Source organism: Halobacterium sp. NMX12-1 (genome assembly GCF_040435975.1).
In the GTDB taxonomy this organism is placed as follows: Archaea; Halobacteriota; Halobacteria; order Halobacteriales; family Halobacteriaceae; genus Halobacterium; species Halobacterium hubeiense.
Genome location: NZ_CP159203.1, coordinates 113,016 through 166,747 on the forward strand (window position 1 = coordinate 113,016; position 53,732 = coordinate 166,747).

61 protein-coding genes and 2 pseudogenes (2 of these 63 cut by a window edge) are annotated in these 53,732 nt (G+C 65.6%); 39 read left to right on the forward strand and 24 right to left on the reverse strand.

From position 1 onward, the window contains the following. The 4 genes from ABSL23_RS00590 to ABSL23_RS00605 all read left to right on the forward strand — a co-directional run. A protein-coding gene (locus tag ABSL23_RS00590) for a hypothetical protein (protein ID WP_353633374.1) crosses the window boundary here: on the forward strand, nt 1-450 show its 3' portion. It extends 129 nt beyond the left edge of the window; the window shows 450 of its 579 coding nt (coding positions 130-579); its start codon lies off the left edge, out of view; its stop codon occupies nt 448-450. Between the two features lie 106 nt (nt 451-556). Further along, nucleotides 557-1,252: a nucleotidyltransferase domain-containing protein gene (locus ABSL23_RS00595; protein WP_353633256.1), complete on the forward strand. Its 696-nt coding sequence runs from the start codon at nt 557-559 to the stop codon at nt 1,250-1,252. After that, a complete protein-coding gene (locus ABSL23_RS00600) occupies nt 1,245-1,754 on the forward strand; it encodes a DNA-binding protein (RefSeq protein ID WP_353633257.1) in 510 nt (169 codons plus the stop codon). The genes ABSL23_RS00595 and ABSL23_RS00600 overlap by 8 nt, the downstream gene beginning before the upstream one ends. A gap of 30 nt (nt 1,755-1,784) precedes the next feature. After that, nucleotides 1,785-3,026: a phage integrase SAM-like domain-containing protein gene (locus tag ABSL23_RS00605; protein WP_353633258.1), complete on the forward strand. Its 1,242-nt coding sequence runs from the start codon at nt 1,785-1,787 to the stop codon at nt 3,024-3,026. Nucleotides 3,027-3,056: 30 nt separating this feature from the next. Here the strand turns inward: ABSL23_RS00605 and ABSL23_RS00610 are convergent, their stop codons facing one another. Then, entirely contained in the window at nt 3,057-3,185 is a 129-nt protein-coding gene (locus ABSL23_RS00610) for a hypothetical protein (RefSeq protein ID WP_353633259.1), read from the reverse strand. Nucleotides 3,186-3,193: 8 nt separating this feature from the next. Between ABSL23_RS00610 and ABSL23_RS00615 the strand changes: the two genes are divergently transcribed. After that, the gene (locus tag ABSL23_RS00615) at nt 3,194-4,489 is read left to right on the forward strand and encodes an NAD-dependent succinate-semialdehyde dehydrogenase (RefSeq protein WP_353633260.1); all 1,296 of its coding nucleotides are present in this window, start codon (nt 3,194-3,196) and stop codon (nt 4,487-4,489) included. A gap of 141 nt (nt 4,490-4,630) precedes the next feature. Continuing rightward, nucleotides 4,631-4,852 carry a hypothetical protein gene (locus ABSL23_RS00620; protein ID WP_059058389.1) on the forward strand — a complete coding sequence of 74 codons (222 nt, stop codon included), beginning with the start codon at nt 4,631-4,633 and terminating at the stop codon, nt 4,850-4,852. A gap of 154 nt (nt 4,853-5,006) precedes the next feature. On the opposite strand, the gene ABSL23_RS00625 is transcribed toward ABSL23_RS00620, so the two are convergent. Then, nucleotides 5,007-5,216: a hypothetical protein gene (locus tag ABSL23_RS00625; protein WP_353633261.1), complete on the reverse strand. Its 210-nt coding sequence runs from the start codon at nt 5,214-5,216 to the stop codon at nt 5,007-5,009. Between the two features lie 109 nt (nt 5,217-5,325). Between ABSL23_RS00625 and ABSL23_RS00630 the strand changes: the two genes are divergently transcribed. Further along, a complete protein-coding gene (locus ABSL23_RS00630; protein ID WP_353633262.1) occupies nt 5,326-5,595 on the forward strand; it encodes a hypothetical protein in 270 nt (89 codons plus the stop codon). A gap of 24 nt (nt 5,596-5,619) precedes the next feature. On the opposite strand, the gene ABSL23_RS00635 is transcribed toward ABSL23_RS00630, so the two are convergent. Together ABSL23_RS00635 and ABSL23_RS00640 are read right to left on the reverse strand one after the other, a co-directional pair. Next, nucleotides 5,620-7,221 carry a hydantoinase B/oxoprolinase family protein gene (locus tag ABSL23_RS00635; protein WP_353633263.1) on the reverse strand — a complete coding sequence of 534 codons (1,602 nt, stop codon included), beginning with the start codon at nt 7,219-7,221 and terminating at the stop codon, nt 5,620-5,622. Further along, the gene (locus ABSL23_RS00640; RefSeq protein ID WP_353633264.1) at nt 7,218-9,233 is read right to left on the reverse strand and encodes a hydantoinase/oxoprolinase family protein; all 2,016 of its coding nucleotides are present in this window, start codon (nt 9,231-9,233) and stop codon (nt 7,218-7,220) included. Before ABSL23_RS00640 ends, ABSL23_RS00635 begins: the two co-directional genes overlap by 4 nt. 585 nt (nt 9,234-9,818) lie before the next feature. Here ABSL23_RS00640 and ABSL23_RS00645 point away from each other — a divergent pair. Next, complete coding sequence (locus ABSL23_RS00645; protein ID WP_353633265.1) at nt 9,819-10,562, forward strand: hypothetical protein; 744 nt, start codon at nt 9,819-9,821, stop codon at nt 10,560-10,562. A gap of 49 nt (nt 10,563-10,611) precedes the next feature. Here the strand turns inward: ABSL23_RS00645 and lrp are convergent, their stop codons facing one another. Further along, nucleotides 10,612-11,067, reverse strand: coding sequence for an HTH-type transcriptional regulator Lrp (gene lrp, locus ABSL23_RS00650; RefSeq protein ID WP_353633266.1), 456 nt, complete (start codon nt 11,065-11,067; stop codon nt 10,612-10,614). A 226-nt stretch (nt 11,068-11,293) separates the two neighbouring features. On the opposite strand from lrp, the gene ABSL23_RS00655 reads away from it, so the two are divergent. From ABSL23_RS00655 to ABSL23_RS00665, 3 genes are all read left to right on the forward strand, one after another. Then, complete coding sequence (locus ABSL23_RS00655; RefSeq protein WP_353633267.1) at nt 11,294-11,662, forward strand: hypothetical protein; 369 nt, start codon at nt 11,294-11,296, stop codon at nt 11,660-11,662. A gap of 40 nt (nt 11,663-11,702) precedes the next feature. After that, nucleotides 11,703-11,834, forward strand: coding sequence for a hypothetical protein (locus ABSL23_RS00660; RefSeq protein ID WP_353633268.1), 132 nt, complete (start codon nt 11,703-11,705; stop codon nt 11,832-11,834). 103 nt (nt 11,835-11,937) lie between these two features. Further along, a complete protein-coding gene (locus ABSL23_RS00665; protein WP_353633269.1) occupies nt 11,938-12,465 on the forward strand; it encodes a winged helix-turn-helix domain-containing protein in 528 nt (175 codons plus the stop codon). 15 nt (nt 12,466-12,480) lie between these two features. Here the strand turns inward: ABSL23_RS00665 and ABSL23_RS00670 are convergent, their stop codons facing one another. From ABSL23_RS00670 to ABSL23_RS00690, 5 genes are all read right to left on the reverse strand, one after another. Next, nucleotides 12,481-14,115: a long-chain fatty acid--CoA ligase gene (locus ABSL23_RS00670; RefSeq protein WP_353633375.1), complete on the reverse strand. Its 1,635-nt coding sequence runs from the start codon at nt 14,113-14,115 to the stop codon at nt 12,481-12,483. 2 nt (nt 14,116-14,117) lie between these two features. Continuing rightward, entirely contained in the window at nt 14,118-14,630 is a 513-nt protein-coding gene (locus ABSL23_RS00675; protein WP_353633270.1) for a zinc ribbon domain-containing protein, read from the reverse strand. After that, complete coding sequence (locus ABSL23_RS00680) at nt 14,627-15,820, reverse strand: 3-ketoacyl-CoA thiolase (protein ID WP_353633271.1); 1,194 nt, start codon at nt 15,818-15,820, stop codon at nt 14,627-14,629. The genes ABSL23_RS00675 and ABSL23_RS00680 overlap by 4 nt, the downstream gene beginning before the upstream one ends. Beyond that, the gene (locus tag ABSL23_RS00685; protein WP_353633272.1) at nt 15,817-17,760 is read right to left on the reverse strand and encodes a 3-hydroxyacyl-CoA dehydrogenase NAD-binding domain-containing protein; all 1,944 of its coding nucleotides are present in this window, start codon (nt 17,758-17,760) and stop codon (nt 15,817-15,819) included. Before ABSL23_RS00685 ends, ABSL23_RS00680 begins: the two co-directional genes overlap by 4 nt. 164 nt (nt 17,761-17,924) lie before the next feature. Next, a complete protein-coding gene (locus ABSL23_RS00690) occupies nt 17,925-19,148 on the reverse strand; it encodes an amino acid ABC transporter substrate-binding protein (protein WP_353633273.1) in 1,224 nt (407 codons plus the stop codon). A 219-nt stretch (nt 19,149-19,367) separates the two neighbouring features. On the opposite strand from ABSL23_RS00690, the gene ABSL23_RS00695 reads away from it, so the two are divergent. The 3 genes from ABSL23_RS00695 (at nt 19,368) to ABSL23_RS00705 (ending at nt 21,536) form a co-directional block, all read left to right on the forward strand. After that, nucleotides 19,368-19,817 (forward strand): universal stress protein, encoded by a 450-nt coding sequence (locus ABSL23_RS00695; protein ID WP_353633274.1) that lies wholly within the window; start codon nt 19,368-19,370, stop codon nt 19,815-19,817. 138 nt (nt 19,818-19,955) lie between these two features. Next, nucleotides 19,956-20,948 (forward strand): hypothetical protein, encoded by a 993-nt coding sequence (locus ABSL23_RS00700; RefSeq protein WP_353633275.1) that lies wholly within the window; start codon nt 19,956-19,958, stop codon nt 20,946-20,948. 135 nt (nt 20,949-21,083) lie between these two features. Further along, a complete protein-coding gene (locus ABSL23_RS00705) occupies nt 21,084-21,536 on the forward strand; it encodes a universal stress protein (protein WP_353633276.1) in 453 nt (150 codons plus the stop codon). Nucleotides 21,537-21,542: 6 nt separating this feature from the next. On the opposite strand, the gene ABSL23_RS00710 is transcribed toward ABSL23_RS00705, so the two are convergent. Next, nucleotides 21,543-21,887 carry a hypothetical protein gene (locus ABSL23_RS00710; protein ID WP_353633277.1) on the reverse strand — a complete coding sequence of 115 codons (345 nt, stop codon included), beginning with the start codon at nt 21,885-21,887 and terminating at the stop codon, nt 21,543-21,545. Nucleotides 21,888-22,024: 137 nt separating this feature from the next. On the opposite strand from ABSL23_RS00710, the gene ABSL23_RS00715 reads away from it, so the two are divergent. From ABSL23_RS00715 to ABSL23_RS00750, 8 genes are all read left to right on the forward strand, one after another. Next, entirely contained in the window at nt 22,025-22,426 is a 402-nt protein-coding gene (locus ABSL23_RS00715) for a hypothetical protein (RefSeq protein ID WP_353633278.1), read from the forward strand. A gap of 331 nt (nt 22,427-22,757) precedes the next feature. Continuing rightward, a complete protein-coding gene (locus ABSL23_RS00720; RefSeq protein WP_353633279.1) occupies nt 22,758-23,450 on the forward strand; it encodes a DUF4145 domain-containing protein in 693 nt (230 codons plus the stop codon). A 702-nt stretch (nt 23,451-24,152) separates the two neighbouring features. Then, nucleotides 24,153-25,385: a PQQ-binding-like beta-propeller repeat protein gene (locus tag ABSL23_RS00725; RefSeq protein ID WP_353633280.1), complete on the forward strand. Its 1,233-nt coding sequence runs from the start codon at nt 24,153-24,155 to the stop codon at nt 25,383-25,385. After that, nucleotides 25,382-26,149, forward strand: a complete 768-nt coding sequence (locus ABSL23_RS00730; protein WP_353633281.1) for a hypothetical protein — start codon at nt 25,382-25,384, stop codon at nt 26,147-26,149. Before ABSL23_RS00725 ends, ABSL23_RS00730 begins: the two co-directional genes overlap by 4 nt. A gap of 381 nt (nt 26,150-26,530) precedes the next feature. After that, a complete protein-coding gene (locus ABSL23_RS00735; protein WP_353633282.1) occupies nt 26,531-27,508 on the forward strand; it encodes a substrate-binding domain-containing protein in 978 nt (325 codons plus the stop codon). 8 nt (nt 27,509-27,516) lie between these two features. After that, complete coding sequence (gene pstC, locus ABSL23_RS00740; protein ID WP_353633283.1) at nt 27,517-28,431, forward strand: phosphate ABC transporter permease subunit PstC; 915 nt, start codon at nt 27,517-27,519, stop codon at nt 28,429-28,431. Continuing rightward, complete coding sequence (locus ABSL23_RS00745) at nt 28,431-29,291, forward strand: ABC transporter permease subunit (protein WP_353633284.1); 861 nt, start codon at nt 28,431-28,433, stop codon at nt 29,289-29,291. Before pstC ends, ABSL23_RS00745 begins: the two co-directional genes overlap by 1 nt. Continuing rightward, entirely contained in the window at nt 29,288-30,073 is a 786-nt protein-coding gene (locus ABSL23_RS00750; RefSeq protein WP_353633285.1) for a phosphate ABC transporter ATP-binding protein, read from the forward strand. Before ABSL23_RS00745 ends, ABSL23_RS00750 begins: the two co-directional genes overlap by 4 nt. Before the next feature lie 54 nt (nt 30,074-30,127). Here the strand turns inward: ABSL23_RS00750 and ABSL23_RS00755 are convergent, their stop codons facing one another. Continuing rightward, nucleotides 30,128-30,316 (reverse strand): multidrug transporter, encoded by a 189-nt coding sequence (locus tag ABSL23_RS00755; RefSeq protein WP_353633286.1) that lies wholly within the window; start codon nt 30,314-30,316, stop codon nt 30,128-30,130. A gap of 98 nt (nt 30,317-30,414) precedes the next feature. Here ABSL23_RS00755 and ABSL23_RS00760 point away from each other — a divergent pair, with 98 nt between their 5' ends. The 6 genes from ABSL23_RS00760 to ABSL23_RS00785 all read left to right on the forward strand — a co-directional run bounded on the left by ABSL23_RS00760 (nt 30,415) and on the right by ABSL23_RS00785 (nt 33,373). After that, nucleotides 30,415-30,768, forward strand: coding sequence for a winged helix-turn-helix domain-containing protein (locus ABSL23_RS00760; protein WP_353633287.1), 354 nt, complete (start codon nt 30,415-30,417; stop codon nt 30,766-30,768). After that, entirely contained in the window at nt 30,765-31,085 is a 321-nt protein-coding gene (locus tag ABSL23_RS00765) for a hypothetical protein (RefSeq protein ID WP_353633288.1), read from the forward strand. The genes ABSL23_RS00760 and ABSL23_RS00765 overlap by 4 nt, the downstream gene beginning before the upstream one ends. 198 nt (nt 31,086-31,283) lie before the next feature. Further along, complete coding sequence (locus ABSL23_RS00770; RefSeq protein ID WP_353633289.1) at nt 31,284-31,538, forward strand: hypothetical protein; 255 nt, start codon at nt 31,284-31,286, stop codon at nt 31,536-31,538. Then, nucleotides 31,535-31,915, forward strand: coding sequence for a cupin domain-containing protein (locus ABSL23_RS00775; RefSeq protein WP_353633290.1), 381 nt, complete (start codon nt 31,535-31,537; stop codon nt 31,913-31,915). The genes ABSL23_RS00770 and ABSL23_RS00775 overlap by 4 nt, the downstream gene beginning before the upstream one ends. Further along, nucleotides 31,912-32,226 (forward strand): cupin domain-containing protein, encoded by a 315-nt coding sequence (locus ABSL23_RS00780; protein WP_353633291.1) that lies wholly within the window; start codon nt 31,912-31,914, stop codon nt 32,224-32,226. The genes ABSL23_RS00775 and ABSL23_RS00780 overlap by 4 nt, the downstream gene beginning before the upstream one ends. Before the next feature lie 205 nt (nt 32,227-32,431). Then, complete coding sequence (locus ABSL23_RS00785; protein WP_353633292.1) at nt 32,432-33,373, forward strand: PfkB family carbohydrate kinase; 942 nt, start codon at nt 32,432-32,434, stop codon at nt 33,371-33,373. Nucleotides 33,374-33,408: 35 nt separating this feature from the next. Here ABSL23_RS00785 and ABSL23_RS00790 read toward each other — a convergent pair whose 3' ends face one another. After that, entirely contained in the window at nt 33,409-34,755 is a 1,347-nt protein-coding gene (locus tag ABSL23_RS00790) for an RNase J family beta-CASP ribonuclease (protein ID WP_353633293.1), read from the reverse strand. Between the two features lie 305 nt (nt 34,756-35,060). Here ABSL23_RS00790 and ABSL23_RS00795 point away from each other — a divergent pair, with 305 nt between their 5' ends. The 3 genes from ABSL23_RS00795 (at nt 35,061) to ABSL23_RS00805 (ending at nt 38,359) form a co-directional block, all read left to right on the forward strand. Beyond that, nucleotides 35,061-35,252: a hypothetical protein gene (locus tag ABSL23_RS00795; RefSeq protein ID WP_353633294.1), complete on the forward strand. Its 192-nt coding sequence runs from the start codon at nt 35,061-35,063 to the stop codon at nt 35,250-35,252. 219 nt (nt 35,253-35,471) lie between these two features. Beyond that, a complete protein-coding gene (locus tag ABSL23_RS00800) occupies nt 35,472-36,581 on the forward strand; it encodes an NAD(P)-dependent alcohol dehydrogenase (RefSeq protein WP_353633376.1) in 1,110 nt (369 codons plus the stop codon). Nucleotides 36,582-36,961: 380 nt separating this feature from the next. Then, on the forward strand, nt 36,962-38,359 hold the full coding sequence (locus ABSL23_RS00805) for a PQQ-binding-like beta-propeller repeat protein (RefSeq protein ID WP_353633295.1): 1,398 nt from the start codon (nt 36,962-36,964) through the stop codon (nt 38,357-38,359). 16 nt (nt 38,360-38,375) lie between these two features. On the opposite strand, the gene ABSL23_RS00810 is transcribed toward ABSL23_RS00805, so the two are convergent. Beyond that, nucleotides 38,376-38,870 carry a hypothetical protein gene (locus tag ABSL23_RS00810; RefSeq protein WP_353633296.1) on the reverse strand — a complete coding sequence of 165 codons (495 nt, stop codon included), beginning with the start codon at nt 38,868-38,870 and terminating at the stop codon, nt 38,376-38,378. A gap of 127 nt (nt 38,871-38,997) precedes the next feature. Between ABSL23_RS00810 and ABSL23_RS00815 the strand changes: the two genes are divergently transcribed. Then, on the forward strand, nt 38,998-39,648 hold the full coding sequence (locus tag ABSL23_RS00815) for a hypothetical protein (RefSeq protein WP_353633297.1): 651 nt from the start codon (nt 38,998-39,000) through the stop codon (nt 39,646-39,648). 44 nt (nt 39,649-39,692) lie between these two features. Here ABSL23_RS00815 and ABSL23_RS00820 read toward each other — a convergent pair whose 3' ends face one another. The 4 genes and pseudogenes from ABSL23_RS00820 to ABSL23_RS00835 all read right to left on the reverse strand — a co-directional run. Then, nucleotides 39,693-40,727, reverse strand: coding sequence for a flippase-like domain-containing protein (locus tag ABSL23_RS00820; RefSeq protein ID WP_353633298.1), 1,035 nt, complete (start codon nt 40,725-40,727; stop codon nt 39,693-39,695). A gap of 67 nt (nt 40,728-40,794) precedes the next feature. Continuing rightward, nucleotides 40,795-41,943: pseudogene (locus ABSL23_RS00825) on the reverse strand (SLC13 family permease); the annotation flags it as partial. 44 nt (nt 41,944-41,987) lie between these two features. Next, nucleotides 41,988-43,217: a transposase gene (locus ABSL23_RS00830; protein ID WP_353633299.1), complete on the reverse strand. Its 1,230-nt coding sequence runs from the start codon at nt 43,215-43,217 to the stop codon at nt 41,988-41,990. Nucleotides 43,218-43,352: 135 nt separating this feature from the next. Then, nucleotides 43,353-43,730 (reverse strand): annotated as a pseudogene (locus ABSL23_RS00835) (SLC13 family permease); the annotation flags it as partial. Between the two features lie 330 nt (nt 43,731-44,060). Here ABSL23_RS00835 and ABSL23_RS00840 point away from each other — a divergent pair. Continuing rightward, nucleotides 44,061-44,231: a hypothetical protein gene (locus tag ABSL23_RS00840; RefSeq protein ID WP_353633300.1), complete on the forward strand. Its 171-nt coding sequence runs from the start codon at nt 44,061-44,063 to the stop codon at nt 44,229-44,231. Nucleotides 44,232-44,330: 99 nt separating this feature from the next. Here the strand turns inward: ABSL23_RS00840 and ABSL23_RS00845 are convergent, their stop codons facing one another. Further along, nucleotides 44,331-44,492, reverse strand: a complete 162-nt coding sequence (locus ABSL23_RS00845; protein WP_353633301.1) for a hypothetical protein — start codon at nt 44,490-44,492, stop codon at nt 44,331-44,333. 149 nt (nt 44,493-44,641) lie between these two features. Here ABSL23_RS00845 and gfo6 point away from each other — a divergent pair, with 149 nt between their 5' ends. Beyond that, on the forward strand, nt 44,642-45,712 hold the full coding sequence (gene gfo6 / locus ABSL23_RS00850) for a D-xylose 1-dehydrogenase Gfo6 (RefSeq protein ID WP_353633302.1): 1,071 nt from the start codon (nt 44,642-44,644) through the stop codon (nt 45,710-45,712). Between the two features lie 90 nt (nt 45,713-45,802). Here gfo6 and ABSL23_RS00855 read toward each other — a convergent pair whose 3' ends face one another. Both ABSL23_RS00855 and ABSL23_RS00860 read right to left on the reverse strand, forming a co-directional pair. After that, on the reverse strand, nt 45,803-46,015 hold the full coding sequence (locus ABSL23_RS00855) for a hypothetical protein (RefSeq protein WP_353633303.1): 213 nt from the start codon (nt 46,013-46,015) through the stop codon (nt 45,803-45,805). 80 nt (nt 46,016-46,095) lie between these two features. Beyond that, nucleotides 46,096-46,656 carry a hypothetical protein gene (locus tag ABSL23_RS00860; RefSeq protein ID WP_353633304.1) on the reverse strand — a complete coding sequence of 187 codons (561 nt, stop codon included), beginning with the start codon at nt 46,654-46,656 and terminating at the stop codon, nt 46,096-46,098. A gap of 171 nt (nt 46,657-46,827) precedes the next feature. Between ABSL23_RS00860 and ABSL23_RS00865 the strand changes: the two genes are divergently transcribed. Then, complete coding sequence (locus ABSL23_RS00865; protein ID WP_353633305.1) at nt 46,828-47,034, forward strand: hypothetical protein; 207 nt, start codon at nt 46,828-46,830, stop codon at nt 47,032-47,034. Between the two features lie 810 nt (nt 47,035-47,844). On the opposite strand, the gene ABSL23_RS00870 is transcribed toward ABSL23_RS00865, so the two are convergent. The 3 genes from ABSL23_RS00870 to ABSL23_RS00880 all read right to left on the reverse strand — a co-directional run bounded on the left by ABSL23_RS00870 (nt 47,845) and on the right by ABSL23_RS00880 (nt 49,726). Next, nucleotides 47,845-49,164, reverse strand: a complete 1,320-nt coding sequence (locus ABSL23_RS00870; RefSeq protein WP_353633306.1) for a transposase — start codon at nt 49,162-49,164, stop codon at nt 47,845-47,847. After that, nucleotides 49,161-49,298: a hypothetical protein gene (locus tag ABSL23_RS00875; RefSeq protein WP_353633307.1), complete on the reverse strand. Its 138-nt coding sequence runs from the start codon at nt 49,296-49,298 to the stop codon at nt 49,161-49,163. The genes ABSL23_RS00870 and ABSL23_RS00875 overlap by 4 nt, the downstream gene beginning before the upstream one ends. A 134-nt stretch (nt 49,299-49,432) precedes the next feature. After that, a complete protein-coding gene (locus ABSL23_RS00880; RefSeq protein ID WP_353633308.1) occupies nt 49,433-49,726 on the reverse strand; it encodes a hypothetical protein in 294 nt (97 codons plus the stop codon). A gap of 204 nt (nt 49,727-49,930) precedes the next feature. On the opposite strand from ABSL23_RS00880, the gene ABSL23_RS00885 reads away from it, so the two are divergent. The 4 genes from ABSL23_RS00885 to ABSL23_RS00900 form a co-directional block, all read left to right on the forward strand. After that, on the forward strand, nt 49,931-51,430 hold the full coding sequence (locus tag ABSL23_RS00885; RefSeq protein ID WP_353633309.1) for a TrkH family potassium uptake protein: 1,500 nt from the start codon (nt 49,931-49,933) through the stop codon (nt 51,428-51,430). Nucleotides 51,431-51,514: 84 nt separating this feature from the next. Beyond that, entirely contained in the window at nt 51,515-52,069 is a 555-nt protein-coding gene (locus ABSL23_RS00890) for a diadenylate cyclase (protein ID WP_353633310.1), read from the forward strand. Nucleotides 52,070-52,215: 146 nt separating this feature from the next. Further along, on the forward strand, nt 52,216-53,340 hold the full coding sequence (locus tag ABSL23_RS00895; RefSeq protein ID WP_353633311.1) for a mechanosensitive ion channel family protein: 1,125 nt from the start codon (nt 52,216-52,218) through the stop codon (nt 53,338-53,340). A 329-nt stretch (nt 53,341-53,669) separates the two neighbouring features. Next, nucleotides 53,670-53,732 carry the beginning of a helix-turn-helix domain-containing protein gene (locus ABSL23_RS00900; RefSeq protein WP_353633312.1) on the forward strand. It continues 264 nt past the right edge of the window, so only the first 63 of its 327 coding nucleotides appear in the window; the start codon lies at nt 53,670-53,672; its stop codon lies beyond the right edge, outside the window.

A 53,732-nucleotide genomic window follows, 5' to 3' on the forward strand; every position in this document is an offset into this window, starting at 1 on the left:
TCGGAGCCTCAGACGGCCAACTGGATCGCCTCAGAAGCGGGCTGGTCACACGAGCCGACAAAACGCGTCCTCGAACGGCTCGTCGACGATGGCATCCTCCACCGTGACGACAGCGGGACTCACACCACGTACTACCCCGATTACCGTCGTCAGGCGATGCAGGAGGCGATGCGCCTCCGGGACAGCGAACACACTGTCGAGGAACTCACGGATCGTCTCGCCGATATGAAGACCCAAATCCGCGACTGGGAAGACGAATTCGGCGTCGAGTCACCGAACCAGCTTCGCGGGACGCTCGCTGACGACGCCTTGGACGCTGATGAGGAAGATCGGCGCCGTGAGACCGCCCGCGAGTGGGAGCATCTTCAGCGGCGTATCCAGATCGTCGGATTCACCATCCGCGAATGGGACTTCCTCGCCCCAACAGAGCCCGCTGAGGCCAGCAGCTAATGGATGTGTTCTCCCCCAACACGTTGCTGTTGAAGTCATAGTAAGTATTTACGGTACCCGCAGCCCACATATAAGTTTTATATAGTGGTGGTCCGTGTTACGGTATATGAACCGTGAGACGGAACGCTCCGGATCCTCTGGTGCATCTATTTCGCTTTCGATACCCCCATCAGACCCGGATTTATTCAAACACAAAGCAACGAGTGACGTGCTTCTATTTTTAACCAACCATCGGTTTAGTGACTTCTCACTGCGAGAACTCGCAACGCAGATTGGTCATTCACACCAGACCGTCCGACGGGCAGTAAATGTCCTCAGTGCGAATGACCTGATTACCGAATCACTTCAAAGTAACCAGCGACTCGTACAGATTAACAGACAACGCCTCTCTATCCCGGACGACCCGATCCTCCGCATCCCCCAATCGGAGTATCACCAGCCGGTCAAAAATGCGGTCACGAGGCTCCAGGAAACCATTAGTGACGTCGTCGGCATCATCCTGTATGGGAGTGTTGCCCGGGGAGATGCGGATCGACGGAGCGATATCGACCTCTGGGTGCTGACTCGGTCAGGGCGGGCGGAAAGCCAACGCAAAGCGAACACGGTCGCACGCGACCTCGAAGAAATAGAATTCGATGGTGACCGGTACGCCTACGATATCGACGTTGAGACAGTCCAAGCGATTCCAGCCTACACCGATGATATTCGAGAAATCATCGTTTCAGGAATTCCGGTCTACAAGACGAGTGACTTCGAAACCGTCGAAAACCTGCTCTTGGAGGAAGGTGTTGGCGATGAGTAGCGGCTCGGACCCGGATTCTGTGCTCGCAGCACTTGACCGTGCCCAAGACGCCTTCGAGATGGTTGGACGTGGCCGAACCGAGTTCGAAGATGGAATCAGCGCCGATGCGGACTGGGAGACACAGCTGACAAAAGCGTGCAGACTGCTCGAAGTCGTCGACACACTCCAAGCACAAGACGGATACTATACAGCTGTCATCGAGGTCTGTTTCGGGGCTATCGAACGGTCGATTGAGGCGTATGCTCTCTCGATGACCAGCGATACGCTCCAAGAGTTCCAGAATCACCAGTTCGGTTACGACCGTGCGCATCAGATCGGACTGTTTGAACGGGATACTGCAGAGGAGATGAAGGCTCTTTACAGCGAAAATCGGACGGAGAGCTATTACGGTGGTAGTCGTCCAACGGCGGAGCAAGCAGATGCGATGACTGAATTAGCAACCGCGGTCCACCAGTTCTCGGTTAGTCAAATCCGTGAGGGTGGGGTCTGTCTCTGTGATTAACTACCGACAGCGATCCGCGTGAGAACTATAATGGCTCAAAACCCAGCTACAGACCGAACGCAGTTGACTCCCCTCACCAATACGTTTGAGCGTTATCTCCAGGACAAGGGAAAAGGTCGCGGCGGCGACGGCGGGAACTACCGGCGCAACGCCGCCCGTGAGCTCCAGCGGTTCGCCGAGTGGGCCGCCGGCGACCGCGGTGGCGACGACTGGACCGGAATCGTTCCCGATGACGCCGACCGCGAACCGGCGTTTTCGGACCTCGACGAGCGCGTGTTCCGGGAGTACGCCCGCCACTTGAGCGGTGACCGCGCGCTCAAACAGAACACGGTACAAACCTATTATCGCTATATCTCTTCGTGGTGCGGCTGGTGCGTCAACGAGGGCTACCTCGAAGCGCACTACGCGCAGCGCGCGAGCGCGATGGCCCCGCTCCCCGAGGACGACGGCCGTAAGCCCGGCGACCAGCAGGCGTGGACGTCCGAACAGCGCCACGCCATCACCCGGTACGTCGACGAACAGGCGCGTGAAGCCATCGAGGCGTACACGACGCTTCCCGAAGACACTGACCCGCTGGACCGACAGCGGGCGCGCTACGAGGCGCTGAAGGCGGCTCGTGACCGGGCGCTGGTGTTCGTCCTCGCGTACACGGCCGTCCGCGTGGGGGAACTGCTCCGGGACCCGAACGATCCGCGCCGGCGCGGCGTCCGCTGGGAGGACCTCTCGCTCGACGACGGGAGCATGGACGTCTACCGGAAGAAACAGCAGTGGGACGCCGCGAGCCTCCCCGACCCGGTGATTTCGCCGCTGCGGAGCTACCGGAAACTGCTGGACCCGCCGGCGGAGCGCTGGCCGGTGTTCCCGACGTTCGACCAGCGGACGCTCTCGACGCTCGTTCGGGAGGAACTGGCTGACCGCGGGGAACGCCCGGACGCCATCGCCCAGCGGCGGGACGAGTACGCGCGCGACTTCCTGTTGGCGCTCGACGCGGACGTCCGCCCGGAGTCGATTACGACGGACGGCGCGCGGTCGATTCTCAAGCGGCTCTCCGCCGCTGCCGACGTCGACGTCGGCGACGCGAAACACGACTACCTCGCCCCGCACGGCGGGCGACGCGGCATGGGCGAAGTCCTCGTTCGCGCGTTCGGGTACACGGTCGCGGCCCGGTATCTCGACAACTCCGAGGAGATGGTCCGCGAGCACTACTCCCACATCGAGGCCGGCGAACTCGGCGACGTCGCCACCGACGCCCTCGACGAAATCGACGCCTGAACGGCGACCGAAACTCGGCTGCTCGCTCCTTCAACCCTGCTCGGGAGCGGTCCGAGTGAACGACAGCTCTCGGTGCTTCACGGCGTCGCCGGTTTCCGCGTCGAAGAGGTGAATCGCTTCCTCGGGGAACCCGACGGTCACGCGGTCGCCGCGGCTCACGGTCGGACGTGGAGGCGGCGCTGGCGAGCGCCGACGACGCGTTCGAGTCGTGGCGCGAGCGGCCGCTGCGCGAGCGCGAGGAACTGCTCGCGGCGGCCGGCAACGTACTCCGCGAGAACGAACGCGAGTACGCGCGGCTGATGACCGAGGAGATGGGGAAGCCGATTTCGCAGGCGGTCGCGGAGGTCGAGAAGTGCGCGTGGGTCTGCGACCACTACGCCGAACACGCCAGCGCGTACCTCCAGCCGGAGGGCCACCCGAGCCCGCCGGGCGCGGACGTGCAGACGGTGTACGAGCCGCTCGGCCCGGTGCTGGCGGTGATGCCGTGGAACTTCCCGTTCTGGCAGGTGTTCCGGTTCGCGGCGCCGTACCTCACCGCGGGCAACGTCGGCCTGCTCAAGCACGCCTCGAACGTGCCCGGCTGCACGCAGGCCATCGCGGACGTGTTCGAGGAGGCGGGGTACCCCGACGGCGTGTTCCAGACGCTCCTCGTCGGTTCGGACGCAGTCGACGACGTGCTCGCCGACGACCGCGTGCGGACGGCGACGCTCACCGGTAGCGGGCCGGCGGGCCGCGCGGTCGCGTCGACGGCCGGCCAGGAACTGAAGAAGACGGTGCTGGAACTCGGCGGCAGCGACCCGTTCGTCGTCCTCGACGACGCCGACCTCGACGAGGCGGCCGAGACCGGGGCGTGGGCGCGCAACCTCAACGGCGGCCAGTCCTGCATCGCCGCGAAGCGCTTCGTCGTCCACGCGGACGCCTACGACGAGTTCGTCGAGCGGTTCGTCGACGAGGTGGATTCGCTGACCGTCGGCGATCCCACCGACGAGGAAACCGAGGTCGGCCCGCAGGCGAGCGCGGACCTGCTGGCGGACCTCCACGAGCAAGTGCGGGCGTCCGTCGAGGCGGGCGCGACCGTCCTCACCGGCGGCGAGCCGATGGACCGCGAGGGCGCGTTCTACCCGCCGACGGTGCTCGCGGACGTGCCCGAGGGGTGTCCCGCCGACAGCGAGGAGCTGTTCGGCCCCGTCGCCGCCGTCTTCGAGGTCGACGACGAAGCCGAGGCAGTCGAGAAGGCCAACGACACCGCGTTCGGGCTGGGGGCGAGCGTCTGGACCGCGGACCGCGAGCGCGGCCGCCGCGTCGCCCGCGACATCGACGCCGGCTGCACGTACGTCAACCAACTGGTGAAGTCCGACCCGCGCGTGCCGTTCGGCGGCGTCGGCGTCTCCGGGTACGGCCGCGAGCTCTCCGAGCCCGGCATCAAGGAGTTCGTCAACCGCAAGACCCTCTGGGTCGAATAATAGGGCGTCTGTCGGTTCGACCGCTGTCGATGGCGAGGGCGGTCGTTCCGAACACGTTTCGGCCGACCGCGCTTCGAGAACGCTCTCAGAGACTGAGAGCGTGTCACCCGCATTTTACGTCTGGCACTGTCAGGGTGTCGCATGGTGAACCGCCCTGCCAGAGCGTACGGCGCCCTCCTCGTCGTCGTCGCGGCCGTGGTCAGCGGAGCCATCATCGTCTCGGGGTTCGTCGCAATCGAGCTCGTCCTCGACACCGTCACCGTCTGGGGATACATGGCGGCAGTCGCCGTAATGGTCGTCTGCGCGGTCGTCAGCTGGCTGACTGACCTCCCCGGCATCCTCACGGCCGAGTTCGGCGGGTGACCCGAGGCTGCGGTGGCTCCCACCGAGGTATCGCTTCCTACTGTTCGTCGTGCAACGCTCCTGACGTCGGCACCTCACAGGGACCCAGTTCGACGGAACCCGCGTCCATCGGAGGCTCGGTGGTCGCCCCACAGACGCACGGCGGAAAGCGGTGTCAGAAGTACGCGGCTCTGACCCGCGCCAGCAGCCAGAGTACGGGTCCGAGAACGAGCAGCAGGCCAGCGAAACCCAACACGTAGTCACCTTCGAGAATGCCGCGCGCCCACCCCGCGCCGAGCCGAACGGCGAACAGACAGAGGACGGCGACGACCGCGTTGCGGAGCGAGAACGCCAGTCCCGCCGCGTCGGAATCAGCTGACGGCATCTCGTCGTTCTCCGTCCGGCTACACGAAAAGCGTTCGCCAGCTCGGAGACGCCACCAGGGGCGGAGCCGTACCGCCGACTTTTGGTGCTGGCGGACGAACCGGCGACCGATGAAACTCGTCACGGTCGCCGCGAACCTGGTCGGACTCGCCCTCCTCGCCGTGTCCGGCGTCGCCGCCCTCGCCGTCGTCGCTATGGCCGCCGTCTCCCTCCTCGACGGGCTGACGGGGGCGCGGTTCGCCGCGCTCTGGTTCACCGCCGGGCTGGCGCTCACCGCGGGGTTCTGCGGCTACGTCCTCCGGAAGTTCGCCGCGGGCAACGTCATCCCGCTGGACTACGACATCTCCGTCGCCTTCCGCGGCGGACAGGGCGGCCTCTGACGGTCGGAAGCGACAACCAGCCCGTCACTCGTCGGTGACTTTCCCGTCGCGGCGGTCGCGCTCGCGGGCGTCCGCGTCCCGCTCGGCCGGCGGTCCGTGACCACCGCCGCCGGGCGTCCGAATGGTGAGTGTCGTCCCGGCGTCGACGGCCCGCGAGACTTTCGCGGCGACGGTCTCGCCGTCGATGCGGTTCTCGCCGGTCGCACCGTCTTCGCCGCCGTTCACGCCCGCCGGCGCCGTCCGGCGGCGCTCGGTCAACAGGGACACCGTCGCGTCCGTCTGGACGGTCAGCGAGCGTTCGATGCCGAGGCCGCCGCGGTAGCGGCCGTCGCCGCCGCTGGACGGCCGGAGCGCGTACCGCTCGACGTGCAGCGGGTATTCGGCCTCCAAGGCCTCGACGGGCGTGTTGAGCGTATTTGTCATGCCGACCTGCACGCCGTCCATCCCGTCTTTCGTCGGGCGCGCGCCGAACCCGCCGCCGATGGTCTCGTAGTACGTGAACTCGCCGCGTCGGTCCCCGATAATCAGGTTGTTCATCGTCCCCTGCCCGTCGGCCGGAACTCGCTCGGGGACGGCGTCCGCGAACGCTCGCAGCGTGACGTCGGTCACCCGCTGGCTCGTCTCGACGTTGCCACCGACCACGGCCGCGGGCGGCTCCGGGTCCAGAATGGACTGCTCGGGAACGGCGACGGTTATCGGGTCGTAGCAGCCCTGATTCGGCGGTATCTCGGGGTCGGTGACCGCGCGCACGACGAAGTAGACGGCGCTCTTCGCGACCGCGCGCGGCGCGTTGAGGTTCCCCTCGACCTGGGCTGCGGTCCCGTCGAAGTCGACCGTGAGTTCGGCGCCGTCGACGGTGACCGCCGCCTGAATGGGGATGTCGTCGTCGGTGACGCCGTCGCCTTCGAGGACGTCGCGGGCCTCGTACGTGCCGTCCGGCAGCGCCTCGATTTCCGCTTCCATCCGGTCCCGGGAGTACGCGACGACGGCGTCGAACGCCCGCCGCAGGCGGTCGCCGTGTTCGGCGAGCAGTTCCCCGATCCGTTCCTCCGCGCGGTCGTTGGCCGCGCGCTGCGCTCGCAGGTCCGCCCGCCGCTCGGCCGGCGTGCGCACGTTCGCCAGAATCAGGTCGCGGACGTCCTCGTTGACCTCGCCGCCGGCCACGAGGCGGACCGCGGGCAGCCGCAACCCCTCCTCGTAGATCTCCGTCGCGCCCGAGGGCATACTCCCGGGCGCGCTGCCGCCGACGTCGGCGTGGTGGGCGCGCGAGACGGCGTACCCGACAATCTCGCCGTCGGGCGCCATCGGCGAGACGAGCGTGACGTCCGGGAGGTGCGTGCCGCCCGCGAACGGGTCGTTGACGGCGAAGACGTCCCCGGGCTCGGGGTCGCGGCCCATCACGACGTCGACCGCGTCGGGCATCGCGCCGAGGTGGACGGGGATGTGTTCGGCCTGCGCGACGAGGGCGCCGCTCGCGTCGAACAGCGCGGTCGAGCAGTCCTGTCGCTCCTTGATGTTCGGCGAGTACGCGCCCGTGATGAGGACCTGCCCCATCTCCTCGGCGACGCTCTCCAACTGGTTTCGGAGGATTTCCAGCGTCACCGGGTCGAGGTCGGCGGTCATCATGCCTCCGGTTCGGCGACGAGCGCGCCGTCGCCGCGGACGGCCACGGTCCAAGCGGGCGGCACAACCGTAGTGCTCTCGTTCTCCTCGACGACGGCCGGCCCCTGAATCGGCCGGCCGGACGCCAGGCGGGCGCGGTCGTAGACCGGCGTGTCGTAGACGCCGTCGGCGAACACGGCCTCCCGCGTCGCCTTCCGCGGGTCGCCGCCCCCATCGTAGTCGAGCGCGGGCGGCGTGCGGGCGACCGTCGCCGTGACTCGGCAGTTGACGAGGTGGACGGGGTCGTCCATCCGGTAGCCGTACGCCGACTCGTGGGCGTCCGCGAACCGCTGTGCGGCCGCCGACGGGTCGAAGGTCCCGTCCACGTCCACGGTGAGGTCGAAGCTCTGGCCCGCGTACTTGAGGTCGACCGAGCGGTCCAGCGACGCCGCCGCGCGGTCCGACACCGAATCGAGGACGTCGCCCTCCAGCTCGGTGAAGACGCGGGCGACGCGGTCGGCGTCGACGTCGGCGAGCGGCCGGCGGTGCGTCCGCACCGCGTCCTGTTTCTCGTCGGCCGCGAGCAGCCCGTACGCGGAGAGGACGCCGGACGCACGCGGGACGACGACCCGATGCATGTCGAGGCCATCCGCGAGCCGGACGGCGTGCATCGGGCCCGCGCCGCCGAACGCGACGAGCCCGAACGCCCGCGGGTCGTAGCCGCGCTCGACGGTCACCGAGCGAATCGCCCGCGTCATGCTCGCGTTCGCGACCCGGTAGACGCCGCGCGCCGCCTCGACGGCGCCGTCCAGCCCCGCTTCCGCCGCGAGGTCGGCGAGCGAGTCGTACGCCCGGGACTCGTCCAGCGAGAGCTCCCCGCCGAGGCTCGTGCTGTCCCCGATGTAGCCGAGGACGAGGTTCGCGTCCGTGACGGTCGGCTTCGAGCCGCCGCGCCCGTAGCAGGCGGGGCCGGGGTTCGCGCCGGCTGACTCTGGGCCGATGCGGAGCGCGCCGCCGGCGTCGACCCACGCAATCGACCCGCCACCCGCGCCGACGGTCTCGACGTCCACCATCGGTGTGCGAATCGGCCGGCCGTTGATTTCGGCGTCGGTCGTCCGTTCGACCGTCCCGTCCCGGATGAGGCTGACGTCGCTGGACGTCCCGCCCATGTCGAACGACACCAGGTCCGGCTGGTCGGCGGGGTCGTCGCCGGCGAGCGCGTTCGCGCCGACGACGCCCGCGGCCGGCCCCGAAAGCGTCGTCAACACCGCGTTCCGGCGGACCGTCTCGGCGTCCGTGATGCCGCCGTTGGCCTGCATGATGCGGGGCGCCGGAATCCCAGCTGCCGCGGCGCGCTCGGACAGCCGCCCCACGTAGCGGTCGATCGCCGGGCGCACGTACGCGTCCACGACTGTCGTGGACGTGCGCTCGTACTCCCGGAACTCACCCAACACCTCGTGGGAGGCCGACACCGGCACGTCGAGTTCGTCGCGCAGCAGTTCGGCCGCCGCCCGCTCGTTCTCCGGGTCGGCGTAGGCGTGCAGCAGCGAGACCGCGACCGCTTCCGCGTCGTCCCCGCGAATCGCCGCGGCGACCTCGCGCAGCTCCCGTTCGTCGACCGCCTCGCGCACCCCGTCGGGCGTGGTCCGTTCGTTGACCTCGTAGCGGCGGTGCCGCGGCACGAGCGGGTCGGGTTTCTCGGCGTCGAGGTCGTACAGCGAGGGGCGGTCCTGCCGCCCGATTTCGAGGACGTCGCGGAACCCCGCGGTCGTGACGAGCGCGGTCTTCGCGCCGTCCGCTTCGAGCAAGGCGTTGACCGAGACGGTCATGGCGTGCGAGAACTCGTCGAGGTCGCCGGGCGCGACGCCCGCCGCCGAACACGCCTTCTCGATGCCCGCCAGCACGCCGTCGCTTTGCTCGTCCGTGCTGGGCACTTTCGCCGTCACGAGGTCGTCGCCGACGAGTAACGCGACGTCGGTGAACGTGCCGCCGACGTCGACGCCGACGACCGTCGCCGTCACGCCGACCACCCCCACGGGGGCTTCGCGTCCTCGCTCCGCAACACCGTCGCGGGATTCCCGCTCATACCCACGCTACGCGATGGCGGCCTCGTATAACTAGGGACTCGCGGGGTGGTTCGACGCTCGCCGCCAGCGACCCGCTCCGCCGCGGCGACGCGGGTTTTCACGCGACTGGAACGAGGACAAACGTTTACTACGAACCCGAATGTCGTTCCGACTGTCGCCGGCCACCGAACACTTGGTTGAGCACCAGGCTACCTGTCACCACCGCACGCCTCTCTCTCGCCGGCGACGCTCTCTGCCGCCGATTCGACCGCCGAATCAGCCCCGCGAGAGCGGGTTCGAGTTACACCGGCTTAGCGAACGCGTCCCGCACCAACGGAATATTCATCCGGCCTGTTCACTAATCGTGTTCATCGACTTTGTTCACCACTCTTGTTCATTCGAGTGGGCGCGAGCGTCTGGCTCGGGGAGTCGAAACCGCCGGCTGCGAGGGCGGTTCACCGCCACTCGACCCGACGAGACGCTGGACGGGCGCGGAATTGCGGGCGGTGAGACGCAGGGGCACGTATTTCAGGGCCGATGCGAGAGTACAAACCGATGTCCCTGAACATCGGCTCGTCGCTCACGGACGGGGTTCTCCGCGTCGCGAACCGGAACGGGTTGAAACTGATTCTCGGCTACGCAGTCCTCAGTCTGGTGTGGCAGCTGACGTTCTACAGCGTGTTCGTCGCGTCGGCGGACACGACCGGGATTTCCCCACAAGAGCTGGGGCTGCCGACCATCGACGCCCCGTTCGCACTCCTCGCCGTCGGCGCGGTGGTCTCGCTGCTGGCGCTCCAGTACCTCTCGATTGTCGCGCTCCGGACGTTCGTCGGTGGCCACGCCGAGACGATTCCACGTGAATACTTCACGCGGAACGTCGGGTACGTCCTCGTCAACTCCGTGCTCGGGAGTCTCGCCTACGGCGTGCTCGTCACTGTCGGCTCGCTCCTCCTCGTCGTCCCGGGAATCATCGCGTACGTCGCGTTCCTGTTCACGCTCGTCTACGTCGCCGTCGAAGACGAGAACTTCGTCGCCGCGCTCACCGACAGCTGGACGCTCACCCGCGGCCACTGGCTGCGCCTGTTCGTCCTGATGGCGGTGTTCTCCATCGCGGTCGGCGCGGTCGCCGGCGTCGTCTCGGTCGTCGCCAACGTCGCCGTCAGCGCCGCCGCGGACCCGTCGCTCGGCACCCTCGTCTCCGGCCTCATCGCGCTGCCGCTCTCACTGCTCGGGCTCGGCGTCATCGCCGAAGCGTACACCCAGCTCCGAGCCGCGCAACCGAGCGCCGAAAAACGCTAGGCGTCCCGCACTGACGGCCGTGCCGTCGCGTCGGTCGTCGAGGCCCGCGTTACTCGACGTCGAGGTCGAACTGGTCGTGTTCGGCGGCCGCGTTCAGGACGATGCTCGTCGAGGACTCCTCGATGTCGGCGTCGGCGAGCAGCTCCTTGATGTGTTCGTTCATGTCGTCGGTGTTCTGGAACTTCCCGATGGCGATGATGTCGTAGTCGCCGGTGACCTCGTAGACGGAGACCATCTGCTTGTGCGCTCGGAGCCGGTCCGCGAGGTCGGGCAGCGACCCGCCGGCGGCCTTCAGCTGGAGGATGCCCGTGACGTCGTAGCCGAGCTTGCCGTAGTCGATGATGGGCGTGTACCCCTGGATGATGCCGTCCTCTTCGAGGTCTTCGAGGTGGTTCGAGATGGTCGTCACGGAGACGTCGAGGTCTTCTGCGAGGCTACGGAAGCTCGCGCGGCCGTCCGCGAGGAGCGCGTTGATGAGTTCGGAGTCCAGCGTCTCGTATGTCATACCCCAATCTGAACACTTGTCCAATATAGTATTACCTACTGCGAGAAGGGTATCGCACCATACAACTTTCGCGCGATAATTCGACAGGACGACAGCTGGTACGGGAAAAATTGCCACGGGTTGCAGCCCCGTGCGACCTCCGGCCGAGAGAGCAGGCGGCGTAGCTCCGTCCGAGCGTTTATTGCAGTGGGAGCGGCTATCTCACGACGACCGCCGGTGACCACCGATGGCTGACGACTCGACAGAGACGCTCCTCTCGGAGTCGCGCGCCTCCTACGAGACCCAGATTGCAACCATCGAGAGCATCGACGACAAGGCGATGCGGACGGTGCGGACGACCGTCCTGATTCTGGGGTTCCTCGTCTCCGCTGTCGGGATTGCCGGCCCCGACTCGGTGAGCAACCTCTCAGGGTTCGCCACGGTGTCCAGCGCTGTCGGCGTCGTGGGGCTGCTCGCCGCGGGCGTCTACGGCGTCGGCATCTACACCGTGACCGAGTACGAGCCGGGAGTCGGACCGAAAGAGCGAGCGCGAGCGCGGCGGCTCGACGCCGAACCTCCCCGACGACGAGGGCTAATTGTACCTGCTGGAGAGTAACGATTAAAGTCTTGTGTGGACGGGCGTTACAGACGACTGTATGACGCAGAACGGCGACGACTCGGTCCGCATCGAGAAGGGGTCGTCGCGGACCCGGCGGCTGTTCGCCAAACTGGGCATCGAGTCCGCGCGCCACCGCCGCGAGCGCGAACAGTCCGGCAGCAAGTCGTAACCGCGAACCCTTCCGGACTGCTCACCGGCCAGCGGGGCGGGGAATCCGTCGGCCGGCTCCCCGAACCCAGAGTCTTAACATTGTTACACGGATAGGTGAGCGCATGGCCGACGAGAAGCCGACCTACGAGTTCAAGGACCGCGACGTCTACATCCTCCGCGAACTCGCGAAAGACCCCAGCGTCTCCTCCCGGGACCTCGCGGACGTCCTCGAAGCCGAGTACGGCATCGACGTCTCCTACGTCACCGTCAACGAGTCCATCCGGAACATGCGCGAGGCGGGCGTGTTCCGCGAGGCGATCATGCCCAACGAGGAGTATTTCGTGTTCGAGCTGTTCGAGTTCAAGTTCAACCCCGAATACTTCGCGGAGACGTGGCGGGAGACGATGGAGCACATCCGCGACGACGAGCACACGCTGATGTACTTCCTCTCGGACGGCGAGTACCAGTGGAAGTCCATCATGCTGTTCCCCACGCGCGAGCACGGCGAGCGCTGGCTCCACGAGTTCTACAAGAACCACGGGAAGACGGTGTTGAACGTGCGCACGAGCGTGATGACGAACGTCCTCGAGTTCGGCGCCAGCCCCGACCTCTTCGACCACCTCGACGTCGCCGACGAGCGGGGGTTCTGAGGCGACGGCCCCGGGCTACTCTTCGGCGGGCAGCGAGCCGTACTCCTCCTCGAAGCGCTCGACGAGGCGCTGCTTGTTGAACTTCCCCGTGGACGTCTTCGGCACCTCGTCGACGAACTCGAAGCGGTCTGGCAGCCACCACTTCGGGAACTCTTCGAGCAGGTACTCGCGGAGTTCCTCGGCGGTCACGCCGTCGGTCGTGGCGACGTACGCGACGGGCCGCTCCTGCCACTTCTCGTGGGCGACGCCGATGACGCTGGCCTCTTCGACGCCGTCGTGGCCGATGAGCGCGTTCTCCAGCTCGATGCTGGAGATCCACTCGCCGCCGCTCTTGATGACGTCGTCGAGGCGGTCCACGATGTCGAGGAAGCCGTACTCGTCGACGGTGGCGACGTCGCCGCTGCGGAAGTAGCCGTCTTCCGTCCACGACGTCTCGGTGGCGTCCGGGCGCTGGTAGTATTCGCCGGCGAGCCACGGCGCCCGCGCCTGCACCTCGCCGGGCGTCTCGCCGTCGTGGGGGACCGGCTCACCGCCCTCGTCGCGGAGGCGAATCTGGACGCCGGGCGCGGGGACGCCCGCTTTCATGCGGAGGCGGTCCTGTTCTTCTTCCGGGAGGTCCCGGACTTCCGAGGTCATCAGGGTGTTCGCGAGGTGCGGGGACGCCTCCGTCATGCCGTACCCCTGGCTGATGGGCGCGTCGTATACTTCGTCGTACTTCCGGATGAGCGACGCCGGCGGGGAACTGCCGCCGATGAGCACGTCGGTCAGCGACGACAGCGACTCCGGGCCGAGGTCGTCGCTCTCCTCGATGATGCGGTCGACCTCCATCCAGACGGTCGGGACGGCCGCCGCAATCGTCACGGCCTCGTCCCGGACGATAGAGAGGAGTTCGTCGGGGTCGGTGTGCTGGCCGGGGAGCACGATGTTCGCGCCCGTGAACGTCGTCGTGTACGGCAACCCCCAGCCGTTGACGTGGAACATCGGCACGACCGGCATCACGGTGTCGGTCTCGCTGATGCCGAACACGTCGACGTGGCTGTGCATCAGGGTGTGCAGGAACTGCCCGCGGTGGGTGTACTGGACGCCCTTCGGCAGACCGGTGGTGCCGGACGTGTAACAGAGCGCGCTCTCGGTGTCCTCGTCGATTTCGGGCCAGTCGTAGTCGGTGTCGTACCCCTCGATGAACGACTCGTAGTCGGTCACCGCCTCCAGCGACGTGTCGGGCACGTCGCCGGCGTCCCCGAGGACCACGTACTGCTCGACGGTGTCGAGGTCGCCCGCAATCGGTTCCAGCGTCTCCACGAACTGCGGGTCGACGAACATCAGTCGGTCGGCGGCCTCCTCGATGATTTCGACGAGGTGGTGTTCGGGGAGGCGGTGGTTGACCATGTGGATGCTGCGCGCGCTACACGACGGCCCGAAGTAGAGTTCGAAGTGCCGGAAGTGGTTGACCGCCATGACGCCCGCGCGCTCGCCCGGCTCCAGGCCGTAGTCGTCGAGGGCGTGTGCGAGCTGGCTGATGCGCTCGTAGGCGTCGCCGTACGTGTACCGGTGCGTGCTGCCGTCGGGGAGCGCGGTGACGATCTCCTTGTGGTCGAAGAGGTCGCGGGCGCGCTCGAGGAGCTTCGTGATCGTGAGGTCGTACTCCATGGTCATGCTATGTCACCTCGTGGCGTGAACTGATAGAACACCCTGTCCTGGTCGGTCGGGCCGTCGACGTCGACGACCTGCAGCTCCACCGGGTCACCGATGGCGAGGTCGTCGTACTCCGCGCCGTCGATGCGCGCGGACAACTGCACGTCGACGCCGTCGAGGTCCACGACGCCCGTGACGAACGGCGTGTCCATCCCGAGTGGGCCGCTGCCCCGGACGGCGCCGAACGCGAACAGCTCGCCCTCGTGGGGCAGCAAGACGTACGCGAGGTCGTCGCTCGTGCACTCCGGGCACATCACGCGCGGCGGGAAGTGCAGTTCGCCGCAGTCCCGGCACTCCGTCGTGGACAGCGACCCCTCGCGCAGGCGGTCGTAGAACTCGTGGATTCTGGTGTGTTCGGCGTCCTGCAGGTCGTAGAAGTCCAGCAGGCGCGGCAACTCGATGGTGTCCGGCACCGAGACGGTCGTCCGCGGCGGTCCACCGGTTCCACTGTGAGTGTCGTCGTCAGTCATTGTGGGTCCCTCGCGAGCGTCATCACGCTGTGCACGCTACCGCTGCCGCTGAGGTTGTGGATGAGGCCGGTCTCCGGGCTGTCCGGCACCTGTCGCGCGGCCTCCACCTCGCCCGCGAACTGCTTGTACACTTCCAGCGCCTGCGAGACGCCGGTCGCGCCCAGCGGGTGCCCGCAGCCCAGCAGGCCGCCCCGGGGATTCACGGCGATGTCGCCGTCGAGTTCGCTGCGGCCGTCCGCCACGAACTGGCCGCCCTCGCCCTTCTCGACCCACCCGAGGTCCTCGTACTCGATGATTTCGCTGATGGAGAAGCAGTCGTGAATCTCGGCGACGTCCAACTCCTTCACGGGGTCGTCGATGCCCGCCTGCTCGTAGGCCTCCTCGGCGGCGACGGTGGCCTGCGGCCACGCCGACATCGACGGGAGGTTGTTGATGGAGTTGCTCGCCATGCAGGACTGCCCGCTGCCCGTGACGTACGCGGCGGTGTCCGTGACCTCGCGGGCCTTCTCCTCGCTCATCAGGACCAGCGCCGCCGCGCCGTCCGTGATGCCGCTGCAGTCCAGCAGGCACAGCGGCGGCGCGACCGGGTACGACTCCAGCACGTCGTCGACGCTGACCTCCTGCTGGAACTGCGCGTACGGGTTGTTCGCGGCGTGGCGCTTGTTCTTCGCGCTGACCGCCGCCAGCTGTTCGCGCGTCGTGCCGTACTCGTGCATGTGCCGCTGGGCGAACATCGAGAAGAACGAGGGCGCGTTCAGGCCGTTCACGCCGTCGAACTCGCGGTCGAGGACGTTCGTCATCCCGGACTGGGTCTCCTCGACGTAGTCGTCGCCGAGGTTCATCTTCTCGACGCCGAGCACGAGCGCGGTGTCTAACTGGCCGCTGGCGATGGCGAGCCACGCGTACCGCAGCGCCGCCTGCCCGCTGGCGCACGCCAGCTCGGTGCGGGAAATCATCTTCGTCACGTCGATGCCGAGCAGTTCGGCGGCCAGCGGCGCGACGTGGCTCTGGAACGCGAACCGCTCGGGCTGGACCGCGCCGACGAACAACCCCTCGACGTCGTCGGGCGTGACGCCGTCCACGTCGTCGAAGGCGGCTTTGCCGGCTTCCTGCGCGAGGTCCTTCCACGTCGCCTCGCGCTTCCCCCAGTCGGCGTGGCCGCCGCCGACAATTGCGGCGGTCCCGGTCATCGCTCGAACTCCGGCTCCCGGTCGTCCCGGAACGCCGTCACGCCCTCGACCATGTCGTCGGTCGTCGTCAGCAGGCCGAACCCCTGACTCTCGACGTCCAGCCCGGTGTCGAGGCTGGCGTCCTGTCCGTCGTCGATGACGCGCTTGGCGACCTTCAGCGCGGTCTTCGGGCCGTTCGCGAGGTCGTCGACGAACTCCGCGACCGCGTCGTCGAACTCCTCGGCGGGGACGGCGCGGTTGAGCAGGCCCCAGTCGGCGGCGCGCTCGGCGGAGATCTGCTCGCCGCGGAAGACGAGTTCCTTCGCGCGGCCCTCGCCGACGATGCGGGTGAGCCGCTGGGTGCCGCCGCCGCCGGGAATCAGCCCGAGGTTGATTTCGGGCGCGCCCAGCGAGGAGTCCTCGGTGGCGACGCGGAGGTCGCAGGCGAGCGCGATTTCGAAGCCCGCGCCCAGACAGAAGCCGTCGATGCGCGCGAGCGTCGGGCGCTCGAACTCGTCGATGGCGCGAATCGTCTCGTCGACGTCCATCAGCTCGGTCGGCTCCGACGTCATGAAGCCGGTGATGTCCGCGCCGGAGCTGAACGCGTCCTCGCCCGCGCCGGAGAACACGACGCAGGAGACCTCGTCGGGGTCGGCGTTCGCGAGCGCCTGCTCGACCTCGCCGAACATCGTCTCGGAGAAGGCGTTGAGGCGCTCCGGGCGGTCGAACTCGATTTCGAGGACGCCGCGGTCGTCCAGCGACTTGTTGAGGTACTGGTAGGGGCCGTCGCCGCGGTAGTCGTGGAACCCCTCGCCGGCGTCGACGCCGGTCTTGCCGTCGTCGACCAGTTCCACGAGGTAGTCCGCGGGCGCGAACCGGTCGGCGCCGGTCTCCTCGTGGAGGGTTTCGAGCTTGTCGAGGACGGCGTCGAGGCCGAGCTGGTCGCCGAGCCGGCAGACGCCCTCGGGGAAGCGCGCGCCGAGCCGGCTCCCGAGGTCGATGTCGTCGGGCGTCGCGACGTCGTTGCCGACGAGGCGGGCGGCCTCGTTGACCATGCGTGCTTCCACGCGGAGCGTGTCGAAGCCCTCGCCGTCGCCGGGCTCGTAGTCGGGGCCGTCGGCCTCCCAGTCGTAGAACCCCCGGCCGGTCTTCTTCCCGAGGTCGTCGGCTTCGACCTTCTCGGCGATGGTCGGCGGGGAGTCGAGGTCGGTGTCCTCGCGGAAGTGGTAGGCGATGTCGATGCCGGTGTAGTCGGCGAGCTCGAACGGCCCCATCGGGTAGCCGCGCTGGTAGACCATCGCGGCGTCGGCCTGCTGGACGGTGGCGTCGCCGTCCGCGAGCATCCACGCGCCCTCCTCGATGAACGGCAACATCACGTTGTTCACGATGAAGCCGTGGACGTCGCGCTTGACGTCGATGGCGCGCTTCCCGAGGTCGGCGACGAACGCGTGGGCGGCGTCCAGCGTCGCTTGGCTGGTCTGCTCGCCGTGGACGACCTCCACGAGGTCCATCTTCACGGGCGGGTTGAAGAAGTGCGTGCCGACGACCTGCTCGGGGCGGTCGGTCGCGGCGCCGATTTTCGTGATGCTCAGCCCGGAGGTGTTCGACGCGAGAATCGCGTGCTCGGGCGCGTGGTCGTCGACCTCGGCGAACGTGTCGCGCTTCAACTCGAGGTTCTCGGGGATGGCCTCGACGACGAGGTCGGCGTCGGCGACGGCGGCCGCGAGGTCGGTCTCGCCGGTCATTCGCGCTCGCACTTCGTCGGCGGAGTCGTCGAGTTTCCCCTTCTCTTCGAGCTTCCCGAGGCTCCACTCGACTTCTTCGAGGCCGTCGGCGACGAGTTCCTCCTCGATGTCCCGCACCACGACGTCGTAGCCCGCGATGGCTGCGAGTTCGGCGATGCCGTGGCCCATGCTCCCCGCGCCGAGCACGGTCACGTTCTCTATGTCACGTTCTACCATCACTACCACACAACGTTTCCATGCTACTTAAACTATTGGCTACTGTGTTTGCGTTAATTTCCATATTTCTTAACTAGCTGTGGTCGGGGCGGGCGAGGTAGTCGGCTGCGCCGCGTCGCGGCGCGCCGCCCGGGACGCCGACCGGGGCCGGCCGCGGCGAGCCGTCACTCGATGGGGAACTGGAGGTCCGCAGCCTGCTCGGTCTGCGGGTAGACGAGGCGCTGCTCGCCGTTCCACCACTGCGCGCTCGCCGCCGAGAGCTGGCCCTGCTCGGGCATCCCGTACTCGTCGAACGAGAAGTCGCCGATGACCGTCTGGAAGTCGGTCTCGTCCAGCGACGACCGCACCGTCTCCGGGTCCGCGTTCTCCGCGGCCGCCAGCGCCTGCTCGGTGGTCTGCGCGAGGTTGTAGCCGACCCCGACCATCACGCGCGGCGTCTCGCCGTCGTTGCGCTCGGCGTACGCGTCAAGCAGCTCCTCGTTCCCGTTCCCGGTCATCCCCGGCGCCCAGCCCGGACACATCGTGACGTAGTTGCCCGACTCGCCGAGCGCCGACCACCACGCCTGCGGGTCCGCGGCGCGCACGAACTCGACGAACTCCGGCGTGTAGCCGGAGTTGTTCAGCTGGTTCATCGCGGTGATGCCGTCCGGCGGCTGCGGGCTCGCCACCAGCGCCTCGACGCCCGCGTCCTCGGTCTGCGAGATGAGCGTCGAGAAGTCCTCGTTGCCCGGGTTGTACGTCTCCCGCATCGCCACGTCGTAGCCCGCCTCCGAGAGCTTCTCGTCCCACGCCTGCGCCATCTCGGCGCCCCACCCGGAGTTCTCCTCCCAGATGCCGACGACCTCCGGGCGGTCGGCCTCCGGGACGAGTTCGAGTATCCCGGTGGTCGCTCGCGTGACGTCCCGCGTCTTCGGGAACGGCGTGTACGTCCACTCTTTGTCCCCCGAGACCAGCGGCTCCTCGTAACAGGTCGCGACCGCGAGGAACGGCAGCCCCTGATTCTCCGCGTACGCCGACCCCGCCATGACCAGCGGGCTGGAGAAGCTCCCCCACACCAGGTCGACGTCGTTGTTGCTCGTGATCTGTTGGAGCTGCTGTCGGAGGACCGCCGGGTCGCTCTCGTCGTCCCTGACGACGAGTTCGACCTCCCGGTCGAGGTTGCCGCGCTCGTTGAGCTTCTCCACGCCGAGCTCGTAGCCGGCGAGCATCTCGTTGCCGACCGAGGACAGCCGTCCGGTCTCCGGGACGGCCGCCGCGATCGTGATGGCTTCCGAGCTACCGCTGCCGCCGCCGAACGCCGTGCAGCCGGCGAGACCGCTGAGACCGACGGCGCCGGCGACGCCGGTGGCTTTGAGGTACGACCGCCGACTGTGCTCACTGTCAAACATACCCATACTACCCACCAAGTCGAACACTGTGTTAAACTTTGCCGTCAAATTAGCGTTTTCTGTGAGGTTAAATCAAAATTTGCGTGGATGATGTTCACCAGGGGCGGTAGGTCGGCGCCGCGTGGCTCGCCGACTGGCGTCCCGCCACCGAATCGCGCGTCTCCGAATCCCCGAGAACTCGGAGCCGCATTTATCACACTCCCCGCCGAACTCCGCTGTATGTACGACCGAATACTCCTCTCGACCGACGGCACCGTCGCGTCCGAACAGGCGGAAGCGCACGCGCTCGACCTCGCGGCCGCACACGACGCCGTCCTGCACGCGCTCTACGTCGTCGACGAGGACGTCGTGAACGCGTACAGCGGCGACGAGTACGTAGACGAAGCCGAAGGCCCCGAACACGGCCTCGAAGAACTCGGCGAGGAGACCCTCTCGGACCTCCGGCAGCGAGCGGCGGACGCCGACGTCGACGTCGAAACGGCGATGCGACACGGCCACCCCGCCGAGACCATCGTGGCGTACGCCGACGACCACGACGCGGACCTGCTCGTCCTCGGCACCAAGCGCCGCCCCGAGGAGTACCGCGCCCTGCTCGGGAGCGTCACCGACCGCGTCCTCCGGCTGACCACGCGCCCGGCGACCGTCGTGAAGACGGAAGTCAGCGAGTAGCGGACACCGCCAGTTTCGGCTGTTCGGCCGAGGGAGTTACGGACCTCGACCACACCGCAGGCCCGTGGGAGCGGGTGCAGCGGGGCCGCAGTGGCCACAGCGTACTTCTGGCTGCGAGACGAACGCGCTCCTATCGGTATGAGTGAGCGCTCGCGCCGCGAGTTTCTCCGCGCGACCGGCGGGGCTGTCGCGCCGACCGGCCTCGCGCTGAGCGGGGCCTCCCAGCGGGCGGAACGCGCCGAGTGGACCGTCGTCGAGACGCCGACGCAGCGAACGCTCCACGACGCCGCCCACACCACCACCGGCGCGTTCGCGGTCGGCAGCAACGGGCTCGTCCTCGAACGCGACGACGGCTGGTCGGTCGTGACCGACGCCGGCCCGACGGGGAACGGGAACAACCTCTCGTCGGCGGCGACCACGACGGACGGCCGGCGACTGTGGATGGCGGGCGCGAGCGGCGTCGTCGGCGAATACGACCCGGAGGCGGACGCGCTCACGTCGCGGAGCGCGCCGGACGGCGTGACGAACACGTTCACGGACGTCGCCGTGACCGGGGCAGCGGGGGACGCGACCGTCTATCTCGCCGACTCCTCGGGGCAGATTCACCGGTCCGAGGCGAACGGCCGCGAGGGGACGTGGACGCACACGACGCCCGGGAGCGGCGCCGAAATCGCGGCGATTTCGGTGGTCGGCGCGGCCGGCGTCGTCGTCGACCAGAACGGCTCGCTCTTCGAGACGACCGACGGCGAGACGTGGACCAGCGTCGACGCGCCCGCCTTCGACGAGACGCTGCACGACGTCGAACTGCGTGCGTCCGGAACGGTCGTGCTCGCGGGAGCGGCCGGGACGGTCGCGATTGGGGCCGGTGGCGAATGGGAGCAGGAGTCCGCGGCGAACAACGCGCTCTACGACGTCGAGGTCGGCGACTGCGGCTGCGTGCACGCCGTCGGCGCGAGCGGGACCGTCCTGCACCGGCGCGGCCACGGCACGCCGCCGCTGCGCACGCTCGCGCGAGCGTTCGACTGGTGGACCCGAGCGTCGCCCACCGGGGAATCCCTCAACGCGATTGCGCTCGCCGACCCACACGTCGCCGTCGGTGCCAGCGGCACCGTCCTCGAACGCGAGCACTAGGCGGTAGGAGTCGGGTTTTCGGACCATCCGTGGTTCGAGGGCGTTCGAGCCGGCGACGGATGATAGATTGGTGAGTGGGTGAGAGCGAGCCGTCGCGTGGCGTGAACTTATCAGGCTACCTCGCCATCCGCCAGTATGGGTCACCACATCCTCGTGCCGGTCGACGGGTCGCCGCAGTCGGAGGCGGCGCTCGAATACGTGCTGGACAGCTACGCGGACGCCGAAGTGACGATTCTCCACGTCGTCGACCCGGCGAGCCCGTTCGGGTACGGCGACGACGAGAGCTTCGACTTCGAGAGCTACCAAGCGGAGGGGAAGCGGCGGCGCGAGCGCGCGACAGAGCTGCTCGAAGAGTACGCCGACCTCGCCGGCGAGCGCGGCGTCGCGTTCGACACCAGACTCGAAACCGGGAAGCCGGCCGTCGAGATACTCGAAGCGGCCGACGACGAGGATGTCGACCTCATCGTCATGGGGAGCCGCGGCCGCTCCGGCGTCGGCCGCGTGCTGTTCGGCAGCGTCGCCGAAACCGTCACGCGCCGCGCCACCGTCCCGGTCACCATCTTCAAGCAGCGCGACGACGAGCGGTAGCCCCGGCTACCGCTCGTCGGGGTCTGCGGCCATCACGGGGTCGGCGATGACCAGCGCCATCCCGAAGACGAAGAGCCCGTAGCCCGCGATGCCGGCTGCAATCGATTCGTGGAGCAGGGCGATTGTGCTTCCGGCGCTGATTCCACCGCCGACCATCCCGAGCTTCCGGGCGTCGCCGTCGCGCATGGCTCGGAGTTTCGCGAGGTCGTCGAGCACGAGCGCCGCCGTCGCCCCGTAGACGAACGGAATCGCGACGAGAATCCCGACGCTCCCGTCGCGGGCGACGACTGCCACCGCCATCGCTGCGAGACCGACAGCCGCCGAGAGGACGTACCGAATCGACCGACGCATAGTGACTGTTCGTTCATACTTCACTTTACTGTCCGGGTCGCGTGGCAATCCGTGCAGGAGCGTCTCGCGGGCGGACTCGCGCCGGCTCGAAGCAGAACGTGCGGTAAATTGACGTTTGAGTGCGGCGTACGGCCGCCGTGGCGAAGCCCTCGATTCCAGCCCTCGCAGTGGTCGCGCTCGTCGTCCTCTCGGGGTGTACGGCGTTGACCGAACCAGCGGCCGAGGCGACGGGCCAGCACAGTTTCGTCGTGGAGAACGGACACGCCGAAGCGAAGAACGTCACCGCGACAATCGACGTCCGCGGCGAGGGACCCGTCGTCGACGAAACCCGGCGACTCGCGCCCGGCGAACAGTGGGTCGTCGCGACGCTGAACGCGTCCGCGCTGCCGGACGGCTACACGATGCGCGCTTCGACATCGGAAGCGTCCGTGAGCCACGAAACGCCGACCGGGAGTCCGGGCGCGACAGTTATCGCCATCGGCGACGGACTCGTTTCGACGTGCTACGGCAACGCCACCTGCTACGACGAAACGGCGTGACGGCAGCGAATAGCTCGCTGTCCTCGCCGTTCGGACGCGGCACTGGTCAAGTGAAGTTGAGACGCCCGGCATCGCCCGCTCGTGTGTACGATAGGTGCGTTCACAGGGTTATCTCTATAGTTCGGTGCTTACGGCCGGTCATTCGGCTGATTTTGAATCGATTCGTTCACACGGGATTTCCGATTTCGTGTGTACGTATCGGAAGTTGGCTCTCTTGACGTGGAACACCGAGGGGAGGAATGTGGAGGAAACGAAAATCACACAACTACATCATAGGACTGACCGGCTGGACGACAGCAATTATTAGTGCTCTTGACGTTATTTGAGATATATGTCCGATGAGCACACCCCTCCACAACCTAATCTTGAATCATTCCATTGTCCTCATTGTAATGTGTATGCAAGACAGTATTCTGGTAGCCTCTTTTGGATAAATACGGACGAGGGTGATGTCATGGAAGGACAATTTAATAGCTGGAAGTTAGACAAGTCAGTCACAGAATACTTATCATCATACACAATCAAATATTGTGAGAACTGTGAGGAATTTACTATGTGGAGAGGACAGAGGCTCATCTATCCCTCCTCTGTTTCTGCTCCAGAGCCTGTCGAGGATATGCCTTCGGATGTAGAATCGGATTTCAGAGAGGCAAGGCAAATTGTTGACGACTCTCCAAAGGCATCTGCTGCTCTTCTGAGATTAGCGATGGAAAAGCTAACTGAAGAGTTACTTGAGAGTAGCGAAGGAGGTCTCTACGATAATATTGGGGCACTTGTAGAGGAAGGCCTGATTGGAGAACGGATACAAAAAGCGCTAGACTCGGTACGTGTAACCGGCAACGACTACGTCCATGCAGGTGAAATATATGAACCAGATGATAGAGATACTGCCCTGCGACTATTCGACCTCGTGAATATTATTGTTGAAGTAACAATAACTCGGGAGAAAATGATTGAGGAAGCATATTCAGAGATTCCAGACAATAAGAAGGAAGGAATCGAAAACCGCGATGGTGGCTCCTGATAAACATTCTACCGAGGAGTACGGTGTGTTTTGGTGGCTTAGCCACTCTGTCGGTCCTTAGCGTTCGGCGTGGTACCAGTCCGACACGCTCGCGGTGTCTCTCCTTAAATCAGAATCGAGACCCACCACAATACTGATAGAACTACCACCGGAAGATACCAGAAATCGAGAGGGTTTTTCGCCGAGGATTCGAGTTCTGAGGCGCGGTGCGTGGAGGGTGCTCGAAATTTTTTTTTTTTCGCGCGCCTTGCAGGGCGGTTCGGGTCCGCTGTCGCGGAGCGGTGGGGAGTGTTTTGGATTGGTGGCCTTAGCCACACCAGTAGGTCGCGCTACGTCGTGCCGCGCGCTGTCGCGGGCAGACACACGCGGAGACAGTCCCACGACGACTGAGAACTCTGCAGACGGCCGTAGTCCCGATTCAGAATCGCGTCCCGGATGCGGGCTCCGCGAGTTTAGCGCGTCGCGGCGTGAGACTCGGCGACAGGATATATCAACGGCTCCCCCGCATCGCTCTGTATGGACTGGGGACTGCGAATTCGGAAGGACGTTCCGTCGTGGGTGGTGACGCTGGTGCTGCTCGTCGCCATCCTGCTGATCGCCGGGCTACAGCACTTCGGCGTCATCTGAGCGCGGCGGCGGGCACGTGATGCAGCGTGAGAACGGTCGCGGCCATATTTATCCGCCGCGGTGAATCACTGCAGTGTGGTCCCCGAGACAACAGCCTCACTGTCCCGCCGACAAGTGCTGGGTGCTAGCGGTGCCGTCCTCGCTGCGACGCTGGGCGCGCGCTTCCTCCCCCAGTCCACGGGCGACGACACCACGCGCGTCGAGTGGCCGATGAGTCAGCGCGACCCCGGCGCGACCGGCTACGCGCCCACCTCCAGCGGACCGGTTACGGACGCAACGATTCGGTGGAAGCGGCCGCTCGACACCGGCTTTGCCGCCTACTCGGTTCCCTCCCCGGTCGTCGCTGGCGGCGTCGTCTACGCCATCGGACAGGAACTGCTCGCCGTCGACGCCGACAGCGGCGACGTCCGCTTCCGCCGCCCGTACGCCGCCGGCGTCGCGCCGGCCGTCGAACGCGCACGAGCGTACCGCACGCCCACCGTTGCTATTCACAATGCGGGCGGTGTGACGGCGCTGCACGGCCACGGCGGCCACGAGGTCGGTGGCCGGTCAGTCGCCGCGACCCGGTGGACGGCTCCCCACGGCCGAGACGACGACCTGTTCGACCGCGGTGGGACGGGCGTCCCACCGGTCGCCGCCGACGGAACCGTGCTCGCGTACGCCGACAGCTCACTCACCGCGTTCGACGCGAGCAGCGGGCGCGTCCGATGGCGTGAGGCGACCGCTTTCACGCGGCCCGCGGTCCGCGACGGGGTCGCGTACGTCGGCGTCGGACCCGGGTACGCACTCGGCGCAATCGACCTCGAAACCGGGAGCGTAGAGCGGTTCGAGCTCGCAGACGGCTTCGTGCGCGCGGTGACGGCGACTGAGACGGGACTGGTCGTCGGGACCGACGACGCGCTGCTCGGCGTCGCCTTCGACGGGTCCGTCGACTGGCGGTTCGACGACGACGCGTACCGCGGCTGGGGGGATACCCGCGTCGCGGTCGCGGACGGCACCGCGTACACGGGCATCGATACGGCCGACAGTTCGTCACTCGTCGCGATCGACACCGCGGACGGGTCGCTGGAGTGGGAGTCATCGCTCAGCGTCGAGCACGCCGACAGTTTCAGGCCGCCCGCGGTCACCGACGACGTGGTGTACGTGCCGACTAACGGCGGGCCGCTCGTCGGCGTCGAGCGGGCGACCGGCGACCTCGCTTGGCAGTTCCAGGACGGAGAAACGAGGTCGTGGTCGGCGGTCGCGCTCGCGAACGACGCGCTGTACGCGGTGTCGGACGACTTCCTGTACGCGCTGGAGGAACCATGACGGAGCGCGAGACCGACGTGGACGACGACGCGGCCGCCGAGCCGGTCACGACCGGGAGCCTGTTCGCGGCCGCCGCTCACCGGCTCCGCCGCGACCCGAGGGTCGTCGGCGCGTTCCTCGTGGTCGGCGTGCTCGCTGCCGTCGTCGACGTTGTGCGGCGAGGCGACCCGGTTCCGACCGCGTCGTTCGTCGGCGTGCAGGAGGGGACAGTGTCGCTCCGGTTCGGCCTGCTCGTCGACGTCGTCTTCCGGCATCCGACGCCCGTGACGGCGCTGCCCGAACTCCGGCCGCGATGGTTCGCGTGGACGGTCGGCCTCGAACTCCTGCGGGGCGGCGCGCTGGTCGTCGCGAGCGTCTACGCGTACGCCCGACTGCTCGACGAGCCGGCGACCGTCGGGTCGGTGGCCCGCTACGCGGTCGTCGCGTTCGCGTTCGCGCTGGTCGGCGTCAGCGCCGACGTCGGGCTGGTGCTCGGGCTGCCGCTCGGCGTCCTCGTCGTGTATCTGCTCGTTCGGTTCGCGCCGGTGTCGGGGCTGCTCGCGACTGGGGCGTCGATTCCGGGCGCGTTCCGAGCCGGCTGGCGGTCGACCGGCGGCCACGGCTGGACGCTGTTCGGCGTCGTGCTCGTCGTCGGGCTGTCGAATCACCTCCTCGGGAGCGTCCCGCTCGTCGGTCCGGTCGGCAGCAGTCTCGCCGCTGTCGTCCACGTCGCCGTCATCGCGGTCTTCCTCGACCGAACGCGCGCGGACGAACGTGGTCGGTGACAGCTGGCTCGACCAAGTAGCGTGCTCGCGGCGCGGCCCGGACAGCGGTCCACGACTCGGGCGTGCGGAAGTAGACGCGCGAAGCCGATTGCGAATCCGCGTAGAGTGTGTGACTGCGAGTGCTCGACAGTCCTCATACTCGGTGTGTCGTTCGGTTCCCCGTGCGCAATCGATTAACGCCAATCTGAACCCACGGAATACCGGCAATACATTCCGGCTGTTGGGGCGGTTTCCAGAATAACGCGCCGCCATCACCCGATTTCCCTCACTTCACGCACGGTCCCCCGGGAGGAAGCGGCAAATTATGAGGGGAACGGGGAGCAACCGAAAGTTTGACCGAGAGAGAGCCGGTTTTGCGTTTCTGGGTGTTGTCGACGAGTAGTGAACGAAACACCCACTCGCCGGGACGCCTTACGGCTTCTCGGCGTCGGTTCGGTCGCGTCGCTCGCAGGCTGTTCTAGCATCCTCGGCGGCGGTGGCGGCGAGAACTCCATTCGCATCTCCGGCGGCGTCGGTCCCCTGCCGATGGTGCAGGTGTGGGCCGAAGCGTACGAGCAGGACCACGACGTCTCCATCGACATCTCCGGCGGCGGCACCGGCGTCGGCGTCTCCGACGTGCTGAACGACCAGGTCGACGTCGCGATGATGGGGCGCGCACCCACCGCTGAGGAGCGCGAACAGGGCCTGTTCGCGGTGCCGATGCTCCGCGACACCGTCGTCGGCACCGTCAACCCGGAGAACCCCGTGCTCGACGCGATTCAACGGCAGGGGCTCTCCCGGGCCGACCTGGAGGCCATCTTCACCCGCGAAGTCACGACGTGGGGCGAGGTCGTCGACGCGGAGTCCGACGCCGAAATCACGGTGTACGGGCGCTCGGACGCCTCCGCCGCGTACAAGAAGTGGGCGACGTTCCTCGGGGGCTACACGCAGAGCGAGCTCTCCGACCAGAGCGACGGGAACTTCGACGGCGACCAGCAGGTCGCACAGGCCATCGGCCAGGAGCCCACGGCCATCGCGTTCAACAACGTCAACTACGTCTGGGACTTCGAGACCGGCGAACTCTCCGGGAACGTCCGCCCCATCCCGCTCGACCTCAACGACAACGACACGCTCGACGAGAACGAGTCGTTCTACGGCTCCCGCGACGAGTTCCTCGCCGCGGTCGAGGACGGCACGTATCCCGCGCCGCCCGCCCGCGAGATGTTCCTCGCGTCGAAGAACGGCTTCGACGACACCGCCAAGCAGTTCGTCGAGTGGGTGCTGACCGGCGGCCAGTCGATGGTCCGCGACAACGGCTACGTGCCGCTGGACCAGAGCCGCCTCGAGGAAGCCCAGCAGAAACTCGAAGACGGAGCGTGAGCGCGTAGATGAGTTCAGACGGGAGCAAACTGCGTCGCCGGCTGGCCGTGGAGGGAGTGAGCGGCGCCTGGTTCCGCGCCGCGGGCTACTTCGCCGTCCTCGTGTTCGCGCTCATCGGGGCGACGCTCGTCTGGAAGTCCCTGCCCATCATCTCCCAGTACTCGGTCGTCGAGTTGCTCACGTCCGCGACGTGGGACCCGGCGCAGAACCGCTTCGGCTTCATGCCCGCCATCGTCGGGACCGTCGCCGTCTCCGTCATCTCGATGGTCATCGGCGCGCCCATCGCCATCCTCACCGCCATCTACCTCGCCGAGTACGCCACCGACCCGTGGAAGTCCGTCATCTCCACGTTCGTCGACGCGCTGGCGGCGATTCCGGGCGTCGTCTTCGGGCTGGTCGGCCTCATCGTCGTGGTGCCGTTCGTCAGGGAGTACCTCGCGCCGGCGTTCGGCGCGGACAGCGCCGGCCAGGGCATCCTCACCGCGAGCCTCGTGATGAGCATCATCGTGACGCCGTTCATCGTCTCGCTGACCGTCGAGTCGCTGGAGTCGCTCCCCCACGAGCTCCGCGAGGCGACGCTCTCGCTCGGGGCGACCGAGTGGGAGGTGACGAAACACGTCCTCCTGCGGGCGGCGGGCCCGGGAATCCTCTCGGCGCTGTTGCTGGGCTTCGGGCGCGTCTTCGGCGCGACCATCGTCCCGGCGATGCTCATCGGGAGCCAGACCGTCCTCCCGGAGAGCGTCTTCTCGCCCGGGCAGACGCTCACGACGGTCATCGTCAACGACTTCGGCGAGCTGATGTCGCTGCCGCTGACCCAGTCGGCGCTCATCTTCGTCGGCCTGCTGTTGCTCGTCGTCGTCTGGCTGTTCAACTTCGCCGCGATGCTGCTGCGGCGGCGCCTCGAACGGAGGTGGCAGTACTGATGGACCGCTACACCGAGCAGCGAATCGTCGACGGGCTCGTGCGCGTCGCGACGGCCATCGTGCTCGCCGTGCTGGCGCTGGTGGTCGGCGTGACGGTCGTGCGCGGCGGCGGCGCGCTGCTCGCGAACCCCGGCATCGTCGTCACGCCGCCCGGCTCGACGTACATGCTCGACGGGACGGGCGGCTTCCTGCACGCGGTGCTGGGGAGCCTGCTCATCGTCGTGCCTGCGACGGTCGCCTCGACGGTGCTCGCGATTTCGACCGCGGTGTACCTCCAGTCGGACTACTCCAGCGAGCGGTTCGCGGAGTACGCCAACCTCTTCCTGAACGTCCTCTGGGGGACGCCGCCCATCGTCTACGGCGTGTTCGTGCTGACGATTATGATCGCCGCGGGCACCCGAGCGAGTATGCTGGCGGGCATCCTCTCCATCACCGTCTTCCAGTACCCGATTATCACCCGCTACACGGACGAAGCGCTGCGCTCGGTGCCGACCGAGCTGAAAGAGACCACCTACGGGCTCGGGTCGACGCGCTTCGAGACCATCCGCGTCGCGGCGCGCGCAGCGCTCCCCGGCGTCGTCGCCGGCGTCATCATGGGCTTCGCCCGCGGCATCGGCGACGCCGCGACGGTCCTGTTCACCGCCGGCGGGAGCACCTCGATGCCCGGCGGCCTGCTCGAACCGGCGACGACGCTCCCGATTCTCATCTTCCAGCAGGCGACCTCCTTCAACGCGGAGGTGCGCTCGCACGCCTACGCGGCCTCGTTCGTCCTCATCGTGGCCGTGCTTGCGCTCATCGGCGCGTCGAAACTGCTCGCGGGACGGTTCGCCCGCTTCACACCCGGAGGCCAACGCGAATGACCGAGACTGACACCGCCATCGAGACCGACGACCTGCGCGTAACGTACACCGGCGACCAGCCCGTGGAGGCGCTGAAAGGCGTCTCCGTGGGGTTCGCCGAGAACGAACTGACGACCATCATCGGGCCGTCGGGCTGCGGGAAGACGACGCTGTTGAAGTCGCTGAACCGCCTCCACGACATCGAGCCGAACGCCGAGGTCTCGGGCGACGTGCTCGTCGAGGGCGAATCCCTCTACGACACGGACCGGCCGGTCCCCGAGATTCGCCGGAAAGTGGGGTACGTCCCGCAGAAGCCGACGCCGCTGCCGATGTCGATCTACGACAACGTGGCCTACGGGGCGAAGCTCCACGACGACTACTCGACGGCGGAGCTGGACGACCTCGTCGAGGAGAGCCTCCGGAAGGCGAACCTCTGGAGCGAGGTCGAGGACCGCCTCGACGCCCCGGGGGCGAGTCTCTCCGCGGGACAGATTCAGCGGCTCTGCCTGGCGCGCTCGCTGGCCGTCGACCCCGACGTGTTGCTCTGCGACGAGGTCACGTCGGCGCTGGACCCGGTCTCCGCGAAGGAGGTCGAGGACACGCTCGAAGCGCTCAAGTCCGAGTACAGCATCGTGATGGTGACTCACAGCATGGAGCAGTCCCAGCGCATCGCCGACACGGTCGTCTTCCTCTACCTCGGCGAGCTCGTCGAGAAGACCGACGTGGAGACGTTCTTCGAGGACCCGGACAGCGAGCGCACCGAGCGGTTCGTCGCCGGCGAAACCATCGTCGACACGCGGTAGCAGACCGCGTCGCCGGCGCGAAGACGGAAGGACTCGAAGGACGGACCGGGCTCGTTAGTCGCGGACCAGCCGCATCGTGACGCCGACCGCGGCGAGCGCCGCGAGGACGCCGACGACGAACGGAACCGGTTGCGACAGGCCCGACCCCCACTCCCAGTCGAAGAGGACGGACCCGCCGACGGCGACGATGACTGCGGCGAGGCCGACGAGCGTGCCGAGGCGCGAGTCAGTGCGGGGGAGCATACCAAACGCCTACGAAGCCGGCGGATAAACAGCCCGCGCAGGGCTCCACGAGCTGGAACTGCGCGTTTGCTTTTATCAACGCGGGTGGCAACGTTTCGATGGAACGAGTGAATGAGGACGTGCGCGAAATCAGCGGGCTGCTGGCCGACGAGACCGCCCAGCAGATTCTCGTCGAAACGAACGACGACCCGATGTCCGCCGAGGAGCTGAGCGACGCGTGCGGGGTCTCACCGCAGACCGTGTATCGGCGGCTCGAACGACTCCGGGAATACGACATGGTATCTGAAGCGGTCGAACTGGACGACGACGGCCATCACCACAAAGTGTACACAGCGACGCTCGACCGGGTGACGATTACGTTGACCGCGGACGGGTTCAGCGTCGAGCTGTCGCTGCGCGAGCGGATGGCCGCTCGCTTCACGGCGTTCGTTCGCGAGGTGCGTGACCGATGAGCCTGCTCGAACTGAGTCCGGCGCTCCGGTCGCAGGTCGCGCTCGCGCTCACGGTGACGTCGACGGTGCTGGGGCTCGCCGTCGGGTATCTCGCGCTGCGCGGGTACTGGCAGAGCCGGAGCCGGCCGATGCTGTTCGTCGCCGTCGGGTTCTTCCTCGTGTTCTGGACGCCCGTGTTGCTGGTCGCCGGCCCGTACCTCAGCCCGCTCCTCGGGCCGTTCGTCTACGGCGTGTTGGGGGAGGTCAGCCGCATCCTCGGGCTGCTCTCGATTCTGTACGGGCTGCGGATGCCCTACCTCCAGCGGGATTCGTCGTAGGCCGCTCGACGGCACGGACCGTAGTCACGCCGGGAGCGCCATCAGACCGGGCGACCTGTGTGAATATCTTCGGGAGAAAGGCTTTGAGTGTCGGTGGTAGAGTCGTATCCGCATGTGTTTAGGCAAACCTAAAAATTCGAGTCGGCGGACAAACGACTCCGGGCTGTCCACTCGGGCGCCCCAGACGAAACGACCACCATGATTCGAACGCACCTCCAGCACCTCCACCACGCAATCGACGAGCAGACGCTCCCCATTCGGGCCGGCATCACACTCGCAGCGGTGGCCTCGCTGCCGCTTTTCGGGAACACGGTCCGCGCGCTCGGCGCCTGGCTCGGGCTCGGCCGACTCGTCCTACCGCTGCTGATACTGGCACACGTTCCGGCCGTCGTCGGCGTCATCGCCATCTGGTCGATCGGCTGCGACCTCTGCCGCACGGAGGATGCGACGTGACCGCGACCGACTTCGACGCGGAGCGAGCGTACGACGACGACCAGTTCTCGGCCGTCGAGGTGTTCGCCAGCGACCGGATGAAAGTCGTCTGCGGGTACTTCCAGCCGGGACAGTTCATCCCCGTCCACGGACCCAAAAGCGACGTCGCGATTCACGTCCAGTCCGGGTCCGGTATCGTCCGCGACGGCGACGACGAACACGCCGTCGAACCCGGCGACGTCGTCGTGGTCGAGGCGGGCACCGACCGGGGCGTGAGAGCCGACGCCGACGCCCAACTGGAGGCACTGCTGGTCACCGCGCCGCCGCCGACCGACGCCGAACACGAGCCGGTGCGGAGGGGCCTCAAGCAAGACGACTTCGACCCACTAAACCGATGACGACACAGATTCGGACGCTCGACGAACTCGACGGTGAACCGCACGCCAACCCCTTCCCGGACGCCGAGCCGAAGACCGTCCGGCTCACCCTCGGAGCGGGCGAGTCGGTGCCGCCGCACGCGCACCCGGGACGGGAAATCGTCTTCCACCTCCTCGAAGGCGAAATCGAGCTGACGCTCGGCGACGACACCCACCAGCTGTCGGCCGGCGACATCGCCCGCTTCGATGGCGACCAGCAGATTGCGCCCGAGGCGGTCAGCGACAGCACCGCCGTGCTCGTCCTCGCGACCAGCACGGACGGCGAGGACTGACCGCTGCCCCCGCTGGCGGCCGGTCGCGCTGCTTACCGGTCCTTTGACGGTGGCGAGAGCGAATCGGGTCCGATTCGAACTCCGGTGTGTACCCGCGCCAGAGGGGCAGACCACTACGTTTGAAATGGGCGAAGGGAAACCACGTAGTGACACGGACAGTGACCCGCCCACCACGCGACACCGGCGAGCGAGCGGGGGAGAGGCGATGAGTGACGGGGACCGGGACGTTCTGGTCGTCGGCGACACGACGATCGACCTCTATCCGGCGGCCGGGGACGCCGTCGCCCCGGGGAGCCGGCTGGAGTGGCACGTCGGCGGGACGGCGGCGAACGTCGCTCGGTGGGCGGCCTCGCTGGGCAGCGACGCCGGCCTGCTCACGAACATTGGTACCGACGCCGTCGGCGAGATGGCCGCAGAGCATCTCGGCGAGGGACCGGTCGACACGACGCACGTGACGCGGGTCGACGGGACGTCCCCGCTCACGCTGCAGGTCCCGACCGAGGACGGCGAGCGCTGGAACGCCTGGATTGCCGGCAGCTGTTACGGCTTCACGCCGCCGGGCGACGCGGCGGGGCTGGTGGCGCCCTACGAGTGGGTGCACTTGGAGGGCGTGACGCTGCCGGCGGACGTGAACCAGTCGGCCGTGCGACGGCTCGCCGCGGCGGCCGCGGACGGCGACACCCGCGTCTCGTTCGACCTGAACGGGCGGCGGAACCAGTGGACCACGCCGGACGCCTACCGGCGGGCGCTACGGGAGGTCCTCCGGCACTGCGACCTGATTTTCGCCGGCGCGGACGACCTCGCGGTGGCGGGCGTCGAACGCACGCCCGCGGGACTGCTCGAACTGCTGCCCCGCGACCACTCGGCGACGGCGTTCCTCACGGACGGACCGGCAGCGACGACGGCGCTCACCGTCGACGACGGCGCAGTCACCGAGCGCGCGACCGCGACGCCACCGACGACGACGGTCGCTACCACGGCCGGCGCCGGTGACGGGTTCGCCGGGGCGGTCCTCGCCGCGCGCCACGGCGGCGTCTCGGACCTCGGGGAGCTGGCGACAATCGGGAACGCGGCTGGTGCGGCCGCCGTCTCGACGGTCGGGCCGTTCGCCGGCGACGGCATCGACGCCATCGAACGACTGCTTTGAGGGCTTCCCGCGCCGAAGCGCGAGGACTCTTCGGTCTATTCGACGAGTTGGATGGTGTTGCCGTTCGAGGTGACGTGGAGGTCGCGACCGACCTTGTACCCCTGACTCTCCGCGAGGCTGACGTACGGTGCGAACCCCTTCATGTTCTGGTGGGCCGGAATGATGTGCTCGGGCCGGAGAGTCTCCAGCATCTCGTAGTGGCCTTCCTCGCGGAGGTGGCCGGAGACGTGGATGTCGTCGTAGATGCGCGCGCCCTGCATCCGCAGCAGCTGTTCGCTCTGGTAGCGCTGACCCTCGTTAGTGGGCTCGGGAATCACGCCCGCGGAGAAGATGACCTTGTCGCCCTCTTCGAGGTCGTAGGCGGTTTCCCCGCGGCCCATGCGGGTGAGCATCGCGCGCGGCTCGCCTTGATGGCCCGTGACGATGGGCAGGAAGTTCTCCTTGCCCTCGTTCATGATGCGCTCGAAGGCGCGGTCGACGCTCTTGCGGTGCCCGAACATCCCCAGGTCGTTCGTGAACGAGACGGCGCCGATGCGTTCGGCCGCGCCGGAGTACTGCTCCATCGAGCGGCCGAGCAGAATCGGCTCCCGCCCGATGTCCTTCGCGAACTCCACGAGGCTCTTCACGCGAGCGATGTGGCTCGCGAACGTCGTGGCGACGATGCCGCCGTCGTAGTCCTCGACGCTCTCCATGACGTCCTTGAGTTCGCTGCGCGCGACGCTCTCGGAGGGCGTGCGGCCCTTCCGCCCTGCGTTCGTGCAGTCCTCGACGTAGCAGAGGACGCCCTCGCCCTCCCGCCCGATCTCGCGGAACCGCTCCACGTCGATGGGGTCGCCGATGATCGGGTCGTGGTCCATGCGCTTGTCGAGGCCGTAGACGACTGCGCCCTCGGGCGTGTGCAGCACCGGATTGATAGCGCCGATGACGGAGTGCGTGACGTTGACGAATTCGAGTTCGCACTCCTCGCCGATGTCCATCGTTTCGCCAGCCTCCATTTCGACGAGGTCGTTGTTCACGTCGAACTTCTGTTCGCCCTCGATCTGGCCTTTCACGAGCTCCAGCGTGTACGGCGAGGCGACGATGGGTGCGTCGTAGCGGTGCGCGAGCTTGCTGATTGCGCCGATGTGGTCGAGGTGACCGTGCGTCGGCACAATCGCTCGAACGTCCCCGTCGAGGTCGTTCATGATGCGGTCGTCGGGAATGGCGCCCATGTCGATGAGGTCCAGCGAGTGCATGCCCTCCGTCTGGACGTTGTCGTGAATCAGTACCTTCGAGAGGTTGAGGCCCATGTCGAAGACGACGATGTCGTCCCCGGCGCGGACCGCAGTCATCTGCCGCCCGACTTCCTCGTAGCCGCCGATTGTCGCGATTTCGATTTCCATAGTAGGTCCGATCAGAGCAGTCCCAGTACCCCGTGAGGAGAACGCCCGAGAGAGGAGAGCAGGGGGAACGAACGCGAGCGACGACAGCGGACAGCGGCGTGTGACGGCCGGTGGCTGCGTCCAGCTAGCGCGGTCACCCGACTCGGGGACGACGCGTGTTTCGGTTACCTCACTGTAGCGACCCCTCGCTTAAATACCCCGGGAAGGAGAGCGCCGACTCGACCAGCATCGAGTGAGGCTTCGCGCGCCTCCAGAATGTCTTTTGACCGATAGGTTCATCATCGAAGTGGCCTACCTTCGGGGTGATGTCCGCCCTCCGGTCCGCGCTGTTCGATTGGGACGCGGCCCGCGTCTCCAGAGTTGTCGTCGCCGGACTAGCCCTGTATCTCGCCCAGCGTATCGCAGACGGGTTCTTCGCCGAATTAGGGGCGGTAGTCGTACTCTGCGTCGTGCTCGACCTCGCGTGGGTGGTCGCGAAGCGCATCTCGAACCGCTGACCACCGAGCCACCGGAGATACGTGTTCCCGGCCGGCCGGAGAAACGTCGAAACAGTCGTCTACGGACCCTAGCTCGTGTAGTCGTCGGGCTGGCTCCGCCTCGTTCCGAGTGGCCCCGCCCTGAGGTTCCAGTAGCGTCCTGCTCGACGGCGTTCGTGGGTCGCACTCGCGGCCCAAATTACTATGCGCGGTCGCCGAGAAGTTGCCGAGGAAATGTCAATTGACATCGAGGCCGCGGTGGTCCACGAGGAGGGCGGAGCGTTCGAAATCGAAGACGCGACCCTCGAAGAACCGCGGGCCGACGAGGTGCTCGTCCGCGTCGTCGGCGCCGGCGTCTGTCACACCGACCTGATCGTCCGCGATCAGCTGTACCCGACGCCGCTCCCGGCAGTCCTCGGGCACGAGGGAGCCGGCGTCGTCGAGCGAGTCGGGTCGAACGTCAGCCGCGTCGAGCCCGGCGACCGCGTCGTGATGAGCTTCGACTACGACGGCACCTGTCCGAGCTGTTGGGACGGCCACCCCGCGTACTGCGCGTCGTTCTTCGAGCACAACTTCGGCGGCGCCCGTCCGACAGACGAGACCTCCCCCATCTCGCAGAACGATGCGCGCGTCAGCGGGCGCTTCTTCGGGCAATCCTCGTTCGCGACGCACGCGATCGCGACCGAGCGGAACGTCGTCCCCGTCGATGACGACGTCCCGCTGGCGATGCTCGGTCCGCTGGGCTGTGGCATTCAGACCGGCGCGGGCGGCGTCATCAACTCGCTGGACCCGCAGGCCGGCTCGTCGATAGCGGTCTTCGGCGCCGGGTCGGTCGGCCTGTCGGCCGTCATGGCCGCCGACGTCAAGGGCTGCACCGACGTCGTCGCCGTCGACCTCAAGGAGAACCGCCTCGGGAAAGCCAGTGAACTCGGCGCGACGCGGACGCTGAATCCCGACGACGTAGACGACGTGGTCGAGACGCTCCAGGCGGACTACGGCGGGGTCGACTACGCCCTCGAAACGACCGGTGTTCCGGCGGTCGCCAAGCAGGCGACCGACGTGCTCACGCAGCGCGGGACAGCCGGGGTCATCGGCGCTCCGGAGCTCGGGGCGGAGGCCAGCTACGACGTCAACGACCTCATCCTGAACGGCCGAAACATCACGGGCATCGTCGAGGGCGACTCGGACCCCCAGCAGTTCATCCCCGACCTCGTGGAGCTGTACCGGCAGGGGAAGTTCCCCTTCGACGAGCTCATCACCTACTACGACTTCGAGGACATCGAACAGGCGGTCGCGGACTCCGAGAGCGGAGAGACTATCAAGCCGGTTCTCCGCGTCAGTGAGCCCTGAGACGCAATCCCAGCTCAACCGCGACGCGACGTCCGGAAACGTCCGCCGCGCCGCAATCACGAGACGAAGGGAGTCCCGTAGCACCTTACGGTGCCAGTCGGCTGCCCCGTCGGGAAAGAGAATATGCGCGAAGCGCAGGTATCCGTAGACATGGCCAGCGACGAAGACAGGGGCTCCGACGGCGAACCGGAGAAAAACGAGTGGCTCGACCGCATCGTCAACTTCCTCGCCACCTACCTCCCCTGACCGCCGCAACGACGCGGCAGCCCGCGGAAGCTCGTCGCGCGGCAGCGGTCGCTCCGACGAGAGCGCTGCACGGCTCCGAGCGACGCTGCGAACCGTCGCTGGATACTTCACCGTGAGCCTACAGGAATCCAGTGATGCCTTCCACGTCTCGCCGTGACGCACTTCGACTCCTCGGGCTGGCCGGCGCCGCCAGCGTCGCCGGCTGTAGCGCGCTCGGACTCGACTCGGGACCGAACGAGCAACCACCTGACGCGGTCGGGACGACGTGGACGCCCGCCGCCGACAGCTGGCCGTTCGAGGCCGCGAATCTACAGAACACGGCACGGAGTCCACGCGGCGCGGGGACACAGCCGACTGTCGAGTGGCAGAACCACCGCCCGGAGGACCGACTGGGTCCGTTCCTGTCCGGCGAACTCGTCGCGGCGACGCCACAGCGCGTGTTCGCATCCGCCGAATTCGAGAACGAACGCCGCCTCGACGCCTACGACGCCGTCACCGGCGACCACCTGTGGAACCGGTCCCTCGGCGATTCGTCGGACTACTCCGTGCTACGGTTCGGCGGGCTCGTGGACGGGACGATGTACCTGGCCGGGAGCGGCGCCGAAGTCGTCGCCGTCGATGCGGCCGACGGGACGGTCCGCTGGCGGCGAAACCTCGGCGAACACGTCGCGAGCGAGGTCCCCGAGAAGTACCTGTCCGCGTCGACGTCGAGGACGGCCTTCTCGATGCTGTTGACGGCGACCCCGGAGACCGTCTACGTGCAGAGTCCGTACGGGATTCACGGGCTCGCGCCCGCTGACGGCGCCGAGCAGTGGCGAGTGTATCTCGGCCGACAGACCGAGAGCCCAGCACTGGAGGACCCGTACGGGCTGGCCGTGACCGACCGACGGGTGTGGGCGAGTTACGGCGGCCGCGTTCGCTCGCTGTTCGCGGTCGGGGTGTCCGAGGACGGCCCGGAAGTCCAGCGGGTGGAACTGCCGCTGGGGTTCCCCGCTGAGCCGGTCGTCACGGGCGACCGACAGGTCGCGCTCACTCACGACGTGACGTGGGCGACGAGCCCCGTGGAGACGCTGGCCGTCGGGGCGACGGGCGACGAGGTCGAGTGGCAGTTCCCGGGGTACGCGGGCGACGGCGCGGCCGCCTATTCGCCGCTGGCGACGGACGGCGAGCGCGCGTTCGTCTGTGCGAGCTACGAGCAGGCCGCGCAGTTCGTCGTCGTCGCGTTGCGCGCGTCCACGGGGAAACTCGAGTGGCTGCACCGCGAGTCGCTGGCGAACGAGGACGTCGCGGTGAGTGAGGGCCGCGAGTTCCGGCTCTGTCAGCCCGCGGTCGCCGGCGACACGCTGCTGGTCGGCTACGGAACGGCTCCCGAGCAGGAGACCGGGCACGGCGAACTTCTCGCGCTCGCACGCCGGGACGGCGGCGTCGAGTGGCGGACCGACCTCTCAGTCGCTCCGCAGGACCTGCAGGTGACGAGTGCCGGCCTCTACGTCGGCGGGCAACGGGGGAGCGTCCTCGCACTGACGAACTGAGAGAGTGTGTGGTGGCTCACTCGCGAGCGAGGAGGTAGCCGACCAGCGCGCCGACGAGGACTGTGCCACCGTACGTCGGGATGAGGCCGAGCGCGCCGAGGAGAATCGGCGTGAGGACGAACAGGAGCAAATCGGAGAGGGCTTGCACGAGCGGGGAGGCCCCGGCCACCGGCTCGAACGGATTCCCGCGGGCGACGACGAGGGCGAGTTCGAGCACGTAGAACGGCACGGGGAGCGCGAGGAGGCCGACGAGCGCGCCGACCAGCGTGCCGCGAGACGGCGAGCGCGCGCCGTCGAGGCGCCCCCAGAACAGCCGCGCGAGCAGGTAGCCGCCGAGGAAGCCGCCGACCACGAACAGCCAGAGGAGGCCGGCGGGCGGGGCGAACCCGCGTCCCGCGAGGAACGCCCGGACCGGTGCGAGCAGGACGAACGCGAGCGCGAATCCGCCGCCGGTGACGGCAAACGTCCACGCGGGGTTTCGGCGAGCGAGTTTCAGCAGCGTCTGTGCCATGAGCACCCGAATGCGGACCGCCTGAATAACTGTTCCCCAGTGATGCGGACGCGCCGCAACGTGGCTGATTCGGCGTCACTGGTGGCCCACCAGTAGGAATATTTGGGTGCTGTCCCGACAAACGACCGTGCCCTCCGCGAGCGACGTCGAACGACCGGCGGCAGCGGTGAGCGTCGTCCGGCGGTATCACCGACGCGAGCGGCTGTTGAGCTGGGTCGTCGTCGCGGTCGTCGTCGGACTGTTCGTCGGGGCGTACGTCGTGGCTTCGCTGGTGCCCGCGGTGGTCGTCGGCGTCGGGCTGCTCGTCCTCGTTCGCGCGCCGGTACTCCGGCCGTCCGGGACGGTGCGGCTCCGGACCGAGGCGGACGTGGCGAGCGTCGTGGATGCGTTCCGCGGGCCGACGCCGCCGGTGCTGGCGTTCCAGTGGGGAATCGCGGACGAGATCGCGACCGGCGACGACGGAGTGACGTACCGGGTGTCGTATCTGTTCGGGTCGCGCTCGACGGCGATGACCGTCCGGACCCGGACGGAGACGACGTCGGCGGACGCGCGGCGGGTGGAGCTAGAGATTACCGCGAACGGCCGGCCGTGGGCGACGTACACCGCGACGGTTCGCCGCGAGGACGGGCAGACAGTCGTCGACGTGGAGTACCGCTCGGACCGCCGGTTCGGGCTGCGCCGCCTCCCGCAGCAGCGGTACGCCGAGCGGTACCGGAACGAAACGCTCACCGCGCAGGGGTACGAGGTCGTCGAACGCGACTCGCAGTTCGGTTTCTAACTCCGGCGGGGCGAGTCGGGCTGTCCGACTGAGCTGCCCGCGTGCTAGGCCTCGGTGGGAATATCGCCGGGTGTGACGTCGAGCGTCCAGAGCGCGCTGCCGCCGACGAGGACTTGCACGAGCAGCGTGCCCGCGCGGTTGAGGACGAGCGCGGACGCTAACTCGCCGACGAGGTGCGGGGTGAGGGCGACGAGGAGGGCGCCAAGGGCGGCGTCCACCGGTCCGACACTGGCCGGCAGCGGGACGATGCGCGCGAACCCCGAGACGACGACGGCGACCGCTACGGCGGCCGGGGAGACGACGACGCCGACGGCGAGTAGGCTGGCGTACAGCGCGAGAATCCAGCAGAGCCGGACGGTGAGCGCCGTGCAGACGAGGAGAGCGAACCGGTGCCGGTCGCTCGCGAGGTCGCGCACGGACGCGTAGAACGTGTCGAGGGCGCGGCGCACGGCGTCAGCGTCGACCGGGCGACTGTACCTCGGCACGACCCGCACGAGAATCGGGTGCGTGTACGCCAGCAGCCCGCCGACGCCGCGCGCGACCCGGTCACGGGACCGGCCGAGAACGGCGACAGCGGCCGCCGCGACGGCGAGCACGACGACGAGCGCTGCGACGACTTCGAGCGCGGTGAACGGGCGCCGGCCGGTGGCGGGGAGCCCAGCGAGGCCCAGGACGCAGACCACCGCCGCGACGAGCATCACCACGAACTCCCAGCTGGTGACCGCAGCGAACGCCTCGCTGGCGGTTATCTCCTCGTGGCGGCTGACGGCGTAAACGACGAACCCGCTGCCGCCGACGTTGCCCGCCGGCAGGAAGGTGCGGACGACGGCCGCGCCGAAGAACGCTCGGCGGACGACTCGCGCGCGGCCGCCGCGCGCCGGAACGCCGAGCGCGAGCCGGACGCCCTCCGCCCCCGCGAGCAACGCCGCGAACACGCTGACGGGGACGAACGCGAAGACGACCGGGTCGGCGGTTCGCACGTCACGCAGGACGCGTTCCCAGCCGACGCCGAACACGAGCGCGGCGACGACGACGGCCGCGACGGCGAACCGGACGACAATGCGGCGACGGGCGCTCACGGGTGGACGTCTCCACGCACGACGAAAAACAATCGGGTTCAGTGACCCTGCGCAGCCCCCGGCCGACTCAGACGCCCCAGACGACGGCGATACCGACCGTTGCGACGACGGCCAGCAGCAACTGGAGCGGGCCGCCGACGCGCAGGAAGTCCGTGAACTCGTAGCCGCCCGGCCCGTACACCATCAGGTTCGTCTGGTAGCCGACCGGCGTCATGAACGACGTCGCGGACGCGAACATCACTGCCAGCAGGAACGCGAACTCGTTGGCGCCGAGCCGGGCGGCCGCGTCGACGCCGACGGGAATCATCAACACTGCCGTCGCCACCGGCGTGATGACGCTCGCCAGCAGTCCCGCGACGGCGTACAGCACGAACAGCACACCGACCAGTGGGAGGACGTCACCGGTCGCGACGAGGAACTCCGAGACGACGGCCGCGCCGCCCGTCGACTCCAGCGCGATGCCGAGCGGGATGACGCCCGCCAGCAGGAAGATGACGTTCCACGACACGGCGTCGTAGGCGTCCGCGGTCGTCAGACACCCCGTCACCACCATCGCGACGACGCCCGCCAGCGCCGCAATCACGATGGGCAGCAGGTCCAGCGCGGCGAGGCCGACGACGCTCGCGAGAATCCCGACCGCCAGCGGCGTCTTCGGCGACAGCGGCGCGATTTCGTCGGCGTCAGCGTCGGCCAGCTGGTCGAGTGCGCGCTCGTCGGCGACCACGAGGTCGCCGGTGTCCGTGAAGTATCGAATCGACGCCGGCGTCGTCCGCACGAGCAGTAAGTCGCCGGCCTGCAGCGTGCGGTCGTCGAGGTCCGTCCGGAGCAGGTCGCCGCCGCGGCGCACGGCGAGCACGCTCGTCTCGTGGTAGTCGTGGAGCCCGGTCTCGGCGACGGTCTCGCCCACGAACGGCGAGTGCTCCGGGACGACCGCTTTCGCGAGCGTGCCGTCGGTCGCGGCCGACTCGAACGTGTCCTCGGTCACCGTCTGGCGTCCCCGCTGCCCGAGCCCCGCGCTCTCGCGGAACTGGTTGACCGCCTGCAGCGAGCCGTGGACGACGAGGACGTCGTCGGCCTCGACGAGGCGGTCGGAGTGCGGGCCGGCGTACGCGTGCCCGTCGCGGCGCGCCTGCAGGATGCGAACGTCGGGGTGTGCGCTGTCGAACGCCTCCACGGACTGGCCGACGGCGGCGGAGTCCGGTCGGACGTGCGTCAACCGCCTCAGGGTCAAGCCCCGAGGCTTGTCAGTGGATTCCCGCTCTACCCGCGCAAGGCGGAAGGCGTGTAATCGCCGTTCGCGTTCAACATCCCTGACTTGAGGGCCAGTTGACTGGTGGCCCGTCCAGCACCAGACTTGAGCCAGTGCTGGACAAGCCGCCACCCAATATTTCGGGCGGCGTTGTAGTCTGCGTGCAGTTCCTTTCCACATTTCAGACACTCGAAGTCCTCACCATCACGGTTGTCCTCGTGCGTGAACCCGCAGTCACCGTGACTGCACCGCTGGCTCGTATACGCAGGTGCAACCATATCCGCGTCAATACCGTATTCTTCGGCTTTGTATTCGATATGACGTTGGAGTTCGCGGAACGCCCACTGCTGGAACTTACTGGCGTTCGAGATGCGCTCACGAATGTGCGTCAGGTTCTCGAACGCAATCGCCGTGCAGTCGTTCTCCACAGCTTCGCGGACGACGGCTTTCGACACGCGGTGGAGATAGTCCGAGCTCCATCGAGCGAACCGTGATCCGATACTTTTGATGGTGAGGTGTGCGGAGCGAGTGCCCGTCTGTTGGAGATTGCCGCGCCGACGCTCGTACTTATGGCGGCGGTGGTTGAGGTAGTCTGCGTTGCCGAGGAACGCTCCGGTGCTAGTGACGGCGAGATAGCCGTCCACGTTCAGGTCAACGCCGAGAACCACTCCGTTCTCGGTCAATTTGCCGCTAGAATCAGCGGGTTCGACTTCTTTCTCAACAGCAACGTGGAGGTAGTACGTGCCGTTCCGTTTGTGGAGCGTTGCTTCCCTGCGTTCCCACTCTGAAGTCCAATACTCCGCAAACGGCGTTCCCTCCTCGTCTTTGGGCGTGACGAACTCGGCTTTCACACGGTCACTGACTGTGGCGAGGGTGACATGGTCGTTGTTGTAGGTGATGGTACGCCCGTTGTACACGACAACTGAGCCTCGGAACTCGGGCTTGCTTGCCTTCTCGCCGTCGGCAAGGATGCGGTCTTTGCAGTTGCCAAGTGCGTCGGCGGCGAGGTTGCGGGCTGATTGGACAAGACTGGCTTGCAAACTGGTTTGCCCCCGGACAGCAGTGTAGGTTTGGTCGTGGAGCGTGTTCTTCGTGTCCTCGATTTCCGTTGGGTCGCCGCTCCATCCAGCGTCAGCGACGTACTGGGCTGCTTGACGGAATTGCTCGAACGTCTCATCAAGAACGCTGTGGGCGTCCTCGGGAACGTCGAGCTTTAGCTGGATGTTGCGGACAACCGCCATACTTCATTAGTATCCTTAGAAATACTTGAACGTATACATTTTAAGGGAGTCAGCATCGTCATCGTGCGTGGATTGCGTTATCAAGTGCCGGCTTCCTCCCCGACCTCAAGGGTCGGGGTATCCGCCTTAACTGCCGATGAAGACGGCGACGACGGGCGTGTTGTTCACGAACCCGGCGATGGGGCCGGTCGTGCAGACGGTGTCGACGAGCGCGCGGAACTCCCGACCGGCCGTGAAGTCAGCAAGGTAGACGCCGAGCCGTTCGACGACGCCCGTGTTCTGGACGCCCGCGCTGAGCATGTACATCGCGATAATCGTGACCGTCGCGGGGTTCGCGAACCCCGAGATTGCGTCTCGCGCACCGACGCCGGTCCACGGTTCGAGGACGACCAGCGCGGCGACGACGCCGATAGCGGTGACGTCGTTCGGCACGACTTCGGTGACGAACGCCACCAGCACCACGACGATGAGCAGAAAGACGACGGCGACGCCCGACACCTCCAAAATCGGCATAGTCGGGACGATTCGGGACGAACCCTTCACTGTTGCCCTTGGTTGGACAGCCACCTAGGATGCCAGCGAGAGGTGTGACACGACAGACGCTGGTCGACTTCGCCTTTCGCGAGACCCAACCCGAGGTAGAGACCGAAATCGCCTACACGTGGGGAAACGAAGAGCGGGTCACCCACATGACGTGCGTCGACTGTACGATTCAGGAGACCCGCAATCACGACGAGCGGGTTTGAAGTTCCGTTGCAGTTTTGGCCCACTGTGGTCCGGATACTATCGCGTGTGCGCTCGGCACAACGGATAAACGGATACACAGAGTACGTTCAACGGAGAATGGCGTCCAGCACCGATTCCTCAACGGCGGTTGACGACGAGGTCCGCCAGCTATACGAGCGGTATCAGGCCGCCGAGACTGAGGCTGAACGCCGCGAGATTGCCCTCGAAATGGGGAAGCTCGACGGCCGCCGCCACGCGGAGATCTACGCGGCCCTCGAAGACGGGTAAGGGCGCGTTCTGGACTGTTTCGTGTGTGGGTCGGTCGGCCTTGGCGAGTACCGAGTGTTTGCTCCCGACTCGTCGCGACTGGTCCGAAACAGCCGACGCTCAGGAGGCGAGGAAAGCCATCACGGCGAGCAGGACGACGAAGACCAGGAACGGGAGGAGGAACCAGACCACGTCCCACCAGCTCGACCCGGCCGAGTCGTCGCCCGAGGGTTGTAGCGAACCCGGCGGGGAATCGCCCATGGCGCTCCCGGGGTCGTTCATGTGTGACATCTTCGAGTCCCTCTGGTAAATACTTCCTGTGGCCGCTGTGGGGAACTGTTCGGAGTGTTTCGGATTGGGGCCGTAGCCACACAACTGTCGGGAACCAGACTATACGTGGGAACTATTTGTCGCGAGTAGAACTGTCAGGCATGGAAGTCGACCTCGACAGGTTCAGTGGCCGTGACTGGGAGGAGCCAACCGACGGCGAGCCGATCCGCTTCGCCATGGTCGGACTCGGATGGTGGACGCGCGAGCAGGCGATTCCGGCCGTCGAAGACGCGGAGTATTGTACGACGACGGCGCTGGTCAGTTCCAGCACGGAGAAGGCCGAGGACGTCGCGGCCGACCTAGAGGGAATCGAGGCGACGCTCACGTACGACGAGTACACCGACGGCGAGGCGAGCGACGCGTACGACGCGGTGTACGTCTGCACGCCGAACGGCTTCCACCGCGAGCACGTCGAAGCCGCGGCCGCCCAGGAGAAGGCGGTCCTCTGCGAGAAGCCCCTAGAAGCGAGCGTCGAGGACGCACAGGCGACCGTGGACGCCTGCCGCGAGGCGGACGTGCCGCTGATGGTCGCCTACCGGCTCCAGACCGAACCGGTCGCTCGCCGCGCCCGCGAGCTGATTCGGGACGGCGCCATCGGCGACGTCGTCTCGATAACCGGCCACATGTCGGACACGATTCTGGACTCCGTCGACGAGACGAGCTGGCGCTTCGACCGCGACCTGGCGGGCGGGACGACGCTCAACGACATCGGCGTCTACCCGCTGAACACAATTCGGTTCATCCTCGGGGAAGATCCGCAGGCGGTGTACGCCCGGACGGAGTCCGAGCAGCCCGCCTACGAGGGCACTGACGAACACGGGGCGTTCCAGTTGGAGTTCTCCGAGGGCACGCTCGCGTCATGTACGGTCTCCCACAGCGCGTCGCTGTCCTCGAGTCTACGCTTCGTCGGCACGGAGGGCGAACTGAGCATCGAGGGGCTGTTCTTCCCGAACACGCAGAAAGTGCTGCGGGTGTCCGGACCGGGCATCGAGGGCGAGTTCCGACCGGAGCCGGTCGACCAGATGCGCGAGGAGTTCGACTACTTCGGCAATCGCCTCCTGCGCGGGCTCGACCCCGAACCCGACGGCGAACACGCCATGGTCGACATGCGCGCCATCCGCGCCCTCTACGAGTCCGCCGAGGGCGGCACACGCGTCGAACTGGACCACTAACGGTAGTTGCTAGCGCGGTTTCTTCATTCGATAGATACGGTGAAACGCGCGGTTAGTACAGGGTACTCACGTATCGGTCAGTGCAGCAGATCATTCTTCGAGTTTGTCTGTTACCGTCTCGTAGAGCCGGCCTGTCCACGCTGGGAAGATGAGAGCAGTGAGGGTTCCGACGACGACACCAACAACAATACCCTGTGTGATATCTTGGAGAACTGTCGTTCCGAGTGCCGCTCCGAACGTCACCCCAACCAGTATTGCGAAGACAACCCGTTCTCCGTCAGTGCCGTGGGAATCCTCAGACATCTGTCTCGGACATCTCTCCGGGCGGCAAAAACAACTGGGGCATGGTTGCGTGAGTTGAAATGACCGTTCGGTTCGCAATTCTACGTACTGGCTGTTGTCTGATTTCGGGGTGGGTCAGCTGAAACGCTTCCCCCAGCACTGGCAGACCCACCGAACGGAGAGGAAGACGAATTCCCGTAAATTGTGGTTTCAGTACTGTTGTTGTGCTTGATGATGATGTTCCACGGGTCCTCACCGGCGGGGATTTGCACTGACGCAGTATATCGGACGGCCCCTGGACAGTCACGGGTACCGTTGTCCTGCTCCTCGATCGGGACTGCGAGTTTGTAGGTAGACTCGTTTACGCGTTCGAACGTTGCGTTGCCCACCCCATAGGCAGGACTAGGGAGGGAGACGTTTCGGGCGTACGTTATGTTGGTATTTGCGTCGCCAGCAACGATTGATGTAGAGCTATTCGAGATGGTGTCATCGATGCACTGCACGGTCGCCGTGTCGAAGGACAGTAACTTCGGTGGCTCACTGTCCTCACCGAAGAACCCGTCAACTCCGCCGACAGCACCCGTCGCAAAAACAGCACCCACGCCAAGCGCGAGTACAACACCAAATACGGCGACAACGATCACCGATAAGTGTTCGCTCATACTCACCCGTGGATTAGAATATCCATAAAACGACGCTGGGGTGAAATGCGTATTTTATCAACAGTCGCTCATACGGTTTCTTTATTCAGCAACTGGGGGGGGTGGAATTCCCGGTGAGTACAGGTGAGAGACGCCAAATCCTTGTGTAATTACGAAGAGGATTCAACCAAGATGTCTGTCCAAAAAGCCCTCCTCCTCGAACTGTTCGCAATCCTGCTCGCACTCTATGGGGGACTCACAGTGTTGGCCTCTGATATAATGGGCGACCTTTGGGCTATCTACGCAGGATTGTACCTCGGTCTCTTCGGACTCGTCTACGGGCTTGTCGGTGACAGGATTGTCGGGGCTTCCGAAACGATAGGTGAGCCCGCCGACTGAGCGGCTGTTTCACTCCAGATTTCCTGGTAAGAACTCGCTTCGATGTGATGCGTAACTTCGGTAAGTACAGGTGCCTTATCGCATATATGTCGGTGAAGGAGATCAACCGCAATCTTCATCGTTTACTGATTTCGCGGATGGTAGTTCACTGGTCAATATCCATTCTACTGGACAAATAGAGTCCATAGAGTCCGATTAGTACTGAGAGCCACATTAGGACTCTATACGGCCAGACGTAGCCAAACTCCTGCCCGTAGACTCGGATTGCCCCGAAGCAAGCAAACACGCCTAACAGAATAGCGAGTCGTTGAACCGACTCTCCTTTCATAATATGAAAATTTGAACGCCGCCGTTTCTAAGACCTGTTGAAAATAGTATTTCAGTTGAATCAGTAGAACTCTACATGATCAATCAGCACACCTGCTGAGCGGCTATTCCACCAGATACGCCGGTGAAGAGAAAGCATACTAGAAGTTAATCCTCGGCGTGCTATATCCCCGGTATTTCGCCGATTAGCGCCGGTGATACGGTAGATATCGACTTCTGCGAATCTACTAGTAGTTACTGTATTTGGAACGCCCGCTCCTCAAACGTCCCGCTGAGAGTGCGGATGCTCCACAGCAGGAATCTACTAGCACGACCACAGGAATCGGTAAATCCCCAAATACAGGAGGTCAACCAACCGAATTTCGTTCAGCATACTCACTCGTTCTGCGACCTATTTCGCTCCGCAAGGTGACATCCTCGCCCGCCCTGAGGGGCGGGGCTTCCACCACAGGTGGAATACCCAGCTTGTCTGGGATTGTGGTTTCAAGACGTGTGCGCGTCACCGGTCTCCGGGTTCGCCCCCGCTCCCACCGCTAGTGAGCTAGACGAACCCTTGTCATCGGAAGCCCGCCTCTCGGACGGGAGTCCCTCGCTCGGTGACGTGTCTTCGTGGGCCTGCCACTGGCCCCCACTCCGAGGCGAGTCATCGCCTACCGTTTTCCAAGGCAGGCTCTCTCCCCACGGATTTAGCCGATTAGCTATGTTCGCTGCTGCGTTCAGATCCGCTTGGTACTCCGACACCCAGCATGCCTCGTTCGTACATTTGAACGTGCCTTGATGCGACCGATAACCGATGTGTTGGCACGCATGGCACGTTTTCGACGTGTGGTGCGGATGCACGTATTCCACAGCAATCCCGTGTTCCGCTGCCTTATCCTCAATACGTGACTGTAAACGGGAGAACAGCCACTTGCCGAGGCGTCGATTCCAGTACTCCCCAATATCCTCGCCGGTGATACCGTCGAGATATTCGAGGACGATGACGGGATTTTCGAACTGGGAAGCGTATTCGACGGCCCGATGTGAGGCTTTCTCTACTTCGTCTTCGATGGCATCTTGCCACCGCCCCCACACGAGATCGTCCAAGAGTTTTGAGGCGTACCGTGGTTTCAAGCGGTCTTCGGCAGAGGCTTGTTTCTGTCGAAGGTGTCGGACACGACCACCATCAACGAACAACGGATCAACAGGCGTGTCGTCTTGGAGGGCACAGCCCACCAAGAGTTTCGACTCACCCACGTCAAAGCCGACAGGGGTCACGCCATCACTGTCACACGAACACGAGTGGTCTGGTTCGACTTCGTAGTTCGCAGTGACGTGCAACACCCATCTATCACCATCGCGTTGTACGCGGAGTTCGCCCGCCCACACGCTGTTGTCTTCGTCGTCAATCAGAGAATGCCACCAGTCTTCCTGCTCGGGATTCAACTGGAGTGGTATCCAGAAGTTCGTTCCGCGACCGGGAAGTGGGACTGCCCAGCAGATTTCGTGGTGGCGGTCGTCGTCGTGGTCGAAGACGGCTGCGGTGTTCGCGTAGCGGATTGGATGGGTGTCTGCGAGTTGACTCGCATCATACGTGCCCTCATCGAGCAGGTTTGGGACGTATTGTTTGAGTGCGTTTTTCGAGTGCCAGTTGAGTTCTTCACCTGTGATGAGCTCATTGACGGCGGTCATCGTATCGCACTCTGTGTTGAAGCTACGACGGAGTAGTTTCTCGTATCGGTCGTGCTCGTCGTGGAGCTTGCGCTGCTTGTGCTGGGTGAGTGGGGCAAGATACGCTTCGAGCGTCTTGCACTCCTCACTCATTCTTCAGCAGCGTTGAGTCCTTGTTCGACGAGTTCGGCGTATGCGAAGTCCATTCGCAGGCCGTTCTCTCGGGAATATTCTTTCACTCTTTCGTGGAGGTCGCTTCCACGGTCGATGGCGATGTCAACTCGCATCCGATTTTCTGTATGTTTCCTCGTACCTTAAAGATTCGTGTTGGCGTGGGGTATTCAGGGGACTGTCGCTCGTGGTTTGCGCAGTCAAGTGACGCGATTCACGGCCGCCGTGAACGGCGGGATTCTCTCGCTGCTTAAAGATAGGCCATCAGACCGAAAATATTCAGTAATGGCATCGCGGCGATGTGTATCCAAAAGGTGTCTGACTTGTCTGGACGCCGCCGGACGTCGAAGTATACGAACAACGGGATGAGCAACTCAATCGCCAACACGCACACAGCGACAATTCGCACTCGTTGAGACACCGTTGCTAAAAATGAGCCATCCCCAAATGTACTGGCCGTGAGAAATATAAAAATGAGAGTTACTGCGGCAAGGTTCAACAGCGTGAAGAACCAGTAAACACGTTCGAAGGGGTCAGCCTCCATAATGTCAGTCTGTGTTCCCAGCCAATAAAGCCATCATACTAACTGACAAAATAAGGTGTCAAATCCCACGAGGGAATTCCTGAAGGTCAATACAGCATCTTGCCCGCCAGAATCACACAAAGACTGGTGGGAAAATATTACACCCGACGCTCTGATAGAGGATACTAATATGGTGAAGCCGTGGGTGCCAAAATGAGGTCTGGTATGAGTATTCGCGTTAACTGGCGAGTCAGCCTCAATCTCGTCGGTACGTCGCTCACCTACCTTGCTATCCCGCTGGCATTCCCGTTGCTCCTCGCAGTGTACTACGGTGAACCAGTCCGTCCATTTCTTGTCCCGATTGCGATTACGCTCGTTCTTGGCTACGGATTAGACAGCTTCGGCACAGACGACCAACAGTTGCATGCCCGGGAATCGTTCCTTGTCGCATCCCTCATCTGGCTGCTCATCGCCATCATCGGCGCGATTCCGTTCCTCGTCGCCGGTACCGGCGTCACCGCACATCCGATCAACGCGCTGTTCGAGTCGATGAGCGGCATCACAACGACCGGTGCGACCGTGATGCTGGACTTCGATACGCACTCTCGATCGCTGATGATGTGGCGACAGGTCATTCAGTGGATCGGCGGCCTCGGCATCCTCATCCTCGCTACTACCGTCCTCTCGGAAGTCGGCGTTGGTGGAGCTCAGCTGATGGAGTCAGAAACCTGGACAGCAACGTTCCAGAAGCTGACGCCACGCCTCGCCGAAACAGCACGCATCCTCTTCGGCCTGTACACCGCCATCACGGTGGGCGTTATTGCCGTCTTGTACGGCCTATCGTTGGCGGGATTCGCGCCGAATATGACGCTGTACAACGCCGTCGCGCACGCGTTCACGTCAGTCGCAACAGCAGGCTTCTCACCGGAACCGGAGAGCGCGGGCGCGTTCACACCCGTCGTCCAGTGGGTCCTCACCGCGTCGATGCTCGTCGGTGGGACAAGTTTCATCCTCCTCTATCAAGCGTTCACGGAGGACCTGGGACGGCTCCGGCGGAACGACGAGTTCCACTTCTACCTCGCCACCGTCGCCATCGCGTCCGTCCTGATCGCGTTCGCGCTATCGTTCGACGCGACCCAGCAGTTCAGCTTCGAACAGCGGGTCAGGCACGCCGTCTTCAACACGGTCTCGATCATCACGACGACCGGGTTCGCCAGCGTCAACTTCGACCTCTGGTCGGCGGCCGCGAAAAACGTCCTGTTCGCGTGCATGTTCCTCGGAGCGATGGTGGGCTCGACGACGTGTTCGATCAAGACGCTGCGGTGGCTCGTCGTCGTGAAAGCGTTCCGCCGCGATCTCTTCACCGCCGTCCACGACTCGGTCGTCAGGCCGGTCCGCATCCGTGGCAGCGCCATCGACGAGGAGTCCGTCCGCGACGTCTACGGCTTCGTCCTGTTGAGCATCATCTTCGTGTTCGCACTCACCGTGTTCGTCGTCGTAGATGCCGCACGTGTGGGCTTGTCCGTCTCGGAGTTCGAGGCGATGAGCGCTGCCGCATCGACGTTCCTGAACATCGGCCCGGCGTTCGGCCTCGCAGGCCCCTACGAGAGCTACCACGCCTTCCCGTGGACGACGAAAGCAGCGATGATCCTGTTGATGTGGGTCGGCCGTGTGGAAATCATCCCGGTGATGGTACTGTTCACTGCGTCGTTCTGGCGGTCGTAGCCACGAACACCGCGAGTGTTCGTCTGATTCGCGGACAAAGGGGGTTCAGTTATACGGCTCCCGAGATGATACGGACACAGAGAGATGCCGGACTTACAGGTGGTGTACGGAGCCCACGATAGTGTCGTCGAACTCGTAGACATCCTCCGGTACTGTGCGGAGGGAATCAGTCTCGACTTCGAAGGATGGGGTAATAGACACACGAGAGGGCCGGGGCTATACTTCACGGTGATCTCTGACCACGACTACCATTCCTTTGCCGACCCGATGGGCGCAAACACGTGGCCAATTGATGACTGCCGGCAAGTACGGGCAGATGACCAGTTCTACGATACCGCCAGTACGGTCGCGGTGGAGAATGACGGGGCAGTCATCGTGAGTGTCGATGGCTATATCCAACGGCAAATGGTGCGGCTCCGCGACCTCAACCCGGAAGGGACAGCAGATGGAGCTGCTGTCGAGTACGAGGATTGGATGGGATCGCGGCACATGAGTGCCATCGAAACGTCCGTCCGTGACTCCGTTGTTGCAACGGTGACACTGAGTGAGGAAACTGGTCGTGTATCAACGTTCGAGGACGGCACTGTCCACACGGAGCAACGAAGCGAACTCGGTGGCCGATGGCAAGAGATCAACTAACTAGGGCCGATGAAGACTTGGTTAGCAGCCTGCTTCGTGGTTGATGCTATCGAGGGCGTCTCGCTACCCAGGTACATCAGTCCAGCCGATCCTGGCTGTTGCTCGATTGCCAGTAGTTTAACGATGTCCACTCCGTAAGAAGTTCCGTGAAGGAGTATACGGGCACAGTACCGTCGGAGCTGACAATCCTACAGTCCAGTATCTCGATTGATGAGACGCTGGCAATCGTCGCTGCTGCGATGCTCACTGGTGTCGTTATCTGGTATCTTGGCACGCTGCTGGAAGCACGCTTCCGAGCGGTGAACGCCAAACTCGCTCGTTCGCTCTTGCTGTTGCTCCTCGCCGGTGGCGTTGGATTCGTCCTCGTGCAACAGTGGGGCGCGACCGGGGCGTTAGTCTCGTTGACAGGCGTGCTGGAGTTCGGCGTGGATACGGCGCTTCGCATCCTCATTACGGTCTTTCTCTTCGTGGCCGCCCACACGTTTACGCAAGTCGTCAAGCGCATCCTCCTCAGCAATAACCGCTCGAACGGTCGCGCGACCAGCGAGCACCAACGACGCATCATCTTCTACATCAGTCAAGTAATCGTCTACATCGCGGCTGCCGTCGCGACGCTCTCCCTCTGGGGCATCCAGATTAGCGACCTCTTGTTGGGCGCTGGCGTCCTCGGCATCATTCTCGGGTTGGCGTTCCAGAGCACGCTCGGCTCGATTCTCGCCGGCTTCGTGCTCATGCTCTCACGCCCCTTCGAGATTGGTGACTGGGTTCGCATCGGCGACCACGAAGGGTTCATCACCGAGATATCGATCAACCACGTCCGACTCCGGAACCTCGACGGCGAACACGTCGTCCTCCCGAACGAAGCGGTCAGCAACCGCACGATTATCAATCGGAGCGACGAGGGGAAACTCCGCCACACTATCGAGGTCGGCGTCGATTACGACGTGGATCCTGAGCGCGCTGAAGCAATCGCTCGTGAGGCAATTAGCGACCTCAACGAAATCATGAGCCAGCCTGCCCCGCAGGTGCTGCCGGTGCGCTTCGGTGATTCCGCCGTCGTGCTCGAAGTCCGCGTCTGGATCGATAATCCGACGCCTCAACGGAGGTGGCGCGCCGCCCGGGCGGTTATCTATGCCGTCAAAACCGCGTTCAACGAGGAGGACGTAAAGATTCCGTTCCCCCAGCGCGAACTCACCGGCCGCCACGAAGACGATGGGTTTCGCATCCGGAATGCGAATCGAGACTCCCACAACCCCACGAAGTCTGAATGACTGCTTCCAACGTCACATCACAGTCGCGGGGACAGTGGGACCTCCCCCTTCTGCCCAGCGATTCGGCTGATCCCGGGACTGCATTAAACGGGCAACGGCTATTACCGTAGTGTATCGAGGGCAGTGCTGCGAAACTGGTGGCTGACAACCAGCGGTTCGCGTGCCTGTCGTTATCAGTTATTGCAAATACGATCTCTTTATTCGGTGTGGACGGCGTTATATGCCGCTACACGCCTAATTACTAGACAATCTCCGAATAAAAAATCCCGTGTTTTCAACTACTGTTATGGGCCTCTTCATTCATATGGTGTGCCAAGGAAGTAGCGGGCATGGACGACCCGGACACGAGAGACTCAGAAGAGGAGATGACGACCAGTGACGTTATCGCGGAA

Excerpts from the sequence above, each read along its gene's own strand:
- ABSL23_RS00620 (WP_059058389.1), top strand. The coding sequence starts at position 4,631 with ATGGTGAACCGCCCTGCCAGAGCGTACGGCGCCCTCCTCGTCGTCGTC.
- ABSL23_RS00790 (WP_353633293.1), bottom strand. The coding sequence starts at position 34,755 with ATGGAAATCGAAATCGCGACAATCGGCGGCTACGAGGAAGTCGGGCGG.
- ABSL23_RS00595 (WP_353633256.1), top strand. The coding sequence starts at position 557 with ATGAACCGTGAGACGGAACGCTCCGGATCCTCTGGTGCATCTATTTCG.
- ABSL23_RS00645 (WP_353633265.1), top strand. The coding sequence starts at position 9,819 with ATGTCCCTGAACATCGGCTCGTCGCTCACGGACGGGGTTCTCCGCGTC.
- ABSL23_RS00670 (WP_353633375.1), bottom strand. The coding sequence starts at position 14,115 with ATGGAGTACGACCTCACGATCACGAAGCTCCTCGAGCGCGCCCGCGAC.
- ABSL23_RS00745 (WP_353633284.1), top strand. The coding sequence starts at position 28,431 with ATGGACCGCTACACCGAGCAGCGAATCGTCGACGGGCTCGTGCGCGTC.
- ABSL23_RS00660 (WP_353633268.1), top strand. The coding sequence starts at position 11,703 with ATGACGCAGAACGGCGACGACTCGGTCCGCATCGAGAAGGGGTCGTCG.
- ABSL23_RS00730 (WP_353633281.1), top strand. The coding sequence starts at position 25,382 with ATGACGGAGCGCGAGACCGACGTGGACGACGACGCGGCCGCCGAGCCG.
- ABSL23_RS00685 (WP_353633272.1), bottom strand. The coding sequence starts at position 17,760 with ATGGTAGAACGTGACATAGAGAACGTGACCGTGCTCGGCGCGGGGAGC.
- ABSL23_RS00830 (WP_353633299.1), bottom strand. The coding sequence starts at position 43,217 with ATGGCGGTTGTCCGCAACATCCAGCTAAAGCTCGACGTTCCCGAGGAC.
- ABSL23_RS00680 (WP_353633271.1), bottom strand. The coding sequence starts at position 15,820 with ATGACCGGGACCGCCGCAATTGTCGGCGGCGGCCACGCCGACTGGGGG.
- ABSL23_RS00750 (WP_353633285.1), top strand. The coding sequence starts at position 29,288 with ATGACCGAGACTGACACCGCCATCGAGACCGACGACCTGCGCGTAACG.
- ABSL23_RS00695 (WP_353633274.1), top strand. The coding sequence starts at position 19,368 with ATGTACGACCGAATACTCCTCTCGACCGACGGCACCGTCGCGTCCGAA.
- ABSL23_RS00665 (WP_353633269.1), top strand. The coding sequence starts at position 11,938 with ATGGCCGACGAGAAGCCGACCTACGAGTTCAAGGACCGCGACGTCTAC.
- ABSL23_RS00845 (WP_353633301.1), bottom strand. The coding sequence starts at position 44,492 with ATGAACGACCCCGGGAGCGCCATGGGCGATTCCCCGCCGGGTTCGCTA.
- ABSL23_RS00770 (WP_353633289.1), top strand. The coding sequence starts at position 31,284 with ATGATTCGAACGCACCTCCAGCACCTCCACCACGCAATCGACGAGCAG.
- ABSL23_RS00635 (WP_353633263.1), bottom strand. The coding sequence starts at position 7,221 with ATGATGACCGCCGACCTCGACCCGGTGACGCTGGAAATCCTCCGAAAC.
- ABSL23_RS00625 (WP_353633261.1), bottom strand. The coding sequence starts at position 5,216 with ATGCCGTCAGCTGATTCCGACGCGGCGGGACTGGCGTTCTCGCTCCGC.
- ABSL23_RS00785 (WP_353633292.1), top strand. The coding sequence starts at position 32,432 with ATGAGTGACGGGGACCGGGACGTTCTGGTCGTCGGCGACACGACGATC.
- ABSL23_RS00600 (WP_353633257.1), top strand. The coding sequence starts at position 1,245 with ATGAGTAGCGGCTCGGACCCGGATTCTGTGCTCGCAGCACTTGACCGT.
- ABSL23_RS00855 (WP_353633303.1), bottom strand. The coding sequence starts at position 46,015 with ATGTCTGAGGATTCCCACGGCACTGACGGAGAACGGGTTGTCTTCGCA.
- ABSL23_RS00780 (WP_353633291.1), top strand. The coding sequence starts at position 31,912 with ATGACGACACAGATTCGGACGCTCGACGAACTCGACGGTGAACCGCAC.
- ABSL23_RS00875 (WP_353633307.1), bottom strand. The coding sequence starts at position 49,298 with ATGCGAGTTGACATCGCCATCGACCGTGGAAGCGACCTCCACGAAAGA.
- ABSL23_RS00710 (WP_353633277.1), bottom strand. The coding sequence starts at position 21,887 with ATGCGTCGGTCGATTCGGTACGTCCTCTCGGCGGCTGTCGGTCTCGCA.
- ABSL23_RS00810 (WP_353633296.1), bottom strand. The coding sequence starts at position 38,870 with ATGGCACAGACGCTGCTGAAACTCGCTCGCCGAAACCCCGCGTGGACG.
- ABSL23_RS00630 (WP_353633262.1), top strand. The coding sequence starts at position 5,326 with ATGAAACTCGTCACGGTCGCCGCGAACCTGGTCGGACTCGCCCTCCTC.
- ABSL23_RS00690 (WP_353633273.1), bottom strand. The coding sequence starts at position 19,148 with ATGTTTGACAGTGAGCACAGTCGGCGGTCGTACCTCAAAGCCACCGGC.
- ABSL23_RS00885 (WP_353633309.1), top strand. The coding sequence starts at position 49,931 with ATGAGTATTCGCGTTAACTGGCGAGTCAGCCTCAATCTCGTCGGTACG.
- gfo6 (WP_353633302.1), top strand. The coding sequence starts at position 44,642 with ATGGAAGTCGACCTCGACAGGTTCAGTGGCCGTGACTGGGAGGAGCCA.
- ABSL23_RS00890 (WP_353633310.1), top strand. The coding sequence starts at position 51,515 with ATGCCGGACTTACAGGTGGTGTACGGAGCCCACGATAGTGTCGTCGAA.
- ABSL23_RS00705 (WP_353633276.1), top strand. The coding sequence starts at position 21,084 with ATGGGTCACCACATCCTCGTGCCGGTCGACGGGTCGCCGCAGTCGGAG.
- ABSL23_RS00805 (WP_353633295.1), top strand. The coding sequence starts at position 36,962 with ATGCCTTCCACGTCTCGCCGTGACGCACTTCGACTCCTCGGGCTGGCC.
- ABSL23_RS00880 (WP_353633308.1), bottom strand. The coding sequence starts at position 49,726 with ATGGAGGCTGACCCCTTCGAACGTGTTTACTGGTTCTTCACGCTGTTG.
- lrp (WP_353633266.1), bottom strand. The coding sequence starts at position 11,067 with ATGACATACGAGACGCTGGACTCCGAACTCATCAACGCGCTCCTCGCG.
- ABSL23_RS00865 (WP_353633305.1), top strand. The coding sequence starts at position 46,828 with ATGTCTGTCCAAAAAGCCCTCCTCCTCGAACTGTTCGCAATCCTGCTC.
- pstC (WP_353633283.1), top strand. The coding sequence starts at position 27,517 with ATGAGTTCAGACGGGAGCAAACTGCGTCGCCGGCTGGCCGTGGAGGGA.
- ABSL23_RS00840 (WP_353633300.1), top strand. The coding sequence starts at position 44,061 with ATGGCGTCCAGCACCGATTCCTCAACGGCGGTTGACGACGAGGTCCGC.
- ABSL23_RS00870 (WP_353633306.1), bottom strand. The coding sequence starts at position 49,164 with ATGAGTGAGGAGTGCAAGACGCTCGAAGCGTATCTTGCCCCACTCACC.
- ABSL23_RS00700 (WP_353633275.1), top strand. The coding sequence starts at position 19,956 with ATGAGTGAGCGCTCGCGCCGCGAGTTTCTCCGCGCGACCGGCGGGGCT.
- ABSL23_RS00675 (WP_353633270.1), bottom strand. The coding sequence starts at position 14,630 with ATGACTGACGACGACACTCACAGTGGAACCGGTGGACCGCCGCGGACG.
- ABSL23_RS00765 (WP_353633288.1), top strand. The coding sequence starts at position 30,765 with ATGAGCCTGCTCGAACTGAGTCCGGCGCTCCGGTCGCAGGTCGCGCTC.
- ABSL23_RS00655 (WP_353633267.1), top strand. The coding sequence starts at position 11,294 with ATGGCTGACGACTCGACAGAGACGCTCCTCTCGGAGTCGCGCGCCTCC.
- ABSL23_RS00605 (WP_353633258.1), top strand. The coding sequence starts at position 1,785 with ATGGCTCAAAACCCAGCTACAGACCGAACGCAGTTGACTCCCCTCACC.
- ABSL23_RS00720 (WP_353633279.1), top strand. The coding sequence starts at position 22,758 with ATGTCCGATGAGCACACCCCTCCACAACCTAATCTTGAATCATTCCAT.
- ABSL23_RS00860 (WP_353633304.1), bottom strand. The coding sequence starts at position 46,656 with ATGAGCGAACACTTATCGGTGATCGTTGTCGCCGTATTTGGTGTTGTA.
- ABSL23_RS00795 (WP_353633294.1), top strand. The coding sequence starts at position 35,061 with ATGTCCGCCCTCCGGTCCGCGCTGTTCGATTGGGACGCGGCCCGCGTC.
- ABSL23_RS00755 (WP_353633286.1), bottom strand. The coding sequence starts at position 30,316 with ATGCTCCCCCGCACTGACTCGCGCCTCGGCACGCTCGTCGGCCTCGCC.
- ABSL23_RS00760 (WP_353633287.1), top strand. The coding sequence starts at position 30,415 with ATGGAACGAGTGAATGAGGACGTGCGCGAAATCAGCGGGCTGCTGGCC.